This window comes from Caballeronia sp. AZ7_KS35 (genome assembly GCF_023631045.1).
Lineage (GTDB): Bacteria > Pseudomonadota > Gammaproteobacteria > Burkholderiales > Burkholderiaceae > Caballeronia > Caballeronia zhejiangensis.
Window position 1 is genome coordinate 1 of record NZ_JALQDV010000060.1, and the last position, 57434, is coordinate 57434.

Sequence of the window (57434 nt, forward strand, 5' to 3'; positions counted from 1 at the left end):
TCACCGGTAGTCGTCCGCAGGCGTCGAATCATGCTGGTTGATGACAACCCGGATGCCGTAGACGCGCTCGGCATGTTCCTTGAACTTGACGGTCACCATGTTGCGGTGTTTCACGACCCTGTCACCGCATTGGCCGCTGCCGAGCGCTTGAGGCCCGAGATCGCCATCCTGGACATAGGGCTGCCTGTGATGAGCGGCTATGAACTCGCCGCAAGAATCCGTTCGGTTCTGGGCGACGCGCCGTGCCGTCTTGTTGCTCTTACCGGCTACGGGCAGGATGCAGACAGGGCTAGAAGTAAGGCGGCCGGCTTCGAACAGCATTTTGTCAAACCCGTCGACCCTCAGAGCGTGGTTCAGCTGGTCAATGATTCCGCAGGTGTGCCGAGCGTCATTGAGAACGCCGACGTTTCCAGAGTTCCGCAAACCCTTAATAACGGGCCCTAAGGCGTCAGAGACCGGTCTGATGTGGGAGCCAAGCCGGCGCCCTGAAGCCAAAGCCGGCCATGCAACGGTCGGACTGGCGGCGCCGTGTCGTGCGCGAGCGGCACTACCCGACCCATACCGGCCAGTCATGCCGGCCCCACATCTGGCAAAAATCGGATGACAAGGGGACACTCGTAGCAGGGAGATCTCTCAAGATTCCCCCCTTCCAAGCACGCCCTTCAATCGCTTGAGAAACCATCGGCCAGCGGGGCCGGGTGGCGTGTCTTTTCGATAGATTGCAAACATGGCAATGGGCGGCGTATGCGGTTGGAAGGCCTCAATCCGCAATGGGATCAAGGTGCCGGCATTCAGATCCGCCTGAACCATCGCAAGGGGCATGTGACCCCACCCGAAGCCAGCGCGCAGAAATGCATGTTTGGCACCCAGATCCGCAAGACGCCAGATCTGTGGAGAGAACACGCCGAAGGTAGCGCCTTGGGTCAGCGTTGTACGGTCCGTTAGCACCAGTTGGACGTGGTCCTTGAGTTCAGTTGGCAGGATAACTTCCTTGAGGGACGCCAACGCGTGCGAGGACGCGGCGACCGTTACCATAGGCACATCAAGCAATTTCTCCGCATCCAGAATTGCTGGAACTGATGGCATTGAGCCGCTGATCCCGAGCCGGCACGTCTGCGCGAGTACGGGTTGCATGACTGCGCCGAGCGCCTCGACGTAAAGCCGCAGAGGTGTATGAGGAAATTCTCGGCGAAACGCACCGACGGCGTCCGTCAGCGATGCCATCGGGTACATGACGTCTACCACAACAGACAACTCAGGTTCGAGTCCGTCGGCGATCGCTCGCGCCTTGGACTTGAAGCCGTCCATGCCACCTACCACCAGCCGCGCCTGGGCAAGGAGCACCGTCCCTTGCTCCGTAAGCCGGGGGTAGCGCCCTGTCCGATCAAAAAGCCGCACCCCGATCTGTCCTTCAAGGTTTGCCAGCGTATGACTGACAACCGACTGCGCTCGCCGCAATTTGCGGCCCGCCGCTGAGAAGCTGCCTTCGTCCGCGGCGGCAATGAATGTGCGTAACTGATCGAGCGAGACGGCGTCCAGCATGTATCGGCTCCGTAGATGGATTGCATCTAAAAATATACGCTTCCTCGATAGATGTCGAGTCTCTAAGCTTCCGTCATCCACTCTTACAAAGGATGCACGAGATGAAATCAGACCTGAACGTCAGCGCCCACATCGACCGTTCCGCCGTACCGGCGATAGGCCGCATGCTTATTGCCATCATTTTCCTTGTCAGCGGCCTCGCCAAACTTGTGGCCCCTGGAGCAACCATGGCCTACATCGGATCGCTAGGCCTGCCAGCGCCCGCGTTGGGCCTTGTCGGCGCATTGGCACTTGAACTGGCGGGTGCCGTGCTCCTCACAGTCGGCTACAGAACGAGACTCGTTGCGCTGGTACTGGCGCTATACGCCGTGGTGACCGCGCTGATCTTTCATCACGCGCTGGCGGACCAGAACCAGATGTTCCATTTCCTCAAGAACCTTGCTATGGCCGGCGGCCTCCTGCAGGTCGTGGCATTTGGCGCGGGAGCTTTCAGCGTCGACAACCACCGTGCGCCGGAACATCGTGTAGTCGCCTGACGGTCGGCCTTGGAGGAGATACGCACGTGAACATCGCAACGCAACTTCTGCAGCAACACTTTCAATGGCTGACGAACGACCAGCAGCAGTGGCAAAAACTGATCGCCGACGACATCGTATGGGATTTGCCATACGCCCCCAGCCTCGGACATCCGTTGCAACTAGACGGCCGTGACGCCGTTCAGAGGCACGTCGCCTGGTTTGTCAGCTCAGTCAAGAACTTCCGATTCTCCGATGCGGTGATCATCGCCACTAGCGACCCTGAGTGTGCGGTCGCGCGCGTGCGTGCCGAAGGCCTGATCCCCGCCACCGGGCGGACCTATCGGCAGGAATACGTCGTCTTTCTTACCGCCCGGGACGGCCGGATCGCGCACCTGCGCGAGTACTTCGATCCCGTACAAGCCGCGCTCGCGCTCGATGCCCCTATCGTGGGCGTTTCTTCCAGGAGTATCTGATGAGAGCCGTACAAGCGGCTGCCTACGGCAGCCCAGACATCCTCGCGCTTGCCGAACTGGACGACCCGGTGCCCGGCGATAGCGAAGTGCTGATCGACATCGCCGCTGCTTCCGTGAATCCGATCGACTGGAAAATTATCAGTGGCGCCATGAAAGCGTTCTACCGCTGCCGTTGCCGTTCACGCCCGGCGTCGATGCTGCGGGCACGGTCATCGCCGTTGGACGCAACGTCACCACGCTGAGACCGGGCGATGAGGTGATGGGATTTATCGGCATCGTCGGTGCATTCGCCACGCGCGCTGTTGTCAACGCTAACCGCCTTGCGCGCAAACCGGCGTCCCTCAGTTTCCTTGAGGCGGCTGCCATTCCCGCCGCGTCGCTTACGGCCTGGCAGGCGCTGCACGAACATGGCGGGTTGCGGGCCGGTCAACGAGTCCTGATTCATGCTGCCGCAGGTGGTGTGGGCAGTGCAGCTGTCCAGCTGGCAAAGCTGGCCGGCGCCGATGTGACTGCCACGGCGTCGGCCGGCAATCGGAGCTATGTCCAAGACCTGGGTGCCATGGACGTCATCGACTACACCCAGGAAGACTTTGCGGCGCGGACATCGAAATTTGATTTGGTGCTAGACCTCGTAGGTGGGGATACGCAGGCGCGATCGTGGTCCGTGCTGCAGCGGGGAGGAGTACTGGTGTCGACCGTCAGCAAGCCAGACTCTGCCCGCGGCAAGGACGTCGGTGCCACCGGCAAAAACTTCGCGGCGCACGCCGATGGATCATTGCTTGCCAGGCTGGCCGCACGTTATGCCTCAGGCGAATTGCGCACACATATCGATTCCGTCTTACCGTTTTCCAACGCAAGCCATGCCCTCACACAAAGCATGACCGGCCATGTGCGCGGCAAGGTGGTTCTCGACATGCACCAGGCGGAGTTCAGGTCCCGAAGCGGACCGCCGGCGAGAGGGTAAATGACTCGCGCATGTCGCGCACCTCCTCGACCGGCGTCCGGCCAAACAGGCGCTTGAACTCCCGGCTGAACTGCGACGCGCTTTCGTACCCGACGCGACTGGCTGCCGCCGCCGCAGTCACACCATCGCGGATCATCATGAGGCGTGCCTGATGAAGGCGGGTCGATTTGATGTACTGGATCGGCGATGTCTGGGTCACGGTACGGAAGTTGGCGTGAAAGGCAGGCACGCTCATGCCCGCTTCCTCGGCAAGACGCGCAACGTTGAGCGGCTCCGCGTACTCTGCGTGGATCCGCTTGAGTGCCCGCGCGACGCGTCCGAAGCGGCCGTGATGTGCCAGTGCGGCGCGCATTGCCGCACCCTGCTCGCCGGTGAGTACCCGGTAACAGATCTCGCGCACGATTGCCGGACCCAGTACCTGTGCATCGAGCGGCTCAGTCAAGGCTTCAAGCAATCGTATCGTCGCGTCTGCGAGGTTACGGTCAAGCGGTGTTGAGACGATGCCGGCCGGCGGCGCTTCGGGAAGTTGTTTCGCCGCACCGATCTGCGCGATCAGTTCGCTCAGTTCGAGCAGGTCCAGTCGGACCGATACGGCAAGCATCGGCTCGTCTGGCGAGGCCTGCGTTTCCGTCGAAAACGGCAGTGGGACCGACAGCACCAGATAGTGCTGCGCATCGTAGACGTAGCTCTCGTTGCCCAGGAATCCAAGCTTGCGCCCCTGGCAAACGATCACGATGCTTGGCTCGTACAACACTGGCGTGCGCCCCAAAGGCCGATCGGATCGCATCAGCCGCACACTGTCGAGCGCCGACTGGGTGTACCCCTCGTTAGGCGCAAGTTTCTCAAGTAGCCGGACCATCCGGATGGAAGCCAATTTGCGATTGTTCAGCACCACGCTCTCCCAAAGCCGCAACAGACGGCATTTTATTCGTGCCCTGCAGTAAAGCGCCAAGTGAGTGAATAGGATTAGGCAAACATGGCATCGCTCCGTGTATTCGCATGGAACACCGTCTTATCTACCATTCACTCACCGGCCGACGATCACATACAGCTTCGACTGGCCGTGCAGCGGTAATGTCGTGCGTTCCGAGCTATCTGACCGGCGCGACCATTTGCGAACCCAACGATAGGAGTATGCAAGATGTCCATCACATCTACCGAGTCCAAAGTCATTCTGATCACAGGTGCAAGCAGCGGCATTGGCGAGGGCGCCGCCCGTTTGCTGGCCGCGCAAGGCCATCGACTTGTCATTGGCGCGCGTCGTACCGACCGGCTGGTCGAGCTGGCGGATTCGCTGCAGTCAGCCGGCGGCATCGTCCGCTATCGCGAACTCGACGTCACGTCGTCCGAGGACGTCGAGGCTTTCGCTCGCTTTGCGCTTGACACCTTTGGCCGCATCGACGTGCTTGTCAACAATGCGGGCGTGATGCCCCTTTCACCGTTGAGCGCGCTGAAGGTCACTGAGTGGAACCGGATGATCGACGTGAACATTCGTGGCGTACTGCACGGCATTGCGGCGGTCCTGCCGGTCATGGATCAGCAGGGCCAAGGCCAGATAATCAATATCTCGTCGATCGGTGGATTATCCGTAACCCCGACCGCAGCCGTCTACTGCGCTACCAAGTTTGCCGTCCGGGCCATTTCCGACGGGCTGCGCCAGGAGACGGACAAGATTCGCGTGACGGTGATCTGCCCGGGCGTCGTGGAATCCGAACTGGCCGAATCAATCTCCGACGACACCGCCCGGTCGGCCATGCAGGAGTTCCGCCGCATTGCGATCAGGCCAGACGCCATCGCCCGCGCCATCGCTTACGCAGTGGAGCAGCCGGCCGATGTCGACGTCAGCGAAATAGTCGTACGTCCCACAGCAAGCCCGTTCTGAAACCCGGGCACTATCAACAGTTAATCTGGAAGATCATTAAGGAGTCCATCATGACATCACTCAATCGAGAAACCGGAAACTTCGCGGGCAAAGTCGCCATCGTCACCGGTGCGGCGAGCGGTATTGGCCTGGCAACTACGGAATTGCTGCATGCCCAGGGTGCGAACGTAATCGCAGTCGGGCGCAGCGCAAACATCGAGGCGCTGGCCCGCCCGGGTATCGTGCCCCTCATCGCCGATGTGGCACGCGAGGAAAGTGCCGTGCAGGCCGTCGCCGCTGCGTTGGACCAGTTTGGCAAGCTAGACATCCTCGTCAACAATGCCGCGATCATCATCAACAAGCCGGTCGTTGAGATGTCGCTTGAGGACTGGAACAGCATCCAGGCAGTCAACGCCACTGGCGCGTTCCTGTTCTCACGGGAAGCCGTGCGCGCGATGATGCCGGCAAAGACCGGCGCCATCGTCAACGTAGGTTCTTACGCGTGCTATCAGGCGTTCCCGACGATCGCGGCGTATGCGGCCTCCAAGGGCGCGCTGGCGCAGTTGACGCGCACCTTGTCGCTGGAAGCAATCGAGCATGGCATCCGCGTCAATGCAGTCGGCTCCGGCGACGTCATCACCAACATCACCAATCACATCCATGCTGATGGCCAGGCGTTCCTTGCGGAGCACGGCAAAAAGGCGCCGATCCGGCGCGCGGCTCAGCCCATGGAGATTGCTGAGGTAATCGCCTTCCTGGCGTCGGAAAAGGCCAGCTTCATGGTCGGTGCTGTGGTGATGGCCGACGGCGGCATGAGCGTCGCCTTGCCGTAACCATATATCCATTTAACTTTCAAATAAGAGGACATTCATCATGAATTCAGCATCGCGTACCTGGTTCATCACTGGCGCATCAAAAGGCGTCGGCCAGAAGCTTGTTCGCCATCTGCTTGACCAAGGCCACCGCGTCGCCGCCACGTCGCGCACCGCGGCATCGCTGACGGAGGCGTTCGGTCAGACATCCGACCAATTCCTTCCGCTCGAAGTGGATCTCATGAGCGAAAAAAGCATTGGACAGGCAATCGAGAAGTCCATGCAGACTTTCGGCGCCATCGATGTGGTTGTGAATAACGCTGGATATGCACAGCAAGGGGCGGTCGAGGCCCTGTCCGACGACGAGCTTCGCCAGAATTTTGAAGTCAACTTCTTCGCACCGGTGGTCGTACTGCGCCATGCGCTGCCCCATCTGCGTAGGCAGCGCAGTGGACACATCATCAACATCTCGTCGATTGTCGGCTACCAGGGCGGATATGCGGGCTGGGGCAGCTACGTTGCGAGCAAGTTCGCACTGGCAGGCCTGACGGAGTCGCTGAGCGCCGAAGTTGCCGAACTCGGCATTCGAGCCACGGTGGTTTATCCGGGTCCTGTCCGCACTGACTTTCTGTCGAGCGGCGCGCTCGCAGTAGCAAAGCGACAGATCGACGACTACTCGGAGGCGAAGGCGTCGCTCGACCTGCATCTCGGCACGCTGCATGGCCGTCAGGACGGAGACCCGGACAAGCTGGCCCTGCTGATCATCCAGGCAGCCAGTGTCGAGGCGCCGCCGCTGCATCTGTTCGCCGGCAAGATCGCCAACGAGCTCGCGGCAGTCAAGGCGACCGCTGTCGCGCGAGACCTGGACGCGTGGAGGGGTTCTTCCGAGGCCACCGACTTTTCGGACTAGGTCCGGGAGCCTTCCATACCGAAGAAAGGGGCAGTCGCATACCCCGGTTTGTTCGGACTCTTCAGTGCTGCAACAGCCATAGATTGTTGCAGCATTCGACTGCCAGATCCGCTCCTAGCAACCGCATTAATCGCAAGGAACAAGAACCATGAGAAATGAAACGTCAAAGGTGTGGCTTGTGACTGGCTGCTCGACTGGTTTTGGCCGCTTCATTGCCCGACATCTCCTCGATAGCGGCGAAAAAGTGGTCGCCACCGCACGCAAGCCCGAAACGATTGACGAGTTGCGTTCCAAAGGGGATGCAGTTGTTCTACCGCTGGACGTCACTGATCGAGACCAGTGCCAGAATGCAGTCGAGGCCGCAGAAGCGCACTTCGGCCGGATCGATGTTCTGGTCAACAACGCCGGTATCGGATTTTTTGGAGCAGTGGAGGAAACCGCGGAATCCGACGCGCGGCGATTGTTCTAGGTGAATTTCTTCGGTACGGCAAATATGATCCACGCTGTATTGCCCGGGATGCGCGCGCGCCGTAGCGGGATGATCATCAACCTGACATCCATCGGTGGGATGGTCGGATTTACGGGCGTCGGTTACTACTGCGCCAGCAAGTTCGCCGTAGAGGGACTATCGGACACGCTCCGCAAAGAAGTCGAACCATTAGGTATCAAGATCATGGCTGTCGAGCCGAGCGGCTTCCGAACGGAGTGGGCGAACTCGTCAAGTGAAGTGCAGGCTTTCATTGAAGACTATGACTGCACGGCCGGCGACGCTCGCCGCGCATATCATGCCTCAGTAGGACACCAGCGGGGTGACCCGGCTCGTGCTGCCGAGGCAATCCGCGAGGCGGCTCATGCGGTGCAGCCGCCTCATCATCTGCTTCTCGGGAATGACGCGGTGGACGCGGCGCTTGAGCACATCGACGCGCTACGGGCCAACGTCGCCGCTTGGGAAGAGCTCTCGCGGTCGGCCGATTTCCCGGCCGCCTGACTACGTTGCTCGCTTCAGCACAATGTCCGGACCTCGCGGCACATTGTGCGGCAGGCACGCTGCTGCGGCTCCTTTTGGGCAGCGATCGTGCGAGGGCCTTTGCTGATGAAGGCCCTCGCTTTCCCCGGCATTTGCATATTGCGGGAAATCCGCGGTCCGTTCAGCCGGGACACTTCTTCCGCACATTCAGGATCGGTACAGATGGGTGACTACTCCTCCGGCAAACCCGGTGACCTCCTCGCCGGTGGCGGCCGCCATCACCAGATTTTCCCCACGCTGACTGAGCGACAGGTTGCGTTGCTGGACCGATATGGCGAGCGCCGCATGCTGAAGGTTGGGGACGTGCTGTTTGCTCAAGGTGATCGGCATATACCAATGTTTGCGATCGTTTCGGGAACCATCGAGGCGACTCGCAATTCTCTCGATGGGTCTCGCCCCATCGGCGTACACGGTCCGGGTTGTTTTACTGGCGAAGTTGGCACGCTTGCTGGCCGGGCGGCCATCGCGACCGCGCGCGCCCTGACGGATTGCGAGGTGATCGTTATCGACGAAGAGTCGTTGCGCGCGCTGGTGGTCACGGAGGCGGAACTAGGTGAAACGATTATGCGCGCCTATATTTTGCGGCGGGTCGCGTTCATTAGTGACCAGCATGGCGGGCTCGTTCTTATCGCCACCTCTGCATCGGCCGAAACCCATGCACTGCGCCACTTTCTCGGTCGTAACGGTCAACCTTTCGCATACTTTGATGTCGGCGAGCATCCCGAGGCCGCAGAAATGATCGAGCACTACGGCGTCACAGAAGCGGACATCCCGGTCGTTATCACACTAGAAGGTAACGTTCTAAAGCGGCCCACGCATCGTGCCGTTGCAGACGCGATAGGACTGAGCCCTGACCGGCTGAATGGCGGGCGCTTTGACGTGGCCGTGGTCGGTGCGGGTCCGGCGGGCCTGGCGGCCGCGGTGTACGCCGCATCGGAAGGTCTGCGCGTCGCCGTTCTTGACACCAAGGCGCCAGGGGGGCAGGCCGCAACCAGTTCAAAAATCGAAAATTACTTTGGGTTTCCAACGGGTATTTCTGGTCTGGCGCTAGCGGGCCGGGGCTTGTCGCAGTGCCGGAAGTTTGGCGCCGAGGTGGGGGTGCCCATCGAAGCGATAGCAATCAGGTGCGGCGACGACTCGACCTTTCATATCAACCTTAGTCACAATGAGCACATCTACGCCCGCGCGGTAATCGTCGCAACGGGTGCACGGTACCGCAAGCCCAATCTGGCTAATTTCGAAAACTTCGAGGGGCGCGGTGTCTACTACAGCGCGACTCACATGGAGGCAGCGCTTTGCAGTAACGAAGAAGTGGTTGTTGTCGGCGGCGGCAATTCGGCAGGGCAGGCTGCCGTGTTTCTGTCGGCGTTTGCACGGCACGTACACGTCATGATCCGCGGCGACAACATAAGCGCAAGCATGTCAGACTACCTGATCAGGCGCATTGAGGCAGCGGCCAACATCACCGTGCACGTCAGAACGCAAATTGTCGAACTTGAGGGCGAAGAGCGACTTGAGCGCATTAAGTGGGAACATCAAGGCGAGACGGAGCAGAGAGCTATCCGGCATGCGTTCCTGTTCCTTGGTGCACAGCCGAATACTGCCTGGCTGGGGGACTGCGTTGCGCTAGACAAGCACGGATTTGTGCTGACTGGCCCGGACGTAGGCATGGCATGGAGCAACGGGCGCCGTCCGCATTCCTTGGAAACGAGCCGACCCGGCATCTTTGCAGTGGGCGACGTACGAAGCGGCTCTGTCAAGCGTGTTGCAGCAGCTGTCGGCGAAGGCGCTGCGGCAGTTCAGTCACTGCATCAGTATCTCGCCCTAACTAGTTGACAACAGCGTCGCATTGGCATGCGAGTGGCTGAACAACTGCTTTCGGCGACGTCTCTTATGGGATACGAAGCGGCCATAGGCTCAATACGATCAACGACCGCAAGTGGCCGATCCCGGAAGCGACTTTTTGCGTTCTTCATCGGTGAACTACGGATTGTTGGTCAGCGCAACACGAGCTCGTCGCTTCAGGGATAGGGCCTCAACTGGGCAACGCCGCGCTTTGCTTTACATAAGGAACATAGCGCCGTTACGTAGTATTACTACCTATATCTCGCATTATTAGAGGTTTCAAGAAGCGAGTCACTGATGATCCGTGGCAGCTCGTCGATGAATCGAAGCGCCATCCGGCGGACCCAACCTGAACGAGTTCGGCCAGAACGAGACACTCGCTGACAGGCACAGCGGGACAAACAAACGTCTCAATTTCCGCTAAAGCGGTCATGGAGAGTACACGCACTGCTCGCTACTCATCTGTCTACGCCGCCGATACTCGCATGATCGAAATATGCAGTGGTCGAGCGATGGATAATGCACCGGCCGACGATCAAAGTGCGGAGAAGGCGCTCATGGCAGGCCTTCGCGAAGCGGCGGCGTCATGGCGTCGCGATGCTGAAAGCGCAGTGCCGGGATAAGCTCACGGAGTAAGGCGAGTGCGGCCAAATAAATAACGGACTCGCGCCGCGTCAGGCTACAAAGTCTTCAGAATGCGCGAACACGCACGACGCGTTCGCTTCAATCCAACACGATATTCAGCGAAGACACCCCTCCATCGGGCGTTGCTGCTGGACGCGTTCTTTCGCGCGTCTGATGGCTTCGTCGAAGGACGGTTCGGTCGCCACGTGGCGGTTGTCGACGGTGACGAACCATCGGTCGTGCGCCTGGCACCAGCGCACGCGCCGGTCCTGCATGAGCAGTGAGAACCAGCGCCAGACTTCGGCGTCATCGGCGTTCGCGCCGGCGGCCGCCATGACGCGTCGGCCATGCAACGATTGAGACATCGGCAACATACGGTTTTCTCTCAATTTGGATCGCATCAAGATCAATGCTTCGACGACCCAAGCGGTCGGCAATGGACATCAGAGCGGAGATGAACACGAACAGCTGCGTGAATAGACGCCGCCGTCGTCACGCACCACGATGCGCTTGTTCGCCGCGCGCGGGCGTCCATACGAAGGCGAGCGCCGAGATCACCGCGCCCGCGAGCGCATGCTTCATGACGGCACGTCAGCTGTACTGAAGAGGTTCGTCGCTGCGCGGTTTGTCGTCTTCCAATTCTTCTCAGTTGCATGATGCAGGGCCCCGAAACGCGCTCGGGGACCGCAAGGGTTGTAGGGTACTTAGAAACGATGACGCAGCGACAGCCGCAGCGCGAACTGGTGGTTGCTCGCCGAGGGCGTCTGCCCGTTGATGGCCGCGACGGCGGACTGGCCGTACGAATCGGTGCCGCTTGCGCGCTGGTACACGCCGATCGCGTAGAGATCGGTGCGCTTTGACAGCAGGTAATCGGCGCCTACGCCAACCTGATTGTAATGCGCTGCGACGCGATCGTTGGCGCCGCTGGAACGCACATACTCGTACACCGCGCCACCGAGCAGCGAGGGCGTTGCCTGAAGCGTATAGCTCGCCTCGACCGTGTCGAACTTGCCGGTGCCGCCATAGCGAAGCGTGTTCGGGCCGTCGCCGGCTTCGAGATGCTTGAACTGCACATTGTTGTAGTTCAGCGCGACCGACGATGCTCCGAACTTGTACGATGCGCCCGTCGCGATGACTTGATAGGTCTGAGCCGAGCTATAGCCGCCGAAGATCGGATTCGACTGTGCGGCCGTCGCCGAGCCGAATGAGCCCATGTTGTTGCTGGTCGCTGCGGTGCCGGACGAGGGATTGGTGCCGAAGAACGAATAGTTCGGATCCCGCGCGTTCAGGTAAGCCGCGCCGATCGACAACGGTCCGCGCGAGAAGCCGACGCCTAGCGAGTAGACCTGATTGCGTCCGGTGCTGCCCGCCACGCCGCCCGGGCTGTAGAGGCCGCCGAACGAGAAGCCGCCGTAGTCCTTGCTGCGGAACTTGACCGAGTTGTTGACGCGCCGGGTGTTGCCCTGATTGTCGATGTCGCCCGGCTGGCTGGCCGGATAACCGCCCCACATCGCGACGGTCGAGTACGGCTGCACGAAGTCCACCACCGAGTCGTACTGGCGGCCGGCGGTCGCTGTGCCGTAGGGCGTGGTCAGTCCGACGAACGCCTGCCTTCCGAATTCCGCGCCGCCCTGGCCGAGCGTGCCGCTCTGGATGTTGAAGCCGTTTTCCAGCGTGGCGATGGCCCCGTAACCGCCGCCCAGGTCTTCCTTCACGCGCATGCCCCAGCGGCTGCCGCTGATGCCGCCCGAGCCGCCGTCCTGCATGCTGAACTGCGACGCGCCCTTGAGCGCGCCATTCGCGCGTCCGGTCTGCGCGTTGCTGGTGTAGTTGATGCCGACATCGATGACGCCATAGAGCGTGACACTGCTTTGCGCGGCGCAGGGAACCGCGACGGCGATCGAAGAGAGGGTCGCCCCTGCTAACAAGCTTCTTTTCATTATGTACGTCTATCCGGTTGCTTTTCGATGATCGCGGGGAACGAGAGTGAAGCGAGAGGTGAGTGGCGTGTATCTCGTTGGTCCCGCGCGCTAAGCCGGCCGGCTGACCGGGCTGGAAGCGACTATCCGGAAACGCGAAACCAGCGTCAAACTACGAATATTCACTAAGTCTTGTAGTTTCTTCATCCTGAGGCGCGGACGAACGAAGGCGCCGGGGCACAGTGTCCCGGCGCCTTCGTTTACCACTAGCGCTGGCTTTGACCCAGCAGCGCCTCGCGCGCACGCGCGAGCCGCGCCGCCGCTTCGCCTATTTCCCCTATATCCGGCGCAGCGAACGAAAGACGGAATGCGGCGGCATCGGTTTGATCGGCATAGAAGGCCTTGCCCGGCACGAACAGCACCTTCTGCTCGATCGCATGCTTCAGCAGTTCCGATGAATCCGTCCCGTCCATGCGCGCCCAGACGAACATGCCGCCTTCCGGCCGCTGGAATTGCAGCGCGCCCGCGAGCTGCACATCGAGTGCATCGCACAAGGCCTCGCACTTACGCCGATACTGCTCCGCGATGCGCGGCAGGTGTTCCCTCAGCGCGCCCTGTGCGAGATACGCGGCGGCAATCGCCTGCATCCACGGCGCGCTGCACAGGTCGGCCGTTTGCTTGGCGACGGTGCAGCGCCGGACGATGTCCGCAGGCGCGACGGTCCAGCCAATCCGTATCCCCGGCGCCACCACCTTGGACAGACTGCCGAAGTACACGACGCGCTCACGTCCGCCGTCGATGTCCTGCGCCACCTTCAGCAGCGAAGGCAAGGCCTCGCCGGCAAAACGCAGGTCGGCATAAGGCTCGTCCTCGACAATAAGGAAGCCATGCTTCACCGCCAGTTCGACAAGTGCCTTGCGACGTTCGAGCGACAACGTCGCGCCCGTCGGATTGGCGAACGTCGGTACGGTGTACAGCAGCTTCGGACGTCCCGCCTCGCCGCTTTCGAGCATCGCCGCGAGCCGCGCGACATCCAGCCCTTGTGCATCCACCGGCACCGTGACGATGCGCGCCTGCTGCATCTTCAGCGCCTGCAAGGTGGCGGGATACGCGGGCTGCTCGGTGAGCACGGCATCGCCGGGAGCGACCAGCACGCGCAGCAGCAGATCGAAGCCCTGTTGCGAGCCGGTCGTCACCATCAGCTGATCCGCAGGCACCGTCACGCCGCGTTGCTGCATGAGCTGCGCGAGCGCGTCCTTGAGCTCGGGCAGGCCATCGGTGGGACCGTATTGCAGGCAGCGCGCGGGCTGCGTCCAGGCCTGTGCGGCGGCGCGCTGCAAGCCGTCGGTATCGAACAGATCGCTCGCCGGATAACCGCCCGCGAGCGAGATCATTCCTGGCTCGCCGAGATACTTGAACAACTCGCGGATCGGCGAGCCGCCGGGGTTCCGGAACGGCTCAGTGAAGTCGTACATCACGATAATTCCAGAACGCGCGGCTTACTCGATCGAAAAGTCGATGCCCTGGGCCAGCGGCAACGCGGACGAATAGTTGACGGTGTTGGTGGCACGGCGCATATAGCCCTTCCATGCGTCGGAGCCGGACTCGCGGCCGCCGCCGGTTTCCTTCTCGCCGCCGAACGCGCCGCCGATCTCCGCGCCGCTCGGCCCGATGTTCACGTTGGCAATGCCGCAATCGCTGCCCGAATCCGAGAGGAAGCGCTCGGCCTCGCGCAAGTCGGTCGTGAACACGCACGACGACAGGCCATGCGACGCCGCATTGTTCGCTTCGATCGCTTCGCTGAATTCGCGGTACTTCATCACGTAGAGAATCGGCGCGAAGGTTTCCTTCAGCATCACCGCGGTCTGCGACGGCATCTCGACGATGGCCGGACGCACGTAGTAACCGTTCTCGCGGCCCGCCACGACGTGACGCTCACCGCCCGTCACCGTGCCGCCTTCGTCCTTCGCCTGCGCGAGCGCGGCCTGCATGCGTTCGAACGATTGCGCGTCGATCAGCGGGCCCATCAGCGTGCCGGCCGCAAGCGGATCGCCGATGGCGACCTTGCTGTAGAGCGTCTTCAGGCGCGCGACGGTCTGCTCATACACGCTCTCGTGAACGAACAGGCGGCGCAGCGTCGTGCAACGCTGGCCCGCCGTGCCGACTGCCGAGAACAGGATGCCGCGCAGCGCGAGTTCGCTGTCGGCGGTGCCGGTCACGATGCCCGCGTTGTTGCCGCCGAGTTCGAGGATCGAGCGGCCGAAGCGCTTCGCCACCTCGATGCCCACCGTGCGCCCCATCTCCGTGCTGCCGGTCGCGCTGACGACCGACGAGCGCGGGTCCGCGACGAGTTGGGCACCGATCTCGCGGCCGCCATTGATGACGCAGGTGAGGCCCGCGGGTGCATCGCCGAATTCAGCGAGCGCGTCTTCGAGAATGCGGTCCACGGCGAGTGCCGTCAGCGGCGTCTTGTCCGACGGCTTCCAGATCACGGCATTACCGCACACAAGTGCGAGCGCCGCGTTCCATGACCACACGGCCGCCGGGAAGTTGAACGCGGAGATCACGGTACAGACGCCGAGCGGATGCCACGATTCCGCCATGCGATGGCCAGGACGCTCCGACGCGATGGTCAGGCCGTACAGCTGCCGCGACAGACCGACCGCGAAGTCGCAGATGTCAATCATTTCCTGCACTTCGCCCATGCCTTCCTGAAGGATCTTGCCGGTCTCCAGCGTGATGATGCGTCCGAGCACTTCCTTCTTCTCGCGCAGCTTGTTGCCGAGCAGGCGCACAAGTTCGCCGCGACGCGGCGCGGGCACGTTCCGCCAGGCTTCGCTGGCGGTCTTCGCGGCGGCGAGCGCGGCATCGGCTTGCGCCTGCGTGTGGCTCTTCACGTGGCCGACAACGGTGCCGTCGATCGGCGATCGCACGACGATATCGCCTTCTTCGGCCAGACGCGAGATGCCCAGATCGGAAAGTATGGTGGAAGCTTTCAAGGATGGTTCTCCAGTGGAACTGACCCGATTGTGCGAGTGCGCGCAATCGGGCTCAAGCGAGTTAATTGCAGGACTTGATGCGCTTCACGCATCAAGCGAAGTGAGTTCGCGCTGTGGCGCAGCCTTGCGCGTGCCGTGTTGCAGCGCGCGTTGCAGCAATTGCGCGACATGCAGCGTGTGGCGCTGCGCGCCGTGCGCGATCTGCTCTCGGCAACTGAAGCCGTTGGTGACGATCAGCGTGTCCCGCTGCGCCGCGCGCACGAGCGGCAACAGCTTGTCTTCGCCGATCTTCATCGAAAGCTCGTAATGGTCCGCATTGAAGCCGAACGAACCGGCCATGCCGCAGCAGCCGGTATCGAGCAGCTTCCAGCGCACGCCGAGACGCCCGAGCAGCGCGGTTTCCTTCTTCATGCCGAACAGCGTCTTCTGGTGACAATGACCGTGCAGCAGCACGTCGGCGTCAAGGGTCGGCCAGTCGAAGTCGGCATCGGCGACGAAGTCCGAGAACATTAAGGTCTGGCGCGCCAGTTGATGCGCGAGCGGATCGTCGGGAAGCAGCTTGACCAGTTCGTCACGGAACACCGACAGGCAGCCTGGCTCCAGACCAACCAAGGGCGTGCCCGCGCGGATCTCATCGGCGAAGGTGTCGAGCACGTCGCGCAGCATCGCGCGCGCTTCGTCGAGCAAGCCGTAGTCGTACAGCGGACGGCCGCAGCACAGACGCTTCTTCGGCAGCACGACCTCATAGCCCAGCGCGGCCAGCACGTCGCTTGCGGCGTGCGCCACGTCCGGCGTGAAGTGGTCGTTGAAGGTATCGATCCAGAAGAGCACCTTGCGCGTCGGCTTCGCAGCGCTGCGATGACCTTGCGCCGCCGCCGTCGCACGGAAGGTGCGCGGCGCGAACACCGGCAACGCGCGATTCTTCGCCACGCCGGCGATCCATTTGCTCACCGGCGCCAGCGGCCGGAACGAAGTCGCGAGATTGGCAAGCCACGGCGCGCGCGCGGCAAACGGCGCCCACTGTCCGATGCGCCCCATGAACCACGCCTGCCGCGGACGCCGCCTGCGGGCGTAGTGATGCGACAGAAATTCGGCCTTGTACGAGGCCATGTCGGTATGCGTCGGACAGTCGCTGCGGCAGCCCTTGCACGCAAGACACGTGTCCAGCGCTTCCTTGACTTCGACGCTGTCCCAGCCGTCCTTGATGACGTCGCCTTGCAGCATCTCCCACAGCAGATGCGCGCGGCCACGCGTCGACTGGCGTTCCTCGCGGCTGCCGCGAAAGCTCGGGCACATCGTGCCGCCATCGAGCGAGCGGCACTTGCCCATGCCGATGCAGCGCTCCACCGCGCGCTGCATGCCGTCGCCTTCGGGACTGCGGAAGGTGAGCTTCGTCTGCAACTGCACGGGCTTGTACGCGGGACCCATGCGCAGGTTTTCGTCAGCGCGATAGGCGTTCACGACCTTGCCCGGATTCAGGCGCTGCGCCGGGTCCCAGATGGCCTTGAACTGCTCCATCGCCGAGATGATGTCGGGGCTGTACATGATCGGCAGGAACTCGGCCTTGGCCTGACCGTCGCCATGTTCGCCCGACAGCGAGCCGCCGAATTCCACGACCAGTTCCGCCGCCTCGCGCAGGAATCGCCGCCACACCAGCACGCCTTCCCCGCTGCGCAGATCGAAGGTGATGCGCGCGTGCACGCAGCCATCGCCGAAATGACCATACAGGCAGGTCTCGTAGCCATGACGGTCCACGAGCGCCTGGAAGCGCCGCAGATAATCGCCGAGGCGCAACGGATCCACCGCTGCATCCTCCCAGCCGATGATCGGGTCGGGCTTCGACGGATCCACCGACAACGCCACCGCCGACGCACCCGTCTCGCGGATCGACCAGATCAGCGCCTGCTTCGCCTTCTCCTCGACGACCAGGCCCGTCACGTCGGAGCCACCCGCCCCGGACAGGAAGAACGCGCGCGCTTCCTCGGCCTGCGCACGGGCTTCGGCGGGGGTATCGGCGCCGAATTCGAGCACTACCCACGCATCGCCTTCCGGCAGCAGCGCGATTTCATCGGCCTTGAGGCCACGCGCCTGCAGGCCGCGAATGATGCCGCGATCCAGCCCTTCGATCGCAATGGGACCAAAGCGCTCGAAGTGCGCGACGCCGTCCGCCGCGACGAAGATATCCGTGAAGCCGAGCACGAGGATCACGCGGCTCGCCGGACTGCGGACGAGGCGCACCTTGGCGCGCAGCGTCACCGCACACGTGCCTTCCGTGCCCACCAGCGCCCGCGCGACGTTGAAGCCGTTCTCCGGCAGCAATTGATCGAGATTGAAGCCGGACACGCGGCGGCGGATCTGCGGAAACTCGCGGCGGATTGCGTCGGCGTAGCGGTCCCGCAGGTCGCGCAACTGGCGGTAGATCTCGCCCTGCCGCCCGCCGTCCGCGATGATGCGGTCGAGTTCATCGGGCGCAGTCGGACCGGTCCAGAAGCGCGCGCCGTCATAGGTGAGCACTTCAAGCGCCTCGACGTTCTCGGCGGTCTTGCCCGCCATCACCGAATGCGCTCCGCACGAGTTGTTGGCGATCATGCCGCCGAGCGTGCAGCGGCTGTGCGTCGCCGGGTCCGGGCCGAACGTAAGGCCATGCGCGCCCGCCGCATCGCGCAGCGTGTCGCAGATCACGCCCGGCTCGACAATCGCCGTGCGCGCTTCGGGATCGATCGACACGACCCGGTTCACGTACTTGCTCGCGTCGGCTACGACCGCGACGTTCACGCACTGCCCGTTCTGCGACGTGCCGCCGCCGCGCGTCAGGAACGGCACGTCATGTTGACGGCATAGTTCGAGCGCACGCGCGAGGTCATCGACATCGCGCGGCACCACGACGCCCAGCGGCACCTGCCGGTAATTGGACGCATCCGACGCGTAAAGCGCCTTCGCGCCGGCATCGAAGCGCACTTCGCCGCGCAACGCGGCCGAGAGGTCGCGTTGCAGCGACAGCAACTGGGCGGCATCCGCCGCATACGGCTGCGCGCTCACCTTACTTCGCCGCGCCGGCGGTCATCTTGAAGATGCCCTGCGCATTGCCGGCATCGAAGCGCAGGTCGGTGACCCAGGCGCGCGCCGCGCGGTCGAACTCGCGCTTGCGCGTGATGAATTCGTAAAACGAGCCCGGCACCTTGCGCGTGACCGTGTCGCCGTTGGCCGTGCGGAACGTGCGCTCGACCGTGTCCGCGCGATACGCCGTCTGGAACACGCGTCCGGAACGCGAGCGTTCGACTTCGGGCTTCATCGGACGGCCCTTGGCCTTTTCGTCGTCGGAGAGCTGGAACACATCGGCGACGCGGTCGGTCGCGTGATTGAAGCCGTTGCCCTCGGTCGCGATCCACGCCATTTCCGCCGATTCCGCCAGCAGCAGTTCATAGTCGGCCAGCATGGGCACGTCGTGCTGACGCTCGAATGCGCCGACGATCACCGGCAGCAGCTGGTGCGCCGCGTCGATGGGCAGCGAGCCGTCGCGCTCCAGTTCCGACAGTTGCGCGACCGCCAGCGGCGTGAGCGGATCGCGCGATGCGCCCACCACATTTGTCACGGCCTGCTGGAAGGTCTCCGAGAAGCGCTCGGGGTGCAGTTCGCTCACGAAGAACTGCGCGATCTCATCGGGCGCGTCTTCATGGGCATAGGAACGGCCGGTCATGCCGAGCTTGTCGAGCGGATAGCGGCCGTTCAGCCGGAAGCCGAGCGGCCGGAGAATGCGGGTGAACGCGGCTTCGCCCGGCGGCAGGCCGCCGTTTTGCGGCCAGCGCACCGTGCGCAGCGCGCCATGGTCGAAATACACGGAGCCGCCGTTGGCGATGGCTTCGTCCGTATATGTACGGCCGTTCGGCGAACGCGCGAGCAGGCCTTCGAAGAGCGCCATGTTCATCGCCTGGGCGAGTTCGGCGCGCGTGACGGTGCCGGATTCCCAGTCGTTCAGGATCGAAGGGGCATTCAGGGTCTTGAAAAGCAAGCCCGTCTTCTCGGAGCCGAGCAGACGCTCGAGCAGACTTTCGATATTCGTATTTCGCATGGTCGCCTGATATCGCGGGGGGACGTCGGCCGCGGGCCTCACGCACGATGGCGGAGCCGCAAACGGCAAGGTCGCATTATTTTTAATCGTTGTGCCGCGCGTAAAGCGAGATTAAATTGTGACTTGATGAGTGTTTGGAATCACCATGCGCAAGTTCAAGATCCCCAACATGGGCGCGCTGCTCGCCTTCGAAGCCGCTGCGCGCCATGAAAGCTTCACGCACGCGGCCAAGGAACTGTTCCTCACGGAGAGCGCCATCTCCCGTCAGATCGCCACGCTCGAATCCAATCTCGGCGTGCGCCTTTTTGCGCGCGCCAAACAGCGCGTGGTGCTGACGCGTGCGGGCCGCATCTACGGCACGCAGGTGCGGCGTTCGCTCGAACAGCTCGACCGCGACACGCTCTCCATCATCGCGCACGGCGGCGGCGGCGGTTATCTGGAGCTGGCCGTGCTGCCTACGTTCGCGTCGCAGTGGCTGATTCCGCGCATCGGCGATTTCTACGAATGCACGCCGGACGTGCGCGTCAACATGGGCGTGCGCACGGATGCCTTCTCTTTCGTGGATTCTCACTTCGAAGCCGCCATTCACTACGGCAAGCCCACCTGGCCCGGCACCACGGCGGACTATCTGTTCGGCGAGGAAGTAGTGGCGGTGTGCAAGGCGTCGCTGCTGGAGCGGCCCATCGGGCACGTGCATGAACTGCTCACGTATCCGCTGCTGCACTCCACCACGCGGCCGGACGACTGGACCCGCTGGTTCGCGAGCCTCGGCGTGGAAGACGCGAGCACCATGCACGGCATGCGCTACGAGCTGCACACCATGGCGATCAGCGCGGCCGCGGCGGGCCTGGGCGTCGCACTGGTGCCGAAGTTCCTGGTGAGCGGGCAGCTCGAACAGTTCGGGCTGATCGTGCCCTTCGAGGCGAGCATCAAGGCGGAGTCCGCCTATTTCCTCGTCTATCCGACCGAACTCAGCCATGGCAAGCCGCTGGAGAAGTTCCGCGAATGGCTGCTGAAGCAGGCCAGCGAATACACCGCCGACGACGACCGCGGGCCCGCGAGGTCTTGAGCATTTCGCATCATGTGGTGCTTTTATCTCGTTTGGCGAAGTAACTCGTCTGACCGATCATGAGCGCACGCTGGCGAGGCGCGTCGAATGTGTCCATGGGCGCGGCGAGCCGCCAGACCATCTCTCTTGCGGCGCCGCGCGTGCTTTGCCTGTCCGCGCGGCGCCGTTTTCGCACCCCGGGGACCCGCATGGCAAACGACCAAAAGAAACCTTCCACCGCTTCGCGCCGCGACTTCATTCGACTCGGCGTAGCCGGCGCGGCCGGACTTGCGATGCCTGCCATCTGGACCTCGGCGAAAGCCGCTTCGAAGCGCCTCGTGGTGCGCGACTCGGGCGGCGTCTATACCGACATCTACACCCGCACGCTGTACAAGCCGTTCCAGCAGGCGACGGGCATCGAAGTGGTGGGCGTGGCCTCGGGCGCTGAACCGACCGCGCAGATCAAGAGCATCGTCGAGACGGGCGCGAAGACCTGGGACATGGCCGAGCTGAGCTTTCCGGCCGTGTACCTTCTGTCGCGCAAGGACAAGATCTATCTCGAGCCGGTCAATCTCGACGGCAACGCTGCCGTCGCGAAGATTCCCGCACAGTTCCGCGATCCGTATGCGATCGGCCACAACGTCTACACGACGGTGATGACCTATCGCTCGGACGCCTTCAAGGGCGGCAAAACGCCTGCTTCCTGGGCCGACCTGTGGGATGTCAAGGCGTTCCCGGGCCGTCGCGCGCTGCGCAGGTTCCCGTTCGACACCATCGAAGAAGCGCTCATGGCCGCCGGCACCCCGCCGAGCAGCGTCTATCCGTGCGATCTGGATAAAGCGTTCAAGAGTCTCGACCGCGTGAAGCCTAGCATCGATATCTGGTGGACGACGGGCGCGCAGTGCGAGCAGTTGCTCAAGTCGGGCGAAGTGGCGATGGCGTCGAGCTGGCTGGCGCGCGTGCTGCCCGCCATCGATGCGGGTGCGCCGCTCGCGATTTCATGGGACGGCCACATCTACGGTCCGCAGGCGTTCGGCATCATGAAGGGCGGCGACAATGTCGATGCCTGCCGCCAGTTCGTCGCGTTCTGCGCGGACCCGAAGCGCCAGGCGGAAGTGGCGAGCGCGCTGGCGGTCGGGCCGACGCATCCGAACGCGTTCCAGTACATTGATGCGAAGCGCGCGAAGAACCTGCCGACCTTCCCGGACAATTTGCGTCGCGGCGTGCGTATCGACCCGTCGTACTGGCCGGCGCATCAGGATGTCGCGATCGAGCGCTTCAACGACTGGGTGCTGCGCTAGCCCTCGTCGAACCATCAGGATGCGATGAGTCTTTTCTATTCTTCAACGCAGGGTTTCGCCAACGTCGCCGATTACCGCGAGGCCGCGCGGCGGCGGCTGGCGAAGATTGCCTTCGACTATCTCGACGGCGGCGCCGAAGACGGTCACACGCTGGCGCGCAACCGCGCCGCGTTCGCCGATGTGCATTTCGCTCCGCGCGCGATGGTGGATGTCTCGCACGTCTCGCCGGCCGCGCAGTTGTTCGGCTACGCGGCCGCCGCGCCGATGGTCGTCGGGCCGACCGGACTGAACGGATTGTTCTGGCCCAAGGCCGATGAAATGCTGGCCCGCGCTGCTGCGGCGCGCGGCGTGCCGTTCGCGCTGTCGAGCGCCTCCACGTCGCTGCTCGAAGATGTGCGCGCCGCCGCGCCGGACGGCGAGCTGTGGATGCAGCTGTACGTGCAGAAGGATCGGCGTATCGCCGAGAGCATCATGCGGCGCGCGTCGGAAGCGGGCTACACGGCACTGCTCGTCACGGTGGATACGCCCGTGCATGGCCGCCGCGATCACGACATCCACAACAACTACCGCTTGCCCCTGCCGATCACGCCGAAGCTGATCCTCGACCTGCTGCGGCATCCGCACTGGGCGTTGCAGATGGCGCGCCAGGGCACGCCGCAACTCATCAACCTCGCGCGCAGTCTTGGCGAAGCCCCCGATTTGCAACGTCAGGCGGCCGCGCTGGCGCGCCAGATGGATCTGTCGCTGGCGTGGTCGGACATCGCGTGGCTGCGCAAGCACTGGAACGGGCCGCTGCTCATCAAGGGCATCCTGACCGTCGATGACGCGCGTTTCGCGCAGCAGCACGGCGCGGACGGCATCGTGCTGTCGAATCACGGCGGCCGCCAGCTGGAAGGCGCGGATGCGCCGCTCGACGTGCTACCCGCCGTGGCCGATGCCGTCGGCGATGCGCTGCATGTCTATCTCGATTCGGGCGTGCGGCGCGGCGCCGATGTGGTCAAGGCCGTCGCGCTCGGCGCGCGCGGCGTGCTGCTCGGGCGCGCGCCGCTGTATGGCCTCGCGGCACGCGGCGATGCGGGCGTTGCGCATGTGCTGTCGCTGCTGTTCGATGAAATCGTGACGACCATGACGCTGCTCGGCAGCCCCGGCATCGACACGCTGCACGAGCGCATCTCGGGCGCGCGGCCCGGCACTGCTGCCGCGACCGGCAAACCTAACGTCACTGTCCTACCCAAGCGGGTCCAATCATGAATCTGATCGAATCGTTGCTGCACATCGTGGGGCCGAAGGGCCTCGTGGACCTCGCCGATGCCGAACCGATGCTCACCGACTGGCGCGGCCGCTATCGTGGCCAGGCGCGTGCCGTCGTCAAGCCCGCGGACACCGCGCAGGTCGCGCAGGTGATGCAACTGTGCGCGGAGCTTGGCGTGAGCGTGGTGCCGCAAGGCGGCAATACCGGCCTCGTGGGCGGCGCGACGCCGTCCGAAGCGGGCGACGCCATCATCATCAGCCTCGCGCGCATGAGCAAGATCCGCGAGATCGACACGCGCAACGACACGCTGACCGTCGAAGCCGGCTGCACGCTGCAACAGATCCAGGAAGCGGCGGCGTCGGTGGACCGGCTGTTTCCGCTGTCGCTCGCGAGCGAAGGCTCGTGCCAGATCGGCGGCAACATCTCGACCAACGCGGGCGGCACCGCCGTGCTGCGCTACGGCAACATGCGTGCGCTGGTGCTCGGCCTCGAAGCCGTGCTGCCGGACGGCCGTGTCTGGGACGGCCTGCGCGGACTGCGCAAGGACAACAGCGGCTACGACATGAAGCAGATGTTCATCGGCGCGGAAGGCACGCTCGGCGTGGTGACCGCGGCCGTGCTCAAGCTGTTTCCGGCGCTGCGCTCGCATGCCACGGCATGGGTCGCGCTCGATTCCGCCGATGCCGCGATCGAACTGCTCTCGCGTTGCCGCGCCACCTGCGGCGATGTGCTGACTTCGTTCGAACTGATGTCGCGCAGTCAGCTCGACGTGGTCTATCAGGAAGTCCCCGACACCCGCGATCCGCTCGCCGGCCAGTCGCCGTGGGTGCTGATGATCGAACTCGCCGATGCCGCGCACGACGCGCCGTTGCAGGCGATGCTCGAAGACGTGATCGGCGCGGCGCTCGAAGAAGGCATCGCGCTGGATGCCGCGCTCCCCGCGAGCGAAGCGCAGGCCGCGGCGCTGTGGAATATCCGGCATATCGTGTCCGAGGCCAATGTGCGCTTCGGCACGAGCGTCACGCACGATATTTCGCTGCCCATCTCGCAGATTCCCGCGTGCCTCGCGCAGACCGAAGTCAGGCTGAACGGGGCGGGACTGGTGGAAGGCGCGCGCTTTCTTTATGTGGGCCACGTGGGCGACGGCAACATCCACTCCATCGTGCTGTTCCCGCATGCGGTGTGGGCGAAGGTCGAGGACCGCGATGCTCGCGTCAATGCGATCGGCAAGATCGTCAACGATGCCGCCGTGGAGTTCGGCGGCAGCATCAGCGCGGAGCATGGCATTGGCCGCGCGCATCGCGATGAACTCTCGCACTACAAGAGCGCGGTCGAACTCGACATGATGCGCGCGGTGAAGCGCGCGCTCGATCCGGATGGCCGGATGAATCCCGGCAAGCTGCTCTGACGCGCGCCGCTCAAGGTTTTCACAGGACTCTCACCGATGACACTCGAAGTCTCCGCCCTCAAGGGCCTGTACCCCGCTTTTCCGACGCCATTCACGGCCGATGGTGCAATCGATGCGGAACGCCTGAATGCACTAGTCGATACGCTGATCGCCGATGGCGCGGCCGGCCTCGTGCCGGTGGGCGGCACCGGCGAATATACGGCGCTCTCGCCGGCTGAACGCACGCGGGTCGTGCGGGCGACGGTCGAGGCTGCGCGTGGCCGCGCGCCGGTGGTCGCGGGCGTGGTGTCGCCGGGCTATGCCGAAGCGCTCGACGCGGGCCAGGCATTCGTCGATGCGGGCGCGGCGGCGTTGCTGCTGGTCACGCCGTTCTACGTCACGCCGAGCGATGCCGGGGTGCGCGCGTATTTCCAGCGTTATCGCGATGCGGCGGGCGTGCCGCTGCTGCTGTACGACATTCCGGCGCGCACGCGCTACGCGACGCCGCCCGCCACCCTCGCCGCGATGGCGAAGGAGGACGGAACGATCATCGGCATGAAGGCGTGCAACACGGACCTCAATGCGTTCGCGCGTACGGTGGCGCTGGCGGGCGAACACATGGCGATCCTCAGCGGCGACGACCTGCTGTATGTGCATCACGTGCTACTGGGCGCGGTGGGCGGCATTCTGACGTCGGCGAGCCTGTTGCCGAAGGCGTGGGCGCGTATTCATGCGAGCGCGGCGAATGGCGATGCGGCGACTGCGCTGCGTGAACATGCCATGCTCGCGCCGATGCTCGATGCGATCTTCAGCGAGACCAATCCGGGACCGGCGAAGAAGGCGTTCGAGTTGCTGAGCGACGGGCTTGGGCCGGTGCGGCTGCCGTTGGTGGAACCGGCGGCGGCGACAGTGGCGCGGATGAAGGAGGCGTTGGCGGGGTTGCCGAAGGAGTGGTTGCCGTAAGCGCATCACTCTGACGCGTTCCAAATAAAACGGGCCCGGTTCGTCGAACCGGGCCCGTTGCTATTACTGCTGATGCAAGACGCCGCGCTCAAGCCGCGCGCTTCTCCCCCGCCCCCAGCGCCGGAAACTCCGCCACGAGTTCCGCAAACACCGCATGCACGATCTCCACGCCCGCAGCAACTTCCCCTCGTGCCGCGATACGCTCAAACATCTGATGCTTCAGGAAGAAGCGCCAGCCGATCGACACCGACTCCAGATATTCGCACAGCACCGCATAACGCTCGCGCGTCCACACAGCTTCATGCGCGCGGCGGTTCGGGCCGTAGTCGAAGAAACCATCGTCGAGCTTCCGCTCCGTGCCCATCTCAGCGCGCAGCGCAGCGGTGGCCGCCACATCCAGCGCGCCCGTGGCGACCACCACGCCATACAGATCGCGCGCCTGCTGTGCCGATACATGACCGCGCCGGACATCGCGCGCCACTGCTTCGGCCGCACGCAACGTCGGCGCGCCGTAACCGCCGCCGCCATTGCCTTCGAGCCGAATCACATCGCCCGGTTTGCACGCCACCAGATCGGTATTGCCGAGCACTTCCTCGCGCTCCGTGCCCGGATTGCGCTTGAACACCGAGGTGCGCCCCGCCATGCCGCCCTTGATGCCCCACGAGCCGAACAACGTACGGTCGCGATTGCGCGCGGTTACCAGCGTGTTCGGTGCGAAGACCTTGAACTCCATCGCGATGGCCAGGCCGCCGCGATACTGCCCCGCCCCGCCGCTGTCGCCGACGAGGCCATATTCGAGAATACGGATCGGCACTTCGGCTTCGTTGATCTCAACCGGCGTGTTGCGCAGGAACGCCATGTTCGCGCCTGACGCATCCGAGCCGTCGCCGGCCGATGCACCGCCCGCGCCGCCCATCACCGGACCGAGCGAGGCCATGATGGTGCGGCCCGCCGTGTCGGTGGTCTTGACGTTGAGCAGACACACGCTCGACGCCGGACAAGCCGGCATGCGTTCCGGCAGCGCCTGTGCGAACGCGCCGAACACCGCCGCCTGCACGACCACGCACGTCAGCGTACGCATGCCCACCGCGGCCGGCGGCACGGGATTCAGCACGCTGCCGAGCGGCATCTCGCAGGTCGCGATGCGCAACATGCCCGCATTGAGCAGGATGTCCGGGTTCAGCGAATACAGCACGTAATTGAGCGCAACCAGCAACAGCGCGTGACGCGGATGATTCCCGGTCGGCACGTTCATCGACGACGTCAGTTGCGGATCGCTGCCGGAAAAGTCGAAGCCGAGCAGGCCGTCATCGACGGTCAGCGTCAGCGCGATGCGCATCGGCTTGCCGCCCACCGCGTCTTCATCGACGTAATCGGCGAAGAAGTACTTGCCATCAGGAATCGTGCGGGCCACCGCGCGCGCCTGGCTCTCCGAGTAATCGAGTAACTGGCCGATGCCCGCCTTGAACGCCTCGACGCCAAAGCGCTCGACGATCTCGAGCACGCGCCGCTCGCCCGTCGTCAGACACGCGATCTGCGCCTTCAAGTCGCCGATGTTCTGATCCGGCGCGCGCACGTTGGCCATCATCCACGACAGGAGCGTCTCGTTGACGACGCCGCCGTCCACCACGCGCGTCGGCGGAAAGCGGATGCCTTCCTGATGAATCTCCGTCAGCGTGCGCGACAGCGATGCAGGCACCGCGCCGCCCATGTCCGTGTTGTGAATGTGCCCCGACACGAAGCAGATGATCTCGCCCTCGTAGAACACCGGCTTCCACATCACCACATCCGGCGTGTGCGTCGCCACGTAACCGCTGTACGGATCGTTGGTCATGCACACGTCGCCCGGCTTGTAGTCCGTGAACGAACGGATCACCGGACCGTAGTCCAGACCGACATACCACGTTGCGCCAAAGGTGCGCGGCGACGCGAAGGTCAGGCCGTCCACGCTCGCGAGCGCACACGAGAAGTCCTCGGTTTCCTTCACGAAGGTCGAGTGCGCGGTACGCACCAGCGTATAGGCCATGCTTTCGGCGGCCGCGACGCAGTAGTTCGCAAAGATCTGCAGTTCCGATTTATCGAATTTCATGATCGGTCTTCAATGTTGAGTTGCGCGATTCGTCAGAACCAGATTGCCGAACGGATCGACCGTGACCGAGAAGCCCGGCAGCACGCACGTGGTTGCATCGTCCTGCGAGACCACCGCCGGGCCTTCGAACGCCTGGTCTGCGCGCAAATCGGCACGGCGATACAGCGGAATGCGGCGCGCTTCGTCGTCCATCCACACGTCGATCTCGCGCACCGGCACCGGCGCCGCATCGCTCGTCGCGATCCGTTCGAGCTCGGGCTTCGGCGTCGGCGAGGAAATCACCAGCCGCAGCGCCACCAGTTGGATGCCCGCGTGATCGTCGCTGTGGCCGTACAAACGGCGATGTTCGTGATGGAACGCTTCGCGCACGGCGGCGAGATCGCCGGAAGCGATGGTAGTGGCATCGAGCGCCGTCTCGATCTCGAATGATTGACCGCGATAGCGCATGTCCGCCGTCATGACGATGGACACGCCTTCTGCATGGCCGATCTGCGCCGTCATCCAGTCACGCGCCTGCTTCTCCAGTTCGCGGGCATCGTCCGCGAGAAGCGCGAGCGTCGCCTCGTTCAGCTCGTAGTAGGTCGTCTTGACGAAGTCGTTCTTGATATCCGCGATCAGCCCGCCCAGCGCGCTCAGCACGCCCGGCGTCACCGGCACGGTGACATCCGGCATGTTCAGCGAGCGCGCCAGATAGCACGCGAGCATCGGGCCGGCGCCGCCGAACGGCAGCAGCGTGAAGGTGCGCGGGTCGATGCCGAAGCGCGACACGAGCCGGCTGGTGCCCGCATACATGCTCGACGTGGACACGCGGATGATGGCCTCCGCCGTCTGCTCGACGCTCTTGCCGAGCCGCTCCGCGAGCGTGCCGATTGCGCGGCGCGCGGCCTCGCGATCCAGCGACACCGAGTTGTAGCCGAGGTCCGACTGCCCGAGCACGCCCATTACGGCGAAGGCATCGGTGATGGTCGGCTGTTCGCCGCCGCGTCCGTAGCAGACCGGACCCGGATTCGAACCCGCGCTGTGCGGGCCGACCTTCAACACACCGAAGTCGTCCACCCACGCGATGGAGCCGCCGCCGTCGCCAATCGACGACACCGACACCGACGGAATATGAATCTGGAATTCGCCGATGTATTCGCCAGTCGCGTACTGCGGCTTGCCGTCGACGATCAGCGCGACGTCCGCCGTGGTGCCGCCGATATCTAGGCTCATGCAGTTGCGAATGCCGCACTGGTTCGCGATATACGCCGCGCCGATCACGCCCGACGCCGTGCCCGACAGGATCATCTGCGCGCAGTTGCTCTTGCCGTTCTCGGCGCTCATGACGCCGCCGTTCGACTTGGTCACCTTCAGTTCGGCGGGCACGCCGGCTTCAGCGAGCGCAGCCTGCAAACGCGTCAGATAGTCCGCGACCTTCGGCTGCACATAGCCGCTGATGATCGCGGTAGAGGTGCGCTCGTATTCGCGGATGATCGGCCACACTTCATGCGAGCACGACACGAACAGCTCCGGATAGTGCTTCGCGATCAGCGTCTTGACGTCCTTCTCATGCTGCGGATTGCGATACGAATGCAGCAGCGACACCACGACGCCTTCGCAATCCGAGCGGCGAATGCCTTCGATCGCGGCCAGCACGCTGGCTTCGTCGATCGGCGCTTCCTCGCTGCCGTCCGCCGCAAGCCGGCCCTTTACGCCGAACACGCGGTCGCGCGGAATCAGCGGGTCCGGCCGGCGCGACAGCAGGTGATACATGTCGGGGATCTTCAGGCGCGCGATATCCAGCACGTCCTCGAACTTTTCCGTTGTGATGAGGGCGAGACGCAGGCCGCGCCGCTGCACCACCGCGTTGACGCCGACCGTCGTGCCGTGCGTGAAATACGCGACGTCGCGCGCCTCGATGCCATAGCGCTCGATCAATCCCGCCATGCCGGCCAGCACCTCGCTGCCGGGACTGTCGGGGCGCGAGAACACCTTCAGCGTGCGGATACTGCGTGTGTCGTCGTCCAGCACCGCGAAATCGGTGAAGGAACCGCCGATATCGACTCCAATTCTCAGGCTCATGAACTCAATCCTCTGTTGCGGTCAGCGACCGATCTGCTTGTTCCACATCTCGACCCATTGCGGCGTCTTCTGCGAGATCACGTCGAACGGCAGCCACATCGAGTCGTTGTCCTGCGGCACGCGGGGCGCCACCTTCTCCGAGTACTTCGCGTTCTTGTTCGAAGCCGAGTACTGGATCAGGTTGGCGAAGCAGCTCTGCCCTTCCGCCGATGCCACCACGTTCATGAACTGTAAGCCGAGCGGCGAACCGTTCTTGACCTTCTGCACCATGGTCGGGAACGCCACCGCGCCCGGCTTCGGATTCAGATAGCCGATGTCCGGATTGCTCGCGTCATGCTCGGCCCAGGCGCGGCCGTCGAAGTACATGGCCATGTCGATATCGCCCGACTTGAGCGCCACCAGCGGCGAATTCGGTTCGCTGTAGAAGGTCACGTTGCCGCTCTTCTGCATCTTCTTGACCTCGTCGAGACCCGGCTGCACGTTGTCGAGACTGCCGCCGTACACCATCGCGAACAAACCGATCAAGCCCTGCGCCGTGCCCACGTAGGCGATGCCCGGCAGCGCCGCACGCCACTTGCCGGCGTTGGTGCCGTCGACGAATTCCTTCCACGTCTTCGGCGGATTCGGCACGGCCTTCTTGCTGTACATCAGGCCGAAGTCGCCGAACGCGATCGGAAAGCCATAGCCCTTGCCGTACGCGAGCATGTTCGGCTTGATGTCCTTCAGGTTCGGCACGTTCTTTTCGTCGATCGGCTCCACCAGGCCTTTCTGGCGCGCGATCTCGCCGCTGTCCACGAGGCCGATCATCACGTCGATGGGCGGATGCGCCGGGTTCGCCGCGATCTGGTTGATCCACTGCATCGGGCTGCCGAGAATCACGTCGACCGAGTTGCCGGTCTGCTTCTCGAAGGGCTGCACGAAGCACTTGCGATAAGCCTGTTCCCATGCACCGCCATAAGCGGTGACGGTCAGGTCGGCGGCGTGCGCGGTCAGCGCGGCGGCGGAAAGCGAGATCGCCAGCCCAGTGGCGCGCACAGCATGTGAGACGTTCATTCAGGCTCCGTAGCAGGTGAGGGGGTGTGGCGCTGGCTTCATTGCGTCGTCAACGCGCGCAGGCCGTAGGTTTTTTCGACGATCAACAGCAGGACAATGGTGATCGCCATCTGCACCGTGCTGATTGCGGCGATGGCGGGATCGAACTGGTTTTGCAGGTACGACAGCATCACGACGGGCAGTGTCGTGACGTTCGCCGTGCCGAAGAAATACGACACGCCAAGGTTGTCGAGCGACACGAGAATCGAGAACAGCGCGCCCGCGAAGATGCCCGGCGCGATCAGCGGCAAGGTCACGTGGCGGAAGGCCTGCCAGCGGTCCGCGCCGAGCACCGAGGCCGCTTCCAGATAGGACGCGTGCGTGTTCTTGTAGGTGGCGAGCGTGGTGCGCATCACGTAGGGCACGGACACGACCGTATGCGCGATCAGCAGCGCCAGGAACGACACGCCAATGCCGATGTTCGACAGGAAGTACAGCAACGACAGTCCGATCACCAGCGCGGGAATGGCGATGGGCGCGAGCAGGAAGGTGGTGAGCGCCGTCGCCACGCGGCCGCTGCTGCGGCCCACGCCGAGCGCCGCAGGCACGGCGATCAGGATCGCGATGAACGACGAGCTGAGCGCCAGATAGAGGCTCGTCAACAGCGAATCGACGAACGGGCGGTATTCCCACAAGCGGTGATACCAGCGCAGCGACAGGCCGCCGAGCGGCACGGCAAGCGATTCGTCCGGCGAGAACGACACCAGCACCACCACCACGATCGGCGCGATGAGCGCGATGAAGAACAGCGCGGTGAAGACCGCGAGCGAACCGGCGCCGGCGCGCGCGGCCATTCTGTCGAAGGTTCCGGCGCGCATCATCGTGCGTCTCCCTTGCGTCCGGCGACGCGCAACTGGACATACAGGCACGCAAGCACGATGACGAGCAGCAGGTTGCCCATCGCGCTGGCGAAGCCGAGGTCCTGGGTGAGCGAGAACTGCTGGAAGATCAGCAGCGGCAGCGTGACCACGCTGCCGTCGCCAAGCAGCAACTGCGTCACGAAGCTGCCGCTCGTGAGCATGAAGACCAGCACGCAGCCCGTGAGAATGCCTTCCATCGCGAGCGGCAAGGTGACGAGCAGGAACGTGCGCGCCGCTCCCGCGCCGAGAATGCGCGCCGACTCTTCGAGCCGAGGGTCCACGCCGCGCAGCACCGGCACGATGGAAAGCACCATGAACGGCACCATCACATGCACGATGCCGATATACACGCCGAGCGGTCCGCCCAGCACGCGCAGCGGCCGTTCGATCAGGTGCAGCCACGTCAGCAGGTCATTGAAGGGACCATGTCGCGCGAACAGCACGCGCCAGCCGAACGTGCGCATGATGATCGACGTGAGCAGCGGCGCGATCAGCAGGAACAGCATCGGCATCGCGAGGCGTCCCGCGCGGCGCACCATGAAGTGCGCGATCGGATAGCCGAGCGCGAGACACAGCAGCGTCGCGATGAAGCTCACCTTGATGGTCTCGACGATCACGCCGCGATAGTACGGGTCGACGAACAGCTTCTCGTAGTTCGCCCACGGACTGGCGTGCGACGGCGCAGCCTGCGCGTCGAGTCCGAGGCTGCGCAGCGCGTTGCCGATCAGCGGAAACGCAAAGAACACGATCAGCAGCACGAGCGCGGGTGCGCACAGCAGCGCGATGCGCAGCGCGGCCTCGCGCGCACGGCGCTGTCCTCGGGGCGCGGCGGCGAATGTGGTGGCGGCGGGCGTGGACATCAGCGCGCTCCTTCGCTCGCCAGCGGCCCGGCCTGCGTGACCGGCGCAATGCTCGCGTCCGGCGCGGCGGCAGGCACGCCGTCCGGTTCGAGCACGACCACGTCGTGCGGGGCGAAGGACACCGTCACCGCCTGGCCGCGCGCATGGCCCGCGTGATCGGTGGAGAACGCTTGTTCGTAGGCGTAGATGCGCGGGCCGAGGCCCGGCACGTCGATCTCATAGGAATGTTGCGAGCCGCGAAACACGTGCTGCACGATCTGTCCGCGCAGGCGGATATGGCCTTCCTTGGGCGCATCGATGGCGATTTTCTCCGGCCGCAGCGCCACTTCCAGCGTGCCCGGCAAGTCGCCCTGCAACGCGCGCGGCAGGCTCAGTGTCATCTCGACCGGCGCGTTGCCGGATTCCGGCAGCGTGGCTACGGTCATCGACTGCACGCTGCGCGCGCTGACGCGGCACGCGAACACATTCGCCGTGCCCAGAAACTCCGCGACGAAGCGGTTGCGCGGCCGGTCATACACTTCACGTGGCGCGCCGCTTTGCAGGATGCGCCCGTGACTCATGACGACGACGCGGTCGCTCATCGTCATCGCCTCTTCCTGATCGTGCGTGACCATCACGCTCGTGATGCCGAGTTCCTGCTGCATGCGGCGGATCTCGAACTGCATGCCTTCGCGGAGATTCTTGTCGAGCGCGCCGAGCGGTTCGTCGAGCAGCAGCACCGAAGGATCGTTGACGATGGCGCGCGCCAGCGCGACGCGCTGCTGCTGGCCGCCCGACAGTTGGCCGATACGGCGATCGCCATACTGCGGCAGGCGAATCAGATCGAGCATGCGCGTCACCTGCGCCGCGATATGAGCCTTCTTCGCGCCCGCCATGCGCAGCCCGAAACCGATGTTCTCGCCCACCGTCATGTGCGGAAACAGGCTGTAATTCTGGAACACCATGCCGAGGCCGCGCTTGTTCGGCGGCAACGCGGAGACATCGGCGCCGTCGATGCGCACGCTGCCCGTATCGGGAAACTCGAAGCCCGCGATCAGCCGCAGCGTGGTGGTCTTGCCGCACCCCGACGGCCCGAGCAACGAAACCAGTTCGCCCGGTTCCACGGCGAGCGTCAGCGTGTCAAGCGCCTGAACGCCGCCGTAGCGCTTGCTGACGCCTTCGAGGATGAGGCTCTTCGAACCGGTTCTCGCGGCGCCTGCCGCCGGATGCGCCGTAGCGCGACTAGGGTGATTCATGCGAGCTCCCAGGTTTCAAATAAGGGCGTTGCGCTGGAGGTTGCGGTTCTGCTAGGCGGACAGCGCCTTCATCTCCTGGTCGAGCGCATGGATCAGCCGCTCGAGCTGGCGATGCAGCCATTCGGCTTCATGGCCGGCGAAGAACGTATCGAGGAAGATGCCGCGCATCGACGAGAGCAGGAACGGCAGCAGTTCGGACAGTGCGCGTTTCGTGTCGGCCCTGAGCGACGGATTCGCCTCGATCACGCGGTACATGTGTTCGCGCGTGCGCGTGCGGTGCTCGACGAGCGCCTCATGCAGCGCCTGGTCCGGCCGCAATCCGATATTGATTTCCCAGACCGCCCAATAGCGGCGGCTGCCGTACAGCGCCCACAGCGACGTGACGATGCCGCGCGCCGCGCCGTCGCCACGGCTTGCCGGATCGCGCAACTGGCGAAACAGCGCGAGCGCTTCTTCGGTGAGTTCGTCGAGCACCGCGAACAGCAGGCTCTCCTTGGTCGGAAAGTGGTGATGCAGCGCGCCGGTGGTCACGCCTGCATGCTCGGCGATGGCCGAAGTCGTCGCGCGGGCAAAGCCGAGGTCGCTCAGGATCGCGATGGCCGAGCGCACCAGCGCGGCCCGCGCGAGCGCGGTGCGGTCGGCCTGCGTGCGCCTTTTCACGACGGTCGTCGTCATGGCCGGTCTCCGTTCTGGCGTCGTGCAGATACCATCTGCTCGGTATGTAAGTGAGGGTAGCTTCGCGCGAACGAGCGCGCGCATCCGGCGCCGGCGGGCCCTGGCGGGCTTCGGCGGCGTCGTGTTGAAAGTATTCTGGCGAGGAAAGAAACGCATGTAGCGTGAGAAATAATCAAGACTTCATGCCGGAGCGGCATCAAGTCGGGATCATCGCTACAGGGGCGGGGAGGGTTTGCGGACCGGGCTATCCAGCCCTGCGGCCAGTTCCGGGACGGCCGTGAACAGATCGCCGACGAGACCGTAATCGGCCACGCTGAAGATCGGCGCTTCCGCGTCCTTGTTGATCGCAACGATCACCTTGCTGTCCTTCATGCCCGCCAGATGCTGGATCGCGCCCGAGATGCCGACCGCCACGTACAGCTGCGGCGCGACGATCTTGCCCGTCTGGCCCACTTGGAAGTCGTTCGGCACGTAACCGGCATCGACCGCCGCGCGCGATGCGCCCAGCGCCGCGCCCAGCTTGTCCGCCAGCGGTTCCAGCGTCTTCGTGTAATTCTCGCCGCTGCCCAAGCCACGGCCGCCCGACACGATGATGTGCGCGCTCGTCAGTTCCGGACGGTCCAGCTTCGTCACTTCCCGGCTCACGAACTGGGAGATGCCTGCATCGGCGGCGGCTTCGATCTTCTCGACCGCTGCACTGCCGCCTTCCGCCGCGACCGGATCGAAACCGGTTGCACGCACCGTGATGACCTTGACCGGATCGCTCGACTGCACCGTCGCGATGGCGTTGCCCGCGTAGATCGGACGCTCGAAAGTATCGGCGCTGTCGACGGCGGTGATGTCGCTGATCTGCGCGACATCGAGATGCGCGGCGATACGCGGCGCGATGTTCTTGCCGTAAGCGGTAGCCGGCGCCAGGATGTGCGAATAATCCTTCGCGATGTTCAGCACCGTGCCTTCGACGTTTTCCGCGAGGCCGTCGGCGAGTTGAGGCGCATCGGCGAGCAGCACTTTCGCTACGCCCGCGATCTTCGCTGCGGCATCGGCTGCGTCTTGCGCGTTCGAGTCTGCCACCAGCACATGCACGTCGCCGCCGATCTTCGTGGCCGCTGCAACCGTATTGAGCGTCGCCGCCTTGATCGACGCGTTGTCGTGTTCCGCAATTACCAGAATCGTCATGTTCAAATCACCTTCGCTTCGTTCTTCAGCTTCTCGACCAACGTTTTCACGTCCCGCACCGTGATACCGGCGCCGCGCTTCGGCGGCTCGACAACCTTCAGCGTCTTCAAACGCGGCGCGACATCGACGCCGAGTTCGGCAGGCGTCATCGTGCTCAACGGCTTCTTCTTCGCCTTCATGATGTTCGGCAGCGTGACATAACGCGGCTCGTTCAGGCGCAGGTCCGTCGTGATGATTGCCGGCAGCTTCAACGACAGCGTTTCCGCGCCGCCATCCACTTCGCGCGAGACAGAAGCGCGGCCATCGGCGATCACGACCTTCGATGCGAACGTCGCTTGCGGCAGCCCTGCCAATGCAGCCAGCATCTGACCGGTCTGATTCGAATCGTCGTCGATAGCCTGCTTGCCGAGAATGACGAGTTCGGGCTTTTCCTGATCGACCAGCGCTTTCAGGATCTTCGCAACGGCGAGCGGCTGGAGCTCTTCCGCCGTCTCCACCAGCACCGCGCGATCCGCACCGATGGCGAGCGCCGTGCGCAAGGTTTCCTGACATTGCATCACACCGCACGACACGGCGATCACTTCAGTCGCGATGCCCGCTTCCTTCAGACGCACCGCTTCCTCAACGGCGATCTCGTCGAACGGATTCATCGACATCTTCACGTTGGCGAGTTCGACGCCCGTGCGGTCCGATTTCACGCGGACCTTCACGTTGTAATCCACCACGCGTTTGACGGTTACGATAACTTTCATGAGCTTGAGATGAGAGTGAAATTGTCTTTACTGCGCGCCCAGTTCCCGGGCCAGTTCATCCGAACGCGCCTGTGCCGCACGCACGCCGCGCCCGATTTCTTCCTTGATGCCGGACTGTTCGAACGAGGCCAGCGCGGCCGCCGTCGTGCCGCCCTTCGACGTCACCCGCTCGCGCAACACCGCCGCCGTTTCATCCGACTGCCGCGCCAGCGCCGACGCACCGAAGAAGGTCTCCAGTGCCAACGTGCGCGCCTGCCTGGCGTCGAGCCCGGCGCTTTCGCCCGCAGCGATCAACGATTCGATGAAATAGAACACATAGGCCGGCCCGCTTCCCGACACCGCCGTGACTGCATCGAGCTGCGCTTCGTGCTCGACCCACAGCGTCGCGCCGACCGAACTCATGACGGCATTAGCCTGCTCGCGCATCTCGGGCGTCACATCCGGGGCCGCGTGCAGTCCCGTCATGCCCATGCCGATCAACGCGGGCGTGTTCGGCATGGACCGGACGATGGCCGCATAGCCGCCGAGCCAGCGCGCGATATCCGCGATGCGCACGCCCGCCGCGACGCTGATGACGAGTTGTCGCCTCAGCAACGTCGCAAGCGCGGCGCACACTTTCTCCAGGATCTGCGGCTTCACGGCGAGCACGATTGCATCGAAACCTTCCGCCGATGCAAGGCGCTCCGCCGTATCGACATCCAGTTCCTGCGCGGCTGCGTGCCGCTTGCTTTCGTCCGGATCGACGGCCAGCAGGTCATGAGACGCCGCGCCCCGTCGAATCAGTCCGCCCATCAGAGCCGAAGCGAGATTACCTGCGCCGATGAAGGCGATTTTCATATCGTTTTCCTGAGTTGAGCATCTTTGATTGAACTACAATCGAAGCCATCGAAATACAATCATTTGCCCCATGCACAAGGCATCCACCACGTCTGCGCGCAGCACGCGCGAAGCTTCCGGCGAGCGCTCTTCGCTGTTCGTCGGTTCCGCTGAAAAGACCTTCCGTGTGCTGCACGCCTTTGACGGTCCGAACCGGCAGATGACGCTTGCGGATCTCGCCAAGGCATCCTCGCTCGACCGCAGCGCCGCGCAACGCATCGTTCATACACTCGAGGCGCTCGGCTATCTGGCGCGCGTCCCCGAGACGCGCGACTACCGGCTCACGACCAAGGTCCTGCAGTTTTCGTATAACTACATCCGCGCCAACGAACTGATCGATAAAGCCTCGCCTTATCTGCTCGACATCAGCCGTCATCTCGGCGAAACCACTAACCTGCACGAGATCGACGGCAATGAAATCGTGTTTGTCGCGCGCTTTCCCGGCCGCCATCTCTTCAACGTGGATATCGCCCTGGGCGCGCGTCTTCCCGCGCTTTATACGGCGTCCGGCATCGCCATGCTTTCGCGTCTTCCCGAGAAGCAACTGAAGGCCGTCATGTCGCGCACGCCGCTCGAACGCATGACGCCCTATACCGAAACCGATCAGAAGAAGCTGCTTGAGCGCGTGCAACAGGCATCGCGCCGCGGCTATAGCGTCATCGAGAATGAAACCGTGCTGGGCGACATCGCGGTGGCCGCACCGATCACCGATCATGACGGCACCGCTGTTGCCGCCGTCAACATCTCGGTGCCCACCACGCGCTGGACTATCGAGCGTGTCGAAGCGGAACTGGTCAAGCATGTGCAGGTCGCCGCGACCTCCATCTCGAAGTCGCGGCTGCCGATGTCGCGCCGGTAATCAGCGCCCTTCGAAAATCGCCAGCTGCTTCTTCAGTTCGGCGCGCAGATTTCGCGACAGCGTGTCGTCGGCACGAACCAGCGGCGCGAGCATGTCCGGCGCATTCACGCCGATCAGGTCCATGACCGACTTCATCGGGCCTGGATTGGTTTCGGCGAACGCGAGGTCCATCAGCGGGATCAGCGAGCGATGCATCGCGAGCGCTTCCTGGGTCTTGCCCGCGCTGGCCAGTTCGAAAATACGCCGCCACGCCGTGGGCAACAGCGACGCCGTCACGACGATACCGCCACGCGCGCCCGCCGCCACATGCAGCGGGAACAAGGTGTCTTCACCGCTCAGCACCGCAAAGGAATCGTCGACGCCCGCGACCACGCGCAGGAAGTGATACATGTCGGTGTTGCACGCCTTCATGCCGATGATGCGCTCATGCTTCGACAACGCATGAATGACCTCGGGCGCAATGGCGACGCGCGTGCGGTACGGGATTTCGTACAGCAGGATGGGCACCGGGGATTCGTCGGCGTAGCGCAGGAAGTAATCGCGAATGCCGGCCTGCGTCGGGTTCGTGTAGTACGGCGTCAGCACGAGCAAGGCATCGGCACCTGCGGCGGCGAAGTCCTTCGCGGCTTTCATTGCGTCGTGATATCCCGGATCGAGCACGCCGGCGATCACCGGAATGCGGCCCGCCGCTTCGCGCGCGGTCAGTTCGACCATATGCACGCGCTGCTCGCTCGACAGCGCGCCGTATTCGCCCGTGCCGCCCAGCGGCAGCACGCCGTCGATGCCCTGTTCGAGCAGATAGCGCAGCAGCGCGCGGGTGGCATCGACGTTGATCGTGTCGTCCGGATTCACCGGCGTGGGAATCGCGGGCAGGATGCCATGCAAGGATTGAGACGTCAGCAACATACGATTTTCTCTAGATTTGAATGGCTCAGGATGCCGTGCTTCGACGACGCAAGCGGTCGGCAATGGAAATCAGAATGGAGATGAACACGAATAGCAGCGTGGACACGGCGGCGATCACCGGCGAGATCTGCATCGTGGTCTCGTCCCAGAACTGCTTGGGCAACGTCGTGCTCAACCCGCCTGACGAGAACAGCGCGATGGTCAACTCGTCGAACGAAGTCGCGAACGCGAACAGAAACGAGGACAGCATGCCCGCGCTCAGGATCGGGAACGTTACGCGGCGCAGTGTCGTGAAGGTGCGTGCGCCCATGCTTTGTGCTGCCAGATCAAGTCGCATGTCGTAGTTGCGCAGCACCGCCATCATCGTGATCACCACGTACGGCACGGCGACCACCGTGTGCGCCAGCACCAGTCCCAGCGACGAACCCACCAGACCGATCTTCGCGAAGAAGTAGAACACGCCCACCGCCAGGATCATGCGCGGCACCACGATCGGCGCCAGCACGAACGCGAGCATCGCCGCATTCCAGCGCAAGCCGCCGCGCACCAGCAGGAACGCCACGGGCGTGCCGATCGCCATCGACAGCACACCCGTGCCCACGCCTACCACCAGAGAACGGGTCGCAGCCTGCATCCACAGCGGCGAGTCCATCACCTGCTGGTACCACTGCAGCGATACGCCGTGCGGCGGCCATGCAAGGCCCGAGGCAGAATCGAACGACAAGGGGATCATCAGGAACGCAGGCGCGCTCAGGAACACCAGGATCAGCGTGACCACCGTGCGCAATGTCATGCCGTTACCGTCGCCTGCGCGCTTCTTGCGCTTCGGAAGTACGGTGATCAACGCGTCGGTTGCGTTTGCCAGCAGCGTGAGCAACGCGTCGCCGACCTTGCGGCCCAGGCCGCCGTGCTGCTTCGGGGTGCTCGCCGTGCTGCCACCGGTCATGGTCGACAGACCCACCATCCGGTCATACACCACGAATACCACCAGCACCACCGCCAGCAGCAGCACCGAGATCGCACCCGCGAAGCCCCAGTTCAACGCCTGCAACACCTGATCGATGATCAACTGCGTAATCATCGTCTCGTGACGTCCGCCGAGGAGCGTCGGCGTGATGAAAAAACCGATTGCCGTCACGAACACCATCAACGCCGAAGCAAACACCCCCGGCAACGACAGCGGGAAGTACACCTTCCAGAACGCCGTGCCCGGACGCGCACCGAGCGTCGATGCCGCGCTCGGCAAACGCCGGTCGATATTCTCCATCACCGAGAGCATCGTCATGATGGCAATCGGCATCAGCGCGTGCGTCATGCCCACGATCACCGCCGGCAGGTTGTACAGCAGCCCGAGCGGCGTATCGACGAGCCCCAGGTGCTTCAGCACCCAGTTGAGCACGCCGTTACGCCCGAGCAGCACGACCCACGCGAAGGTACGCACCAGAAAGCTCGTCCAGAACGACAGCAGCACCCAGTACAGCAAGCGGTTCTTGCGCTCGCGCGTGGCCGCCGAGATCAGGTAAGCGACCGGATAGCCCACCAGCACCGAGAAGAAGGTCGTGAGCAGCGATACCTTCATCGTCACCCACAGCACTTCCACATACACCGACGAGGCGAACAGCCGCTTGTACTCGGCCATCGTGAAGCCGCTCTGATTGCGAATACTCAGCAGCAGCAATTGTCCGACCGGATAGATCAGGAACACCGTGAGCAGCACGATCACGGGAGCTGCCATCGCGGCCACGCGCAGCTTGCGGCTCAGATGCGGGTTGCGCATCTTGCGCGGCGCGGCGCGATCGTTCTGCGCGGTCATGGCGGAAGGGTTCATCGGCTCACCCCGCGATGGCGACGGCATCGGCGGGCGACCACGACAGCGTCAGCGTCTGGCCGATCTCATAGCGCGCCCCGAGCCGGTCGGTCGGGAACGAGGCCACCAGTTCGGCGGCCTCCGCGTTCTGCTGCTGGCGCTGCATGTAAAGCTTGGTCATGCCGCCGGTCACCATGATGTCGGTGAGCTTGGCCGACATCGTTTCCGCGCCCGCTTCAGCATGACCGTTCACGCGCAGGTTCTGCGGACGCAGCATCAGCTTCACCGGCTTGCCCGATTGCACCTGCGCGTCGTAAACCATCGCACGGCCCTTGTCGATGCCTTGCATTGCGAGACGCACCTGATCGCCTTCACGTGAGGTCACCTGTGCATCGAGCAGGTTCGATTCACCGAGAAAATCCGCCACGAACACATTTTTCGGACGGAAATAGAGATCCGCAGGTGTGCCGAGTTGCGCAATCTTGCCCGCATCCATCAAACAGATGCGGTCCGACATGGTCATCGCTTCTTCCTGATCGTGCGTCACGTAGATGATCGTGGTACCGAGATCCCGGTGGATGCGCTTGATCTCCAGCTGCATGTGATCGCGCAGCTTCTTGTCGAGGGCGCCGAGCGGCTCGTCCATCAGGATGATCGAGGGCCGGTACACCATGCAGCGCGCCAAGGCGATACGCTGCTGCTGGCCGCCCGAGAGTTCACGCGGATAGCGTCCCGCCACGTGTGGAAGATGCACCATCTCCAGCGCCTCGGCGACGCGCTTCTTTGCACTCGTCGCATCCACCTTGCGCATCTGCAGCGGGAACGCGATGTTCTCCGCCACCGTCATGTGCGGGAACAGTGCGTAGTTTTGAAACACCATGCCGATGTCACGGTCGTACGGCGCTCCGTCGGTGACGTCAACGCCGTTGATGCGGATCAAGCCGCCGTCCGCCTGTGCGAGGCCCGCGATCAGGCTCAGCAGCGTGGTCTTGCCCGAGCCGCTCGGGCCCAGCAGCGTCAGGAACTCGCCCTGCGCGACGTCGAGATCGGTCGGCGCGAGCGCGACGAAGTCGCCATAACGCTTGCACAAACCGCTGATCTGGAGATTGATGGTTGCCATGCGGATTTCTTCCTCGATGAACGATGCCAGGCCTTAAGTAAGAATCCAGCGGTTGAAGCGCTCGAGCGCCACGCTTTGATTCTCCTGCCAAAACTTCGCATCGATATGGACGCCGGTCTTCATGTTGTCCGGGAACGTCGGGCAGTTCTTCGCCTGTTCCGGCTTCACATAGTTGAAGGATTCCGGTTGCGTGAGGCCCGCCGGGAAGAACTCGACGAGCGCGGCCTGTCGCTTCGGGTCGCTGGCGAACTTGATGAACTCGCGGCAGGCGTCGGCGTTCGGCGTGCCTTTCAGGATCGCCCAGTTGTCGCAGCCCCAGATGTTCTGGTTCCATACGATGCCCACCGGCGCGCCCGAGGCCATCGCCGATTGCGCGCGCGAGGCCCACGTCGCGACCATCGCGACTTCACCCGAGTTGAGCATCTGCTCGACTTGCGCGCCCGTGGTCCACCACACGTCAACCTGCTTCGAGAGCTTGTCGAGGCTCGCGAACGCGCGATCGAAGGTGATCGGATAGACCTGACTCGTCGATGCGCCATCGGCCATCATCGCTTCTTCGAGCGTATCGAACGGATACTTGCGGATCGAGCGGCGGCCCGGAAAGTCCTTTACGTTCCAGAGGTCGGCCCACGAGCCCGGCGTCTTGCGGCCCTTGAAGGCATCGGTGCGATAGGCAAGCACGGTCGAATAGACGTTTGTGCCCACGCCGTATGCCGACATGTATTGCTTGGGAATCTTGGCGATCGTCGGATCGGATTCGAGGTTGTGTTTCTCGAGGTACTCCTTGCCGCCTGAGGTCAGCAGAAGAATCGCGGGCTGGCTGATCTTCGCCATGTCCCATGCGTAGCTGCCCGCCTCGACCATGCTCTTGATCTGCGCAGTCGGCTCGGCATTGGCCTGCACGCCTACCACTTCAATGCCGGTCTTCTCGAAGAACGGCTTGTAGTACACCGCGCCGTACGCCTTGGTGTAGATGCCGCCGTCGTCGCGCACGACGATGCGCTTGCTGGCTGCGCGCGAAGGCGTCCAGACGAACGGGAATGCGCCGGCCACGATGCCTGCGCCTACGGCCTTGAACGCCGAGCGACGGGCGGGATTAAGGATCGTCTTGTCGTTATCGTGCTTGGGTTTCATGTCAGTCTCCTGCGGTAAGCGAGGGGCGGTGGTGGCTTGATGGGGATGGATCAGAGCGGCGCAGCGGGGAAGAGGCGCCCCGGGTTCATGAGATTCGCGGGATCGAGCGCACTTTTCACGGCACGCATGATCGCCAGTTCGGCGGCGGACTTGTAGTGCGCCATTTCCGCCAAGCCCGTCTGGCCGACCCCATGTTCCGCGCTGAACGTGCCGCCGAGCGCATGCGCGGCATCGTTCACGGCACGGCGCACGGCAGCGCCCGCGGCCGCCTGGTCGGGCAGCGCGCGCCAGGCATCGAAGGTGTACATCGGCACCAGATGGATGTTGCCGTCGCCCATATGGCCGACGATCACGATGCCGATCTCAGCGTCGAGCGCGAGCACCGCTTGCGTGGCCTGCTCGATGAATGCCGGCACCGCCGACAACGGCACCGCGCAATCGGTGGTCAACCCGATGCCGGCCTTCTTGTTGGCTTCCGTCACGCTGTGCCGCACTTCCCACAGTGCGACGCGCTGACGGTCGCTGCTCGCGATGATCGCGTCTTCGAGCAAGCCTGCTTCGGCTGCTTCTTCCAGCGTAGTCTGCAACACGCGTTCCATGTCCGATGCGCCTTGGGTGTCGCTAAGCTCGACCAGCACGTGCCAGTCGTGCGCGCCTTCGAGCGGTGTGCGCCGATCCATCACGTGCTCGACGACCAGCTGCAGTTGCCGTGCGTTCATCAGTTCGAACGCCGAGAGGCGGGAGCCGCAGTTGGCCTGGAACATGCCGAGAATCGTCAGTGCGGCTTGCGGGTCAGTCGGCGCGAACCAGGCAAGCGCGTGATGCGTCGGCAGCGGATGCAGCTTGAGGGTGGCCGCCGTGATAATGCCGAGCGCGCCTTCCGCACCAATGAATAGATGCTTGACGTCGAGGCCGGTATTGTCCTTGCGCAGCCCGCGCAGGCCGTTCCAGATTGTGCCGTCGGCCATGACCGCTTCGAGGCCGAGCACGTTCTCGCGCGTGTTGCCATAGCGCAGCACGCCGGTACCGCCGGCGTTGGTCGAAAGCGTGCCGCCGATCTGGCACGAACCCTCCGCGCCGAGACTCACGGGATAGAGTCGCGCGACATCGGCGGCTGCATCCTGCACGGTCTTGAGGACACAGCCCGCTTCCACTTCCATCGAACCGTTCGCGGCGTCGATGCCACGAATGCGGCGCATGCGCGCCAGGTTCACGATGACAGGCGGCACGCCGTGCGTCGCCGGCACGGAGCCGCCGCACAGGCTGGTGTTGCCGCCTTGGGCGAGCAAGGGCACCCTCGCCGCCGCGCACAGGCGCACGACACCCGCGACCTGCTCCGTCGACGACGGCTGCACCACGCACAGCGCCGCACCGCGATACCGCCCGCGGAAATCCTCGACGAAACCGCCCATGTCCTCCGCGACGGAGATGACTGCATCATCACCTAACAGACTGCGCAAACGGCCGATTAATTCAGTTTCATCAAACAAGGCAAGCTCCATTGCGACGAGGGTTCCACCCGTTGTTGAGAAAAGAATATGAGCACAAAAATTGAAATGAAATCACAGTGATTGCATAGCAATTACTTAGAGTGTGTTGCGATATATTTGGCTTTTGCGTCAGAGACTTACAAAGTAATAAATTCGATGCAGAGGCTGTATTGGGACCGCATCCGCCTCCGGACCGAGCGGCAGACAACCCGCACTGCTCCATCGTGTCGCTATGCTTTGCTGGGATAGCCCGTCGACGTCGTGTCCGATGGTTTGCGGGGCACGTGGAAGATGCGCGGTGAAGTCTTCGACGGGCATGCTCGGAACAGCGGCCATATCAAGCTTGGGGCAGGCTGTCTTCCGTCGCGTGCGCAAAGGTTGAGGAGCGTGAGGTGGATGACTGTCCTGCTTCCGTTATCCGCCCTTGGATCGCTGAGAATGCGACCGTCCGTTGTGGGTCGAGTGCGCCCATTCGAGATAGGCTTCCGCCTCATCGAGCGGGTGAGTGAGCGCTCGCGGGAGCGGGAAGCCTTCGAGAAGCGCTCTCCTCACCCGGTGCGCGACTCGCCGAGCAATGCCGACACCGCAACGCCTCCTGGTCTAGCCTCGTGAGAAGTCAGCCGTCGTTAGCTCAAGGCGCGCCGTGGGATGTGCGAGCAGCTTTCGATGGGCAATGGCGCGGATGCGGTTGGCGCCATCGTAAAAAGGTTTCAGCATCCTGGCATCGTCCGCTTGGGGCGGTAGCCAAAAATACGCCTCCAGCACATCACGTGAAATCATGCATTCGATGGCTCCGAGCCTGGACGCAAGGACGAAGCTCACGCCGCGTCGATTCGCCAAAATCTGAGCTTCAAGGTCGAGTGTTTCCATGGCGAGTGATCGGACTCAGGGGTAAAGCAATTTTGGCATGACATCACATGTTCGGGAAATGCGTCCCCCTCTATGTTGCAAATCCGTATTGCTAAATTGCGCGTCATTACTCGATGTAATGCTTTTCGTCGCTCTCTTGATGACGTCGGTCGTCACCACCGGTCCCCGACGAGGACTTCTTTCCAGATGCCGTCGCTAACGACTTCTTGTCTATGTGCGCGCCGACGCCGCGCTTGGACGCTGTTTGGACAGCCGAGCGGGAAAGCGTATGGCGATTTGAGCCGGAAGACGCGCCGCTGTTCGAGGCGATCCTGCGACAAGGGGACTGCCAGCCTGATGGTGCGCCAAGCTATGTGCACATCGACGCGTGCGAGCGTCTCGATCGGTTCGCGCTGAGCGGACGAAGGTCGCCGCTCCCCGATGCTGCACGCATGCAGTAACGATCGCTTTACGCCGACAGAGGAATGCCACGAGCCGACTCGTGCTCAACCGTCAAGCATTCCACGTCGCATACATTTGGGAAAACTAACTAATGTGCGTTAAAATCCTTTATGTCAAATTTGATATTGTGCGCTTTGGCAGCCGTGTACCCCGGACACGCTCGTTGTTAAGCGTCCGGCCGATCTGGCCGAAACACCGAAACTCTGCTTCGATCTGGTCGATCGACGGCAGTTTTGTTTCCAGTGATTCGGGCACCTGCCGAAGAAGCTGATACTCGGCCACACCCATCGGCTTGGCTAGGTCCCGCAGCGCGTACTCCGCAACCAACCGATTCTTTTCCTCGCAGAAAACAAAGCCGATCGCGGGTTGATCCGTCGACGTAAATCAGACTTGAGGGCGGTTCTTTCTCGACCACTCCGAAGAGTGATTATTCACGTCTTTCAGCGATCAAATGCAAGCCACGCTTGCGCAAATATCCGGAGTCAAAGTTGCCAGAAATCGGAAATGCGGAGACCGTTGCGCGCGCTTTACATTTATCGACGCGAACAATAGCACGTCGACCCGACAGCGAAGGGACGAGCCTTCAGAACGTGAGATACGAGTTGCGACGCGATATCGAATCCAACGGTTGACGACTACAGAGGGAAAGCCAATACCAATGCGGTTGCGCCAGAGGCGCTGGAAGGAGCGCGTAGCGCGACCGGAAGCGCCTCTGGCGCCGCCGAATTCAAACGGTGGTCGACCGGACGCAAACGTAGCGTCGTCCTTCGATTGCTGCGCGGCGAACCCGTCGACGCCGTGTCCCGCGAAGTCGTGTGACGATCGCCGAGCTCGAGCAATGGCGTGAGCTTGCACTGGCTGGCCTGGAGGCCGGTCTAAAGACGGGGACCAGCGATCCGCTGCAAGCGCGGCTCGATGATGCTGTGCGACGCGTGGGCGAGCTGTCTATGGAAAACGAGATCCTGCGCAAGGAACGTGAACTTCAGGCCCGTCGCCCTTTGACCGGTCGGAGATCGTCGACATGAGCCGAGAGATCTCCGTCAGTACAGGCAAGCCCTTTGGATTGCAGCGGGTTTGCCAGGTGCTCGAATTCCCGCGCTCGACCATCTATGCCATACGTGCCAGAGCGAGCACCAAGGTGACGCCGATGGTTCCGCGCAGGCGTGGACCGAAGCCGCGAAGATGCACGATGCCGACTTGCTGAAGGCCATCCGCGACCTGATCTGGTCTCGGAAGTCGTCCGATGTGTATTGCGAACCGTGATCCATACGCAGCGAAACCCGCGGCCCGAGTCGGCGAGTACCGAGCCAAACGCGTCCAGCAGCCCTTGGGCGATCGGTTCAAGAGCTGCGAAGCGGTCACCGATTTTCGCGGCATGGATGCCGGTGCACATGCCATCGCAGTGATCCACGGCCGAGAAGATCCAAACCATGCCGTCGTCCACGGTCGCAATGCGCACGCCGTCGGTTCCCCACATCTCATTGGGGCAATCAGTCGTGATTCGGCCGTCGTGACGATCTCGCGGCTTCGCCGTTCAACGGCGAGGGGCATCGCAAGTTATGGGCACGGCTGCGCATCGTGCACGACATCCGTGTCTCCCGGACCCGCGTACTGCGGTTGCGTGGGCTTATGGCATACTATATCGCACACCACTATTTCGGGTGCAATATAAATTTCGACGGAGCATCCGTCGAATGGAGAAATACATGAACACGCTTTACACCGCGAAAGTCCTAGCCGTCGGGGGCCGCAACGGGACCGTTCGGTCCGATGACGGTCTTCTGGACATCAAGGTCGCCTTGCCCCCTGCGCTGGGCGGCAAAGGCGATGCAACCAATCCTGAGCAACTTTTCGCAGCGGGCTTCGCGTCCTGTTTTGAAAATGCTGTCATCCACGTCGCGCGCAACAAGGCTTCAAAGGTAAATGACGATGACATCGAAGTGACGGCCGCCGTCGGAATCGGCCCGAATCAAGCTGGCGGTTTCGGCTTGTCCGTGTCGCTTGACGTTACAATTGCAGGCCTCAACCAGGCAGACGCCGAAGAAGTCGTGAAGGCCGCCCATACAGCTTGCCCGTACTCGAATGCTGTCAAAGGCAATATCGATGTCGCCATCAAAGTAAATACGCGTTAAAGATGAAGAGCGGAAAACCTGTGCCTGAGGCAGATCTCGACTTGTTGCGACTCGATCGCCAGGTATGTTTTCCGCTCTACGCGGCATCGAACTTGATAACGCGCCTCTATCACCCGGTGCTGTCGCGGCTGGGGCTAACCTATCCGCAATATCTGGTATTACTGGTGTTATGGGAGCAGTCGCCGCAGAGCGTGGGTAACTTCTCGGAACTACTCCATCTTGACAATGGCACGGTGACTCCGCTGTTGAAGCGAATGGAAGCGGCTGGACTGGTGACGCGTCAACGCGATCCGCAGGATGAGCGGCGCGTGCTCGTCTCGCTAACCGAAGCGGGTGATGCGCTCCGCCACGAAGCGCAGCAAGTCCCGCTGACCTTGGGCAAGGGGCTGCACATGTCCTCGGCGGAAATCGAGACCCTACGCGATGCGGTACAAAACCTCGTACGGATTCTCGCTCGGCGGGAACAATCAGGCGGTGGAGGCTAGGCTAGCCCGTGGCGCGATGCGCGCTGCGAACAGCAAGGAGTCCGCTATGACTCAGGATCAGAAGGTAATTCGCGCCAAAGTCGGCATACTCGAATTGGCCCGGCAACTCGGCAATGTCAGTCAGGCCTGTCGGGTGATGGGTTACTCGCGCGACAGCTTTTACCGACTTAAGGACTGTACGATCCGGGCGGCGAAGCGGCGATGCAGGAGATCTCCCACCACCGACCCCTGCTCAAAAACAGCGAGGATCCGCAGATCGAGACCGGCGTTGTCGAACTGGCCCTCGAATTGTCCGCCTACGGTCAGGTCCGCATCGCCAATGAAGTCCTCAAACGGCGCGCCCTCTCTGTTTCGCCGCAGGGCGTCCGTAGCATCTGGCTGCGTCACGACCTGGAGACCGTGCCGAAACGCCTGAAGGCGCTCGAAGCCAAATCCGCCCAGGACGGGCCGGTGCTGACCGAGTCGCACTCGTCGCGCTCGAACGAGCCAAGCGCGAGAAGGAAGAGCATGGCGAGTTCGAGTCCGAATGTCCGGGCTACTGCGGCGCTCAGGACACGTTCTATGTCGGCAGCCTCAAGGGCGTAGGCCGTGTCTACCAGCAGACTCTCGTCGATATCTACTCGAAGGTCGCGTTCGCCAAAGTCTACGATCGCAAGACGCCCCTGCCCGCGGCGGATCTGCTCAACGATCGCGTTGTCCCGTTCTTTGACAGCTTCAGCATCCCCTGCTACGCGTGCTGACAGACCGCGGCACCGAATATTGCGGCAACCCCGAGCATCACGAATACGAGCTGTATCTGGCTTTGGAAGACATCGACCATACCCGCACAAAGGCCAGATCGCCCCAAACCATCGGATTGTCGAACGGCTGCACAAGACCATGCTCAACGAGTTCTATCGCATCGCCTTTCGCAAGAAGGTCGATCAATCGCCGCCTTGCAGACGGGCCTTGATGCGTGGCTCGACCAGTACAACAATGAACGGGAGCATCAGGGACGCTGGTGTTATGGCAAGACTCCAATGCGCACTTTCCTCGATTCGCTGGAACTCGCCAAGGAGAAACTCATTTCATCATTGATGACTCTTTCTTTATCGGCCCAACTACCTGTCAGATCGAGTCTCGGCTAGCACAACAGAAAAGACACTTCTCACGGCGACGCAGTGACAACTAACTGCTGTCGGGCCGGCAGGGTCAGTTTCGCAGTAACATCAGGCAAACGTGCAATACCTATTCTTTTCCCGAACCTTGAGTTCATAGCTACATATAGCAGTCCGAATTATACAACCGAAAATTCGATCATTTTTTTCTGCCAAACAGAAGATCCAAGTGGCCGAAGCGTGTGATAGCCGCGAGCTGGCCTTGGTCGGTGATGGCCTCCTGTACATATTGACGCAGTTCTACATTAGTCGCCAGTTTCGCGGGCTTGGGTCGTTTAGCGAACCGTTCTGCCTTCCACTGCGCAACCGATGCACGATACTCGAGACACCCACCTCGAGTCGCAGCATTGCGCGTCAGTTCTCGCGAAACGGTTGACGGACTGCGTCTGATACGCCGAGCAATCTCGCGCACTCCAAGTCCTTGGACGGAGAGCAAGGCTATCCGTCAGCAACTCCCGTTGGTATCGAGCGACAGTCAGACGTCGTCGATTTTGCGTAGCAAGCCGTAGGAAACCCGGCAGTGTCCCTCCGAGCCTGTTACTGCGATTGACGCGGTATTCGCGTTCAGTCGGACTGATGGTGCCAATACGCTCGTTCAGGTGCTTGTCGGTGAACCCGACCGTGTCGCCGATGAAGAACTCCTCGCGTTTTGCGCGCGGCGACGGTGGCGGCTCAGATTGAACAACCGGGGCTGCACTGCCGGAAACGATCGCCGCGTAGGGGCTCGCCCAGTGGCGCCGACTGTGGCTGTCCTGAACAACCGCCTGCGTGTGCATCGCTAGCAGGAACTTCGAGCGCCGAGAAGGTTTGCAGGTGTTCAACACCGGTTGGGCTCCCGCACAAAATCCGCCACGAGCCGACCGCTCGACAGCAACGCCTCGCCAACCATCGTGTTCCAGTAGTGTTCGGAGCCGTGCGCCATGCGCCATTCGTGCATGCGACGGGTAAACAGTTGCAGGTCGTATTCCTCCGTGACACCAATCGCACCGTGAAGGGCATGCGCAGTGGCGACCACGGCAGTCACGGCCTCGCTGGTGCGGGCCTTGGCGATTACCGCAAGCATCGGGTCAGGCGAGCCGTTTTCCCCCTTGAAACCCAGCTCGGCGGCGATGTTCGCTGCTGCCACCTGCTCGGCCATCACAGCCAGTTGCTGCTGGATCGCCTGAAACTTGCCGATGGGCTTGCCGAACTGCGAACGGTCATTGGCATACTGAAGCGACATCGCCAGCACGCGGTTCATCGCACCGGCAAGCAACGCCGCATGGATCGAGGCCGCATACGCGCGCAACACGTGCCCGGCACCGGCAACATGACAATCCGCCCTGCTGCCGCGCTCCCAGCGCAGCGTCGCGCTCAGACTGCCGTGCACGCCGGTCGCCGTGCGCGTCGCGTGAGCGCACTGGCGCATCAGCAAATCGCCGTCCTGCTCGATCAACACAACGTCCGCGATCGCTCCGTACTGCGCAAACACGCTTTCGTTCTGACCCGCACCCTCATGCGCGGCTGCCAGCGTGAACATGCCGTCGGGCACCGGCACGTCATACAGCACGAGCAGCGCGCGCGCGACGATGCTTTGCGCAAGCGGCAGCGGCACCGCATATCTCCCGAAGCATTCGATGATGGGAAACAGCGCCTCCAGCGCAATGCCGGCCCCACCGAGCCTTTCCGGCGTGAGCAGTTCCAGAAAGCCGGATTGCGCAAAGGCGCTCCACAGCGGTGCGGGCGTTGCGCCGCCCTCGATCTCGCGAATCGCTTTCGTCGTGCATCGATCCATCAGGATCGATTCGATGGCTTCGACAAACATGGTTTCTGTTCTCTTCAAGTCGTGTGCGCAACGCTGCGCCGTCTAGCGCAGGCCGAGACCGCGGGCGATCATCCCGCGCAGAATTTCGCGCGTGCCGCCGCGCAATGAAAACGTCGGCGAGATCTGGCTCAGGTAGGCCACCGTGCGATACAGTTCGGCATCGATTTCGGCACCGGGGTTGCTCGCAATCGCCGCTTCGATCAACGCCGGAATCGCCTGCTCGAACTCGGTGCCGAGATCCTTGACCACGGCCGCCTCGACCACCGGACTCTCGCCGCGCGCGAGCTTTGCCGTCACCGCAATCGACATGTTGCGCAAGGTTGCGAGATGGGTCGCAAAGCGTCCCGCCAGTGTCACGTCGGCCGCACTCGCCCCGGCGCTTCGTAATTGCCTGAGCCAGAGGTCGAGCAGAACGACGCTAGAGTAGATACGCTCCGGTCCGCTGCGCTCGAATGCCAGCTCGGCGTTGACCTGCGCCCACCCGCTTCCTTCCTCGCCGATCAATGCATCGGGCGCGAGCAGCACGTCGTCGAAAATCACTTCCGAGAAATGCGCGTCGCCGGTCAAGTCCACGATCGGCCGTACGCTGACGCCCGGCAGCGTCAAATCGACGATGAGTTGCGAGAGGCCTTTCTGGCGATCCTCAGGCGCGCCCGATGTGCGCACCAACGCGATCATGTAGTCGCAGTGATCGGCATTGGTCGTCCAGATCTTGCTGCCGTTCAGGCGCCAACCGCCTTCGCAGCGCGTGGCGCGACTGCGTACGCTGGCAAGGTCGGAACCCGAGTTGGGTTCGCTCATGCCGATGCAGAAGAAGGCCTCGGCGGCGCAGATCTGCGGCAAATAGCGCTGTTTCTGCACTTCGGTGCCGAACTTCAGAATGAGCGGGCCGCTCTGCCGGTCCGCGATCCAGTGCGCCGAAACGGGCGCGCCTGCGGCAAGCAGTTCCTCCACCAGCACGAAGCGGCGAAACGCGTCCATGCCTGCACCGCCATAGGCCGCCGGCAGCGTCAACCCCACCCAGCCTCGCTCGGCAAGACTGCGGCTAAACGCGGCGTCAAAACCCATCCATGTGCGCGAGCGGACATCGGCGGGCGTGTCCGGCATGCGCTCTCGCAGGAACGCCTTGACTTCGTCACGGAAGGCCTCGGCCTCCGGCGGCACTGCCGCAAGACGGAAAACATTCAGTACGTTATCCAAACCGCCACTCCTGAGAAGAAAGTACACGCGTCGCGGATGCGGCGCCGGCCCTTCCCGCTATGTGCCGGAGAACGCCGGCTCGCGCTTCTCGATGAATGCCGCGACCGCCTCGCGATGATCCGGCGTTTGATGTGCCAGCGCCTGGAACGTCGCCGACAGTTCGAGCAGCGTGTCGAGGCGCGTGTGCAGCGCTTCACGCATCAAGCGCTTCGCCAGGCGCACGGCGTGAGGCGGATTGGCGGCGATGCGCGCGGCGACCTCATGCACGGCGGGCAGAAGCTGATCTGGCGTTACGACGCGCGAGACCAGATTCCACTCAAGCGCTTGAGCGGCGCCGATGATATCGCCGGTCAACGTCAATTCGGCCGCCCGCGACATACCGATCACGCGCGGCAACAACCACGCACCGCCATCGCCGGGAATGATGCCGAGCTTCACAAAGCTCTCCGCAAACTTCGCGTTGTCAGACGCGATGCGGATATCGCACATGCACGCGAGATCGAGCCCCGCACCGATCGCCGCACCGTTGATGGCGGCGATCACCGGCACTTCGAGATTGAACAGCGCAAGCGGCAGCCGCTGAATCCCCTCGCGATATTCGTCGCGAATATGCAGCCCGCCGATCGCGCCGCTCGCATGCCGCTCCATGTCGCGGATATTGCCGCCGGTGGAAAACGCCGCGCCCGCGCCGGTAATAATGACGACGCGCACACTGCGATCATTCCGGATGCGCCCGATCGCATCGACAAACTCCGTCACCGCGGTATTGCCCGTCAACGGGTTGCGCCGCTCCGGCTCGTTCATCGTGAGCGTGACCACATGGCCGCTTTGTTCATACAGCAAAAAGGGTTTCACTCGTTTCTCCATGCCGATGGATGATCCACGCGCAAGGCCTGCGCATTGACGGGGCCCGCTCCGCGAAAGACCGCTTTGCGCTTCTCGACGAAAGCCGTCACGCCTTCAGCAAAATCCGGCTCATCGATACAGGCGCTGATCGCGCGTACCTCGTGCTCCATTTGCTCGACAATGCCGTTGCCTTCACTGGCATTGATTAGCGTCTTGCTGCGCCCCGCCGCGCGCGGCGCCACGCTGCCAAACTCCCTGACCAGTCCGGCGAGCGCCTCATCGAGTTGGTCGCGCTCATGGATCGCGTCGACGATACCCATGTCGAGCGCGTCCTGCGCGTTCAGGCGCGCACCGGTAAAGGCCAGTTGCCGGGCCTTCTTTGCGCCGACGATACGTGGCAGGAACCAGCTCGCGCCAAGATCGACAGGCAGTCCGATGCGCGGCTGCGCGAAGATCAGCAATGCGTCTTGCGCGGCGAGCACGAAGTCGGAGGCCAACACGAAGCTCAGGCCCGCGCCCGCTGCGGCGCCCCGCACCAGCGTCACAACGGGAATGGGCAGCGATTGCAATCTGACGAATGTTTCGGCATTGGCGCGAACGCGCCGTTCGAAATAGCGTTGCCTGGCCGTAGCCGGCATATCCAGCAACCTGCGATAGGAATCGACATCGCCGCCCGCCGCGAAATGGTCGCCGGCGCCCTGAAAGACGAGGTAGCGCACTTCAGGATCGTGTTCGATCGCGGCAATGAAATTCGCCGTCTCGAGCAGCATCTCCGGTGTCAACGCGTTGCGGACCTCCGGGCGGTTGAGCGTGACGAAGGCACCGCCATCGCGCTTGTCGAACAGAATATCGGGCATTGCAATCTCCAGTACGCCGCAGACCGAATCGGTTTCAGGTGTGTTCGAGTGAACGGCTGGCAACACTGCGCACGCCGTCGTTCAAATGCGTTCATTCTGATCGGTGCGAGGGCCGCCGCTTCTCCCTCTTTGCAGCCATGCTTGCTTCGTATCGCAAGGGTTTGCCGTTGCCACGCCTGCCTGCGCGCATAGCGGAAGCCACGCGTGCTTCCACGGCGGGCAAGCCGTGCTGCACGCCAGTGAACGATGCGCTTAGCCGCGGTGATTCAATTCGATGGATCACCCCACATACCGTTCGGCAGGAGCTAAAGCAACCATGCATTCCGCAGCGAATATTGCCGTGGTCGAGCGATTCGTCGCCGCCATGAACCACGGTGCTTTCGAGGAGGCGTATGCCTTGATTGCGGTCGACGCCGAATATCACAACGTGCCTTACGCACCGGTATTCGGTCGCCAGGCCGTACAGGACACGATCGAGCGGGCCGGCGTGAACGAGTGCGACTGGACGATCCACCACATTGCCGAAGCCGATGGCGTTGTGCTGACCGAGCGCACCGATCGCATTCGTGTTGGCGAGCGTTGGATCGACATTCCGCTGATGGGGCTGTTTAAAATCGCCGGCGGAGAAATCGTGCTTTGGCGCGACTATTTCGACCCGGCGGCAACCCATCCGAAAACCGTAACCACACAGGGAGAACACGATGCGACGCGTTGAAAACAAAGTGGTCGTCGTCACCGGAGCAGGTTCCGAACGAGGCATTGGGTTCGCGACCGCCGAGCGGCTTGCACAGGAAGGCGCCCACGTCGTTCTGACCGATATCGACGGCGACGGCGCGCTCAATGCCGCGCGCCAGTTCACGCAGCGCGGCTATCCGGCACTGGGCCTCGCACATGACGTCACCCGGGAGTCGGACTGGTCCAAAGTCATGGACGCCGCTGAGGCGACCCGTGGGCGCGTGGACGCGCTGGTCAACAACGCCGGTATCGTGCTGGCCGGTGCCTTGACCGAATTGCCCGTGGAGCATTTTGGCCGCGTGGTGGACATCAACCTCACCGGCTGCTTTCTCGGCGCGCAAGCGGCGGTGCGGGCGATACGCAAACACGCGGGCGGCGGCTGTGTGGTGAATGTGTCGTCCGTCGCCGGCCTGGTCGGATACGCGCGGCTGGCCGCCTATAACGCCAGCAAGGGCGGCGTGCGGCTGCTCACCAAATCGATCGCCGTGGAGTGCGCATCGGAAAACATTCGCTGTAATTCCGTGCACCCCGGCAAAATATGGACCGGCATGCTGGAGGCGCGAGGCCAGGCCCGACCCGATCCCGATTCGCTGAAGGACGATATTCCGCTCGGCTATCTCGGCGATCCGGCCGATATCGCCAATGCGATCCTGTTCCTCATATCGGATGAAGGCCGATACATCACAGGCGCTGAACTGGTTGTCGACGGCGGCCTGACCGCCCAATAACACGATGCGGCGTTGCCGCCGGTCTGTTTCGCCGCCCCGCTCAAGCCAGAGCGTGGGCGACGCTCATCCATCATCTATTACGACGTGGCCGAAGCTCGCGCCGACGCCGGCTTGCGCAGCGCGTGCTGCATCAGATAGAACAGCCCCGCAGCAAGCACGAGCAGACCCGCGATGGCGAGAAACGGCATGTCGTAGCCGCCCAGCGTGTCGAACATCACGCCCATGGCCGGCGCGAATCCGAACATAAAGGGCATCGTGATCATGTAGCTGTATCCCATCGCGCGGCTCACGCCCTGAGCATCGAACATCTCGCTGATCGCCGCGCCCTGCAAGGTGACGAGCGGCACGAGGCAAACCCCTAGCAGCGCGGCAAGGCCATAAAGCAGCGGCCCGGAGCCATGGAGGAAGCCCCACCATACCAGCGCCTGGCATAACGCACTCAGCACCAGCGCACTGGCTGCGCCTATCCGGTCGCAGATCCATCCGAACAGCAGCGAACCGAACAGGCCCGCACCGCCATACACCGACAACAACGCCGCTGCCGCGGGCAATGACATCTGCCGGTCCACGCCAAACGGAACGATATGCACGGTAAACGCCGTTCCGCCTCCCGCCACGATTCCGACCCCTATCGACAGCAGCCAGAACGCTGGACGCTTCATGATCGCGGCAAACCCTTCTGGCGCCGCCGCGTGCGCGTCGTCATCGCCATCGCGCGCCGACGCAGCGGGCGGATATTCCACCAATAGCAGCATGAGCGGCACGAGCGCCGCACAGATCGTCGCCAACGCGCCGAGCAGCGGGCCGCGCCCGAAACGCGGCAACAGGTCGGCGATGATATAAGGCGTCAGAAACAGCAGAACCGGCAGGTTCACGACGCCGAGCGCCTTGCCGCGATTCGTCTCGAACCAGCGGCTGATCATCACCAGCGGCCCAAGCACAGCGTTGAGGCAGACACTCGCGCCGATCAGCGCGAACATGACAAGCGCGGTGGAGAACGAGTGAGTGATCGCCAGCCCCCAGTATCCCAACGCGCCTAGCAACGCGCCCACGGCCATGCTGATGCGCACCGGGAGGCGATGCAGTTGTCCGCCGAGCAATGGCGAAAGTCCGCCGAGCGCCAGGATCAACACGCTCATGCCGACGGCGGCGACCGCGCGCGATACGCCGAAGTGCTGCTCCGTGCTCGCCAGCAGCGGACCGAAGGAGCCGAGCGCGAACCCCATCGAGCAGTTCTGTGCAATGAGGCAGATGATAAGAGTTCGCCGCTGGATGCCGCGGATGACGTTGCTAGGTGTGCTCACACGTGTCCCCTGTTGGTACGCTGTAGCGACGAGTGTAGTCGGCGCTCGGGCGCACCTTATGCCGCGCAGCGGCATTGCACGATGACTCTCGCAGCAATGGCCCGCGAGGCGCCACGCGCTTCCCGCGGATCATCCCGGCATGCACGATGAACTGTCTACACATGCAAGCCGCCGCCTCCTTCCCGCCGACGCTGAAAATCAGCGCTACTCTTCCTGACCGACCTGCGATTCAAGCCCTCATTGCGAGGGTTCAAAGGAGGAGCTCAAACGATGAAACTGGTACGTATACATGGCGTCGACAGGGTCAGCGTGGACGATGTCCCCGCACCCGAATTGGGTCCGCGCGACGTGATCGTCCGAATCGGC

The 57434-nt window shown here is 63.2% G+C and carries 50 protein-coding genes and 4 pseudogenes (1 of these 54 running past the window's edge); 23 read left to right on the forward strand and 31 right to left on the reverse strand.

Features of this window, described 5'->3' with window-relative positions; genetic code table 11:
* On the forward strand, window positions 1-444 hold a 444-nt coding region (locus tag NCT05_RS32385; RefSeq protein ID WP_250504123.1), incomplete at its 5' end, for a response regulator.
* A 189-nt stretch (window positions 445-633) separates the two neighbouring features.
* Here the strand turns inward: NCT05_RS32385 and NCT05_RS32390 are convergent.
* Window positions 634-1542, reverse strand: coding sequence for a LysR family transcriptional regulator (locus NCT05_RS32390; protein ID WP_250504124.1), 909 nt, complete (start codon window positions 1540-1542; stop codon window positions 634-636).
* Window positions 1543-1634: 92 nt separating this feature from the next.
* Between NCT05_RS32390 and NCT05_RS32395 the strand changes: the two genes are divergently transcribed.
* Genes NCT05_RS32395 through NCT05_RS32410 form a run of 4 tightly spaced genes read left to right on the forward strand, consistent with a single transcriptional unit; the run spans window position 1635 to window position 3497 of the window.
* A complete protein-coding gene (locus NCT05_RS32395) occupies window positions 1635-2078 on the forward strand; it encodes a DoxX family protein (protein ID WP_250504125.1) in 444 nt (147 codons plus the stop codon).
* Window positions 2079-2104: 26 nt separating this feature from the next.
* The gene (locus NCT05_RS32400) at window positions 2105-2533 is read left to right on the forward strand and encodes a nuclear transport factor 2 family protein (RefSeq protein ID WP_250504126.1); all 429 of its coding nucleotides are present in this window, start codon (window positions 2105-2107) and stop codon (window positions 2531-2533) included.
* Window positions 2533-2775: a hypothetical protein gene (locus tag NCT05_RS32405; RefSeq protein ID WP_250504127.1), complete on the forward strand. Its 243-nt coding sequence runs from the start codon at window positions 2533-2535 to the stop codon at window positions 2773-2775. Before NCT05_RS32400 ends, NCT05_RS32405 begins: the two co-directional genes overlap by 1 nt.
* Window positions 2706-3497, forward strand: a complete 792-nt coding sequence (locus NCT05_RS32410; RefSeq protein ID WP_250504128.1) for an NADP-dependent oxidoreductase — start codon at window positions 2706-2708, stop codon at window positions 3495-3497. The genes NCT05_RS32405 and NCT05_RS32410 overlap by 70 nt, the downstream gene beginning before the upstream one ends.
* On the opposite strand, the gene NCT05_RS32415 is transcribed toward NCT05_RS32410, so the two are convergent.
* On the reverse strand, window positions 3463-4356 hold the full coding sequence (locus NCT05_RS32415) for an AraC family transcriptional regulator (RefSeq protein ID WP_250504241.1): 894 nt from the start codon (window positions 4354-4356) through the stop codon (window positions 3463-3465). The two genes, NCT05_RS32410 and NCT05_RS32415, sit on opposite strands and share 35 nt — an antisense overlap.
* 282 nt (window positions 4357-4638) lie before the next feature.
* Between NCT05_RS32415 and NCT05_RS32420 the strand changes: the two genes are divergently transcribed.
* The 5 genes and pseudogenes from NCT05_RS32420 (at window position 4639) to NCT05_RS36890 (ending at window position 9943) form a co-directional block, all read left to right on the forward strand.
* A complete protein-coding gene (locus tag NCT05_RS32420; RefSeq protein WP_250504129.1) occupies window positions 4639-5379 on the forward strand; it encodes an SDR family oxidoreductase in 741 nt (246 codons plus the stop codon).
* 50 nt (window positions 5380-5429) lie between these two features.
* Entirely contained in the window at window positions 5430-6191 is a 762-nt protein-coding gene (locus NCT05_RS32425; protein ID WP_250504130.1) for an SDR family NAD(P)-dependent oxidoreductase, read from the forward strand.
* Between the two features lie 40 nt (window positions 6192-6231).
* Window positions 6232-7080: an SDR family oxidoreductase gene (locus NCT05_RS32430; RefSeq protein ID WP_250504131.1), complete on the forward strand. Its 849-nt coding sequence runs from the start codon at window positions 6232-6234 to the stop codon at window positions 7078-7080.
* A gap of 148 nt (window positions 7081-7228) precedes the next feature.
* A pseudogene (locus NCT05_RS32435) lies at window positions 7229-8068 on the forward strand (oxidoreductase).
* Between the two features lie 201 nt (window positions 8069-8269).
* On the forward strand, window positions 8270-9943 hold the full coding sequence (locus NCT05_RS36890; protein ID WP_284507614.1) for an FAD-dependent oxidoreductase: 1674 nt from the start codon (window positions 8270-8272) through the stop codon (window positions 9941-9943).
* A 749-nt stretch (window positions 9944-10692) separates the two neighbouring features.
* Here the strand turns inward: NCT05_RS36890 and NCT05_RS32450 are convergent.
* The 6 genes from NCT05_RS32450 to NCT05_RS32475 all read right to left on the reverse strand — a co-directional run bounded on the left by NCT05_RS32450 (window position 10693) and on the right by NCT05_RS32475 (window position 19563).
* Complete coding sequence (locus NCT05_RS32450; RefSeq protein ID WP_250504132.1) at window positions 10693-10911, reverse strand: hypothetical protein; 219 nt, start codon at window positions 10909-10911, stop codon at window positions 10693-10695.
* A 369-nt stretch (window positions 10912-11280) separates the two neighbouring features.
* Window positions 11281-12516, reverse strand: a complete 1236-nt coding sequence (locus NCT05_RS32455; RefSeq protein WP_250504133.1) for a porin — start codon at window positions 12514-12516, stop codon at window positions 11281-11283.
* 245 nt (window positions 12517-12761) lie between these two features.
* Window positions 12762-13970, reverse strand: a complete 1209-nt coding sequence (locus NCT05_RS32460) for an aminotransferase-like domain-containing protein (protein WP_250504134.1) — start codon at window positions 13968-13970, stop codon at window positions 12762-12764.
* A 24-nt stretch (window positions 13971-13994) separates the two neighbouring features.
* A complete protein-coding gene (gene amaB, locus NCT05_RS32465) occupies window positions 13995-15494 on the reverse strand; it encodes an L-piperidine-6-carboxylate dehydrogenase (protein ID WP_250504136.1) in 1500 nt (499 codons plus the stop codon).
* A gap of 84 nt (window positions 15495-15578) precedes the next feature.
* A complete protein-coding gene (locus NCT05_RS32470; protein WP_250504138.1) occupies window positions 15579-18533 on the reverse strand; it encodes an FAD-binding and (Fe-S)-binding domain-containing protein in 2955 nt (984 codons plus the stop codon).
* Window position 18534: 1 nt separating this feature from the next.
* Window positions 18535-19563 (reverse strand): DUF1338 domain-containing protein, encoded by a 1029-nt coding sequence (locus NCT05_RS32475; protein WP_250504139.1) that lies wholly within the window; start codon window positions 19561-19563, stop codon window positions 18535-18537.
* Between the two features lie 145 nt (window positions 19564-19708).
* Here NCT05_RS32475 and NCT05_RS32480 point away from each other — a divergent pair, with 145 nt between their 5' ends.
* The 5 genes from NCT05_RS32480 (at window position 19709) to NCT05_RS32500 (ending at window position 25514) form a co-directional block, all read left to right on the forward strand.
* Window positions 19709-20632 (forward strand): LysR family transcriptional regulator, encoded by a 924-nt coding sequence (locus NCT05_RS32480; protein ID WP_250504140.1) that lies wholly within the window; start codon window positions 19709-19711, stop codon window positions 20630-20632.
* A 188-nt stretch (window positions 20633-20820) separates the two neighbouring features.
* The gene (locus tag NCT05_RS32485; RefSeq protein WP_250504141.1) at window positions 20821-21912 is read left to right on the forward strand and encodes an ABC transporter substrate-binding protein; all 1092 of its coding nucleotides are present in this window, start codon (window positions 20821-20823) and stop codon (window positions 21910-21912) included.
* Window positions 21913-21936: 24 nt separating this feature from the next.
* Window positions 21937-23163 (forward strand): alpha-hydroxy acid oxidase, encoded by a 1227-nt coding sequence (locus NCT05_RS32490; protein ID WP_250504142.1) that lies wholly within the window; start codon window positions 21937-21939, stop codon window positions 23161-23163.
* On the forward strand, window positions 23160-24572 hold the full coding sequence (locus NCT05_RS32495) for an FAD-binding oxidoreductase (RefSeq protein WP_250504143.1): 1413 nt from the start codon (window positions 23160-23162) through the stop codon (window positions 24570-24572). Before NCT05_RS32490 ends, NCT05_RS32495 begins: the two co-directional genes overlap by 4 nt.
* A 36-nt stretch (window positions 24573-24608) precedes the next feature.
* The gene (locus NCT05_RS32500) at window positions 24609-25514 is read left to right on the forward strand and encodes a dihydrodipicolinate synthase family protein (protein ID WP_250504145.1); all 906 of its coding nucleotides are present in this window, start codon (window positions 24609-24611) and stop codon (window positions 25512-25514) included.
* Between the two features lie 88 nt (window positions 25515-25602).
* On the opposite strand, the gene NCT05_RS32505 is transcribed toward NCT05_RS32500, so the two are convergent.
* The 10 genes from NCT05_RS32505 to proC all read right to left on the reverse strand — a co-directional run bounded on the left by NCT05_RS32505 (window position 25603) and on the right by proC (window position 37154).
* Complete coding sequence (locus NCT05_RS32505) at window positions 25603-27603, reverse strand: hydantoinase B/oxoprolinase family protein (RefSeq protein ID WP_250504146.1); 2001 nt, start codon at window positions 27601-27603, stop codon at window positions 25603-25605.
* Between the two features lie 9 nt (window positions 27604-27612).
* Complete coding sequence (locus NCT05_RS32510; protein WP_250504148.1) at window positions 27613-29664, reverse strand: hydantoinase/oxoprolinase family protein; 2052 nt, start codon at window positions 29662-29664, stop codon at window positions 27613-27615.
* A gap of 21 nt (window positions 29665-29685) precedes the next feature.
* Window positions 29686-30717, reverse strand: coding sequence for an extracellular solute-binding protein (locus NCT05_RS32515; protein ID WP_250504149.1), 1032 nt, complete (start codon window positions 30715-30717; stop codon window positions 29686-29688).
* A 38-nt stretch (window positions 30718-30755) separates the two neighbouring features.
* Window positions 30756-31577, reverse strand: a complete 822-nt coding sequence (locus tag NCT05_RS32520) for an ABC transporter permease (RefSeq protein WP_250504150.1) — start codon at window positions 31575-31577, stop codon at window positions 30756-30758.
* Window positions 31574-32476, reverse strand: a complete 903-nt coding sequence (locus NCT05_RS32525; RefSeq protein ID WP_250504152.1) for an ABC transporter permease — start codon at window positions 32474-32476, stop codon at window positions 31574-31576. Before NCT05_RS32525 ends, NCT05_RS32520 begins: the two co-directional genes overlap by 4 nt.
* Entirely contained in the window at window positions 32476-33711 is a 1236-nt protein-coding gene (locus NCT05_RS32530) for an ABC transporter ATP-binding protein (RefSeq protein WP_250504153.1), read from the reverse strand. Before NCT05_RS32530 ends, NCT05_RS32525 begins: the two co-directional genes overlap by 1 nt.
* 51 nt (window positions 33712-33762) lie before the next feature.
* The gene (locus NCT05_RS32535) at window positions 33763-34386 is read right to left on the reverse strand and encodes a TetR/AcrR family transcriptional regulator (protein WP_250504154.1); all 624 of its coding nucleotides are present in this window, start codon (window positions 34384-34386) and stop codon (window positions 33763-33765) included.
* 213 nt (window positions 34387-34599) lie between these two features.
* On the reverse strand, window positions 34600-35565 hold the full coding sequence (locus NCT05_RS32540; protein WP_250504155.1) for an electron transfer flavoprotein subunit alpha/FixB family protein: 966 nt from the start codon (window positions 35563-35565) through the stop codon (window positions 34600-34602).
* Window positions 35566-35567: 2 nt separating this feature from the next.
* Window positions 35568-36317, reverse strand: a complete 750-nt coding sequence (locus tag NCT05_RS32545) for an electron transfer flavoprotein subunit beta/FixA family protein (RefSeq protein ID WP_250504156.1) — start codon at window positions 36315-36317, stop codon at window positions 35568-35570.
* A gap of 27 nt (window positions 36318-36344) precedes the next feature.
* Window positions 36345-37154, reverse strand: a complete 810-nt coding sequence (gene proC, locus NCT05_RS32550) for a pyrroline-5-carboxylate reductase (RefSeq protein ID WP_250504158.1) — start codon at window positions 37152-37154, stop codon at window positions 36345-36347.
* A 70-nt stretch (window positions 37155-37224) separates the two neighbouring features.
* Between proC and NCT05_RS32555 the strand changes: the two genes are divergently transcribed.
* The gene (locus NCT05_RS32555; protein WP_250504159.1) at window positions 37225-38052 is read left to right on the forward strand and encodes an IclR family transcriptional regulator; all 828 of its coding nucleotides are present in this window, start codon (window positions 37225-37227) and stop codon (window positions 38050-38052) included.
* Here NCT05_RS32555 and dapA read toward each other — a convergent pair whose 3' ends face one another.
* From dapA to NCT05_RS32590, 7 genes and pseudogenes are all read right to left on the reverse strand, one after another.
* Window positions 38053-38958, reverse strand: a complete 906-nt coding sequence (gene dapA / locus NCT05_RS32560; protein WP_502801814.1) for a 4-hydroxy-tetrahydrodipicolinate synthase — start codon at window positions 38956-38958, stop codon at window positions 38053-38055.
* A gap of 25 nt (window positions 38959-38983) precedes the next feature.
* Window positions 38984-40735: an ABC transporter permease subunit gene (locus tag NCT05_RS32565; protein ID WP_502801815.1), complete on the reverse strand. Its 1752-nt coding sequence runs from the start codon at window positions 40733-40735 to the stop codon at window positions 38984-38986.
* A 55-nt stretch (window positions 40736-40790) separates the two neighbouring features.
* Window positions 40791-41885, reverse strand: coding sequence for an ABC transporter ATP-binding protein (locus tag NCT05_RS32570; protein WP_250504160.1), 1095 nt, complete (start codon window positions 41883-41885; stop codon window positions 40791-40793).
* Window positions 41886-41918: 33 nt separating this feature from the next.
* Window positions 41919-43019: an ABC transporter substrate-binding protein gene (locus tag NCT05_RS32575; protein WP_250504162.1), complete on the reverse strand. Its 1101-nt coding sequence runs from the start codon at window positions 43017-43019 to the stop codon at window positions 41919-41921.
* Window positions 43020-43069: 50 nt separating this feature from the next.
* Window positions 43070-44431, reverse strand: a complete 1362-nt coding sequence (locus NCT05_RS32580; RefSeq protein WP_502801816.1) for an FAD-binding oxidoreductase — start codon at window positions 44429-44431, stop codon at window positions 43070-43072.
* A 678-nt stretch (window positions 44432-45109) separates the two neighbouring features.
* Window positions 45110-45379 carry a DUF1488 family protein gene (locus NCT05_RS32585; RefSeq protein ID WP_250504167.1) on the reverse strand — a complete coding sequence of 90 codons (270 nt, stop codon included), beginning with the start codon at window positions 45377-45379 and terminating at the stop codon, window positions 45110-45112.
* A 549-nt stretch (window positions 45380-45928) separates the two neighbouring features.
* Window positions 45929-46186 (reverse strand): annotated as a pseudogene (locus NCT05_RS32590) (PDDEXK nuclease domain-containing protein); the annotation flags it as partial.
* 449 nt (window positions 46187-46635) lie between these two features.
* On the opposite strand from NCT05_RS32590, the gene NCT05_RS32595 reads away from it, so the two are divergent.
* The 4 genes and pseudogenes from NCT05_RS32595 (at window position 46636) to NCT05_RS32610 (ending at window position 49564) form a co-directional block, all read left to right on the forward strand.
* Entirely contained in the window at window positions 46636-46845 is a 210-nt protein-coding gene (locus NCT05_RS32595; protein WP_250504171.1) for a hypothetical protein, read from the forward strand.
* A gap of 681 nt (window positions 46846-47526) precedes the next feature.
* On the forward strand, window positions 47527-47952 hold the full coding sequence (locus NCT05_RS32600; protein ID WP_250504173.1) for an organic hydroperoxide resistance protein: 426 nt from the start codon (window positions 47527-47529) through the stop codon (window positions 47950-47952).
* A gap of 2 nt (window positions 47953-47954) precedes the next feature.
* On the forward strand, window positions 47955-48437 hold the full coding sequence (locus NCT05_RS32605) for a MarR family winged helix-turn-helix transcriptional regulator (RefSeq protein ID WP_250504174.1): 483 nt from the start codon (window positions 47955-47957) through the stop codon (window positions 48435-48437).
* Window positions 48438-48483: 46 nt separating this feature from the next.
* Window positions 48484-49564, forward strand: a pseudogene (locus NCT05_RS32610) (IS481 family transposase).
* A gap of 241 nt (window positions 49565-49805) precedes the next feature.
* On the opposite strand, the pseudogene NCT05_RS32615 reads toward NCT05_RS32610, so the two are convergent.
* The 5 genes and pseudogenes from NCT05_RS32615 to NCT05_RS32635 form a co-directional block, all read right to left on the reverse strand.
* Window positions 49806-50036 (reverse strand): annotated as a pseudogene (locus tag NCT05_RS32615) (helix-turn-helix domain-containing protein); the annotation flags it as partial.
* 375 nt (window positions 50037-50411) lie between these two features.
* Window positions 50412-51398 carry an acyl-CoA dehydrogenase family protein gene (locus NCT05_RS32620; RefSeq protein WP_250504176.1) on the reverse strand — a complete coding sequence of 329 codons (987 nt, stop codon included), beginning with the start codon at window positions 51396-51398 and terminating at the stop codon, window positions 50412-50414.
* A 42-nt stretch (window positions 51399-51440) separates the two neighbouring features.
* The gene (locus tag NCT05_RS32625) at window positions 51441-52598 is read right to left on the reverse strand and encodes an acyl-CoA dehydrogenase family protein (RefSeq protein WP_250504245.1); all 1158 of its coding nucleotides are present in this window, start codon (window positions 52596-52598) and stop codon (window positions 51441-51443) included.
* 57 nt (window positions 52599-52655) lie between these two features.
* A complete protein-coding gene (locus tag NCT05_RS32630; protein ID WP_250504178.1) occupies window positions 52656-53453 on the reverse strand; it encodes a crotonase/enoyl-CoA hydratase family protein in 798 nt (265 codons plus the stop codon).
* Window positions 53450-54301 (reverse strand): enoyl-CoA hydratase/isomerase family protein, encoded by an 852-nt coding sequence (locus NCT05_RS32635; RefSeq protein WP_250504179.1) that lies wholly within the window; start codon window positions 54299-54301, stop codon window positions 53450-53452. The genes NCT05_RS32630 and NCT05_RS32635 overlap by 4 nt, the downstream gene beginning before the upstream one ends.
* A gap of 316 nt (window positions 54302-54617) precedes the next feature.
* On the opposite strand from NCT05_RS32635, the gene NCT05_RS32640 reads away from it, so the two are divergent.
* Window positions 54618-55016 (forward strand): limonene-1,2-epoxide hydrolase family protein, encoded by a 399-nt coding sequence (locus tag NCT05_RS32640; RefSeq protein WP_250504181.1) that lies wholly within the window; start codon window positions 54618-54620, stop codon window positions 55014-55016.
* On the forward strand, window positions 55003-55764 hold the full coding sequence (locus NCT05_RS32645; RefSeq protein ID WP_250504182.1) for an SDR family NAD(P)-dependent oxidoreductase: 762 nt from the start codon (window positions 55003-55005) through the stop codon (window positions 55762-55764). The genes NCT05_RS32640 and NCT05_RS32645 overlap by 14 nt, the downstream gene beginning before the upstream one ends.
* 77 nt (window positions 55765-55841) lie before the next feature.
* Here the strand turns inward: NCT05_RS32645 and NCT05_RS32650 are convergent, their stop codons facing one another.
* Window positions 55842-57143 (reverse strand): MFS transporter, encoded by a 1302-nt coding sequence (locus NCT05_RS32650; RefSeq protein WP_250504183.1) that lies wholly within the window; start codon window positions 57141-57143, stop codon window positions 55842-55844.
* A gap of 195 nt (window positions 57144-57338) precedes the next feature.
* Here NCT05_RS32650 and NCT05_RS32655 point away from each other — a divergent pair, with 195 nt between their 5' ends.
* On the forward strand, window positions 57339-57434 hold the start of the coding sequence (locus NCT05_RS32655) for a zinc-dependent alcohol dehydrogenase (protein ID WP_250504184.1). 936 nt of this gene lie beyond the right edge of the window; the window shows 96 of its 1032 coding nt (coding positions 1-96); it begins with the start codon at window positions 57339-57341; its stop codon lies beyond the right edge, outside the window.

Coding starts and splice junctions, on each gene's coding strand:
- NCT05_RS32605 (WP_250504174.1), top strand. CDS start 47,955: ATGAAGAGCGGAAAACCTGTGCCTGAGGCAGATCTCGACTTGTTGCGA.
- NCT05_RS32515 (WP_250504149.1), bottom strand. CDS start 30,717: ATGAACGTCTCACATGCTGTGCGCGCCACTGGGCTGGCGATCTCGCTT.
- NCT05_RS32490 (WP_250504142.1), top strand. CDS start 21,937: ATGAGTCTTTTCTATTCTTCAACGCAGGGTTTCGCCAACGTCGCCGAT.
- NCT05_RS32645 (WP_250504182.1), top strand. CDS start 55,003: ATGCGACGCGTTGAAAACAAAGTGGTCGTCGTCACCGGAGCAGGTTCC.
- NCT05_RS36890 (WP_284507614.1), top strand. CDS start 8,270: ATGGGTGACTACTCCTCCGGCAAACCCGGTGACCTCCTCGCCGGTGGC.
- NCT05_RS32580 (WP_502801816.1), bottom strand. CDS start 44,431: ATGGGCGGTTTCGTCGAGGATTTCCGCGGGCGGTATCGCGGTGCGGCG.
- NCT05_RS32530 (WP_250504153.1), bottom strand. CDS start 33,711: ATGAATCACCCTAGTCGCGCTACGGCGCATCCGGCGGCAGGCGCCGCG.
- NCT05_RS32495 (WP_250504143.1), top strand. CDS start 23,160: ATGAATCTGATCGAATCGTTGCTGCACATCGTGGGGCCGAAGGGCCTC.
- NCT05_RS32585 (WP_250504167.1), bottom strand. CDS start 45,379: ATGGAAACACTCGACCTTGAAGCTCAGATTTTGGCGAATCGACGCGGC.
- dapA (WP_502801814.1), bottom strand. CDS start 38,958: ATGTTGCTGACGTCTCAATCCTTGCATGGCATCCTGCCCGCGATTCCC.
- NCT05_RS32475 (WP_250504139.1), bottom strand. CDS start 19,563: ATGCGAAATACGAATATCGAAAGTCTGCTCGAGCGTCTGCTCGGCTCC.
- NCT05_RS32640 (WP_250504181.1), top strand. CDS start 54,618: ATGCATTCCGCAGCGAATATTGCCGTGGTCGAGCGATTCGTCGCCGCC.
- NCT05_RS32425 (WP_250504130.1), top strand. CDS start 5,430: ATGACATCACTCAATCGAGAAACCGGAAACTTCGCGGGCAAAGTCGCC.
- NCT05_RS32395 (WP_250504125.1), top strand. CDS start 1,635: ATGCACGAGATGAAATCAGACCTGAACGTCAGCGCCCACATCGACCGT.
- NCT05_RS32505 (WP_250504146.1), bottom strand. CDS start 27,603: ATGAAATTCGATAAATCGGAACTGCAGATCTTTGCGAACTACTGCGTC.
- NCT05_RS32545 (WP_250504156.1), bottom strand. CDS start 36,317: ATGAAAGTTATCGTAACCGTCAAACGCGTGGTGGATTACAACGTGAAG.
- NCT05_RS32390 (WP_250504124.1), bottom strand. CDS start 1,542: ATGCTGGACGCCGTCTCGCTCGATCAGTTACGCACATTCATTGCCGCC.
- NCT05_RS32540 (WP_250504155.1), bottom strand. CDS start 35,565: ATGACGATTCTGGTAATTGCGGAACACGACAACGCGTCGATCAAGGCG.
- NCT05_RS32565 (WP_502801815.1), bottom strand. CDS start 40,735: ATGCGCAACCCGCATCTGAGCCGCAAGCTGCGCGTGGCCGCGATGGCA.
- NCT05_RS32635 (WP_250504179.1), bottom strand. CDS start 54,301: ATGCCCGATATTCTGTTCGACAAGCGCGATGGCGGTGCCTTCGTCACG.
- NCT05_RS32420 (WP_250504129.1), top strand. CDS start 4,639: ATGTCCATCACATCTACCGAGTCCAAAGTCATTCTGATCACAGGTGCA.
- NCT05_RS32480 (WP_250504140.1), top strand. CDS start 19,709: ATGCGCAAGTTCAAGATCCCCAACATGGGCGCGCTGCTCGCCTTCGAA.
- NCT05_RS32520 (WP_250504150.1), bottom strand. CDS start 31,577: ATGATGCGCGCCGGAACCTTCGACAGAATGGCCGCGCGCGCCGGCGCC.
- NCT05_RS32500 (WP_250504145.1), top strand. CDS start 24,609: ATGACACTCGAAGTCTCCGCCCTCAAGGGCCTGTACCCCGCTTTTCCG.
- NCT05_RS32455 (WP_250504133.1), bottom strand. CDS start 12,516: ATGAAAAGAAGCTTGTTAGCAGGGGCGACCCTCTCTTCGATCGCCGTC.
- NCT05_RS32405 (WP_250504127.1), top strand. CDS start 2,533: ATGAGAGCCGTACAAGCGGCTGCCTACGGCAGCCCAGACATCCTCGCG.
- NCT05_RS32510 (WP_250504148.1), bottom strand. CDS start 29,664: ATGAGCCTGAGAATTGGAGTCGATATCGGCGGTTCCTTCACCGATTTC.
- NCT05_RS32620 (WP_250504176.1), bottom strand. CDS start 51,398: ATGTTTGTCGAAGCCATCGAATCGATCCTGATGGATCGATGCACGACG.
- NCT05_RS32415 (WP_250504241.1), bottom strand. CDS start 4,356: ATGGTCCGGCTACTTGAGAAACTTGCGCCTAACGAGGGGTACACCCAG.
- NCT05_RS32555 (WP_250504159.1), top strand. CDS start 37,225: ATGCACAAGGCATCCACCACGTCTGCGCGCAGCACGCGCGAAGCTTCC.
- NCT05_RS32650 (WP_250504183.1), bottom strand. CDS start 57,143: ATGCCGCTGCGCGGCATAAGGTGCGCCCGAGCGCCGACTACACTCGTC.
- NCT05_RS32535 (WP_250504154.1), bottom strand. CDS start 34,386: ATGACGACGACCGTCGTGAAAAGGCGCACGCAGGCCGACCGCACCGCG.
- NCT05_RS32450 (WP_250504132.1), bottom strand. CDS start 10,911: ATGGCGGCCGCCGGCGCGAACGCCGATGACGCCGAAGTCTGGCGCTGG.
- NCT05_RS32575 (WP_250504162.1), bottom strand. CDS start 43,019: ATGAAACCCAAGCACGATAACGACAAGACGATCCTTAATCCCGCCCGT.
- NCT05_RS32600 (WP_250504173.1), top strand. CDS start 47,527: ATGAACACGCTTTACACCGCGAAAGTCCTAGCCGTCGGGGGCCGCAAC.
- proC (WP_250504158.1), bottom strand. CDS start 37,154: ATGAAAATCGCCTTCATCGGCGCAGGTAATCTCGCTTCGGCTCTGATG.
- NCT05_RS32430 (WP_250504131.1), top strand. CDS start 6,232: ATGAATTCAGCATCGCGTACCTGGTTCATCACTGGCGCATCAAAAGGC.
- NCT05_RS32485 (WP_250504141.1), top strand. CDS start 20,821: ATGGCAAACGACCAAAAGAAACCTTCCACCGCTTCGCGCCGCGACTTC.
- NCT05_RS32525 (WP_250504152.1), bottom strand. CDS start 32,476: ATGTCCACGCCCGCCGCCACCACATTCGCCGCCGCGCCCCGAGGACAG.
- NCT05_RS32460 (WP_250504134.1), bottom strand. CDS start 13,970: ATGTACGACTTCACTGAGCCGTTCCGGAACCCCGGCGGCTCGCCGATC.
- NCT05_RS32570 (WP_250504160.1), bottom strand. CDS start 41,885: ATGGCAACCATCAATCTCCAGATCAGCGGTTTGTGCAAGCGTTATGGC.